A 57,116-nucleotide genomic window follows, 5' to 3' on the forward strand; every position below is an offset into this window, starting at 1 on the left:
TTACTGCGTTACTGCGTTACTGCGTTACTGCGTTACTGCGTTACTGCGTTACTGCGTTACTGCGTTACTGCGTTACTGCGTTACTGAGCTGGTTGAGTGAAGCTATCGCCATTTATCCGTTACGTACAGCATAAATGGCGGTTTTATTGAGGTTATGGAAACCTGCTCGCAGCTTCTCTTCGTCTTTATATTCACGTTGTCACATAAATACGATAAGAGTCAAAAAAATACACAGGATAAAGGCATTCTGTGCAATTGATGATTGTAAAAAATACGGTGATCGCATTAATTTATCCGGTAATGAAACATTGCCGATTTGTCTGTTTTTTATATTTATTTCCACGTTATCTACGGTATTATCAGAATTTGAATGGACTGAGGCTGTGTTCGGTTTTACTGGTGTAAGTTCTTCAGTCGGTGCTTTTGCCAGCGTTTTCCATTGGTTTTCATTTAATTTCAAACCGTAATAGGGTACGGTAACCAACAAGTTAGTAGGTAAATTATTACGATGTAACAATGCCCTGAGCTGGAATGTTAGTTGATGATAATTATTGTCACTAATTCTTTGGTGGTTTTCGTACCAAACGATATTGATAATGTCCCGTTTGGCATGGACTTTTTTTATCAGGCACACGAGTAAGCGCTTTTGTGATTCATTTAAATCGATGCTGAGTTGGCGAGATACTATTTCCAGCGTGTTAGTGTTGCAGTTGACGATTACGCCTTCAGATAACTCCAGCATGTCGTGATTAAGTATTTCGATGCATTCTTCAGTGCTAAACATGATGTAATCCTTATTCGTTGATATCTTCAATGCCGATAATGCTAATTTTAAGAGCTATTGCTTGCAAGGGTGTAAAGTTATTAAGTCGTGATTAATAATAAATTAATGTGTTTATCTTGTTGTTTTTAAAGTGATTAACTTCTTAATCTTGATATTGTTTAATAATAAATTAAAAACAAGATTATTAGGGTTTTTATCTTTTTCAGTGATGGATTTTCTTTTTGCCATGAAAATTTAATGCATTTTTACATGATTCATTATTATCTTTTAATGACGTCGCAACTTCTTATTTTTGGGTGAATGCTCTACAACGAACAGGTAGGGAAAGCATGAGAAGAGTGTTGCGGATGTACCAGGGTAAATGATAATGTTTAAGAATATTTTCTATCAGAGTGATAATTATGAAGTATCTGCATATTGCTGTGGGAATTATACGCGATGCACAGCAGCGTATTTTTTTGACTCGGCGTTCGGCTGATTCTCATATGGCGAATAAATGGGAGTTTGCCGGAGGGAAACTGGAGGCAGGCGAAACCGCTGAACAGGCATTAAAACGTGAACTGAATGAAGAAGTCGGAATTGAAGCGATTAGTTTTCTGCCCTTCATGACAACTGAGCATCAATTTGACGATCGGCACGTGACAATTGATTTCTTTATTGTGGGAGAGTGGTTAGGTGAACCCTATGGACGGGAAGGGCAACCACAGCGTTGGGTGGCCCAAAGTGAGCTGGTGGCTGAAGAATTTCCACCGGCTAATGCCGAAGTTATTGCTCGTCTGAAAGCCAGCGCGTAAAGCGTTAGCAATATTCGACGAGCTATAACATTAAATTAGTTGTTATCGGAATTTGTCTTGCTGCTCACTCCAGTCATCGCTGTCGTTCCGATCGCTATGGCTGGGGATATATTTCTCTTCAGCAGCCCATTCGCCTAAATCAATCAGCTGACAGCGCTTGCTGCAAAAAGGGCGCCAGGTGCTTTGTTGATCCCAGATCACCTGTTTACCGCAGGTTGGGCAATCAACCATCGTAACATCACTCATTTTTATAACCTTAACAACAGGCCAGCTCGAAATCGAGACGGGCAGGGACTTCACCATTTTCACTGTCCAGAGGCAGGAAGCGAATGGCATAACGGCTCTTATGGCCGGAAACTTGAGGATATAGCGAATCCTCAAGCTTTAACTGTAAACGCAGCAGATCGGCGTTTTCGGCGTTGTCCTGAAAGAAACCATTCAGGCTGGTGTGATTGCGGAAGATCCCTGCCTGGCGAATCAGGTCAAGAATGGTGGTTAGCGCAGCTCGAATCGGTTCCAGCGAACTGAGCCACTTATTTACCTGGCGATCGCGTACCGATTGTTCGACATGCAGCCAGATATGCAACGTGGGAAGATCAAAACTACAGCACCCGCCGGGAATGCTTAAACGCTGACGGACCAGACCGATCATCCGATCTTCACGCAGCGCCTGCCCCATCCGCGGTGCAGCCATCAGCGCATCGTTGCGCTTTCTGAGGTCGCTGCTCAGGGCATTGACTAAGGTGATATCAACACCCGGTAGTTCGGCCCATGAACGCAACTTCTGCTGTTGCCGCTCCAGCTCTTTTAAAATTTCGGTTCTTAACTCGCCGCGTTCAAAAACGTCCAGCAGTTCTGCCGCATTGCGAAAAAAAGTCAGTGCGCCAAGATGGTCAACAATATTTTGGCTAGCGGATAGCTGTTTGAGTAAGAACTCAATGCGTAGCCAGGTGCGCATTTTTTCATTCAGTGGGTATTCAAAAAGAACCGTTGTGCTCATGCTGTTAATCCCGATCGCTTGCCGCAGCCAGTGCGATGTAGCGCTGGTTGAGTATGGCAACTTGCGCTATCACCTCTTCCGGCGACGCGCTGTTATCAATAATGTCATCAGCCACCGCCAGGCGCTCATCGCGTGAAGCCTGGGCGGCCAAAATGTTTTCAGCCTGTTCACGACTGATATTGTCGCGAGCCGTGGTGCGGATCAGTTGGATTTCTCGATCCACATCAACAACCAAAACCCGGTCAGCCAAGCGTTGTAGCCCATTTTCTACCAGTAGCGGGACAACCCACAAACACCATGCAGAACGTGCTAATGCTAACTGTCGTTGTGTCTCTGCGTGGATAAGAGGGTGTAACAAATTGTTAACCCAGTTTTTCTCTACAATAGAATTAAAAATGATATGGCGTAACTCCGATCGGTTCAGGCCGCCAGTTGGCAACAGGACACTGTCGCCAAACCTGTTATGCAAAGCTGACAGCGCCGGTTGTCCTGGCTCGACCACCTGACGGGCAATGATATCGGCATCGACAATGTCAATGCCCAGCTGCGCAAAGGCATTGGCTACGGTACTTTTTCCGCTGCCGATCCCACCGGTTAGCGCTACGGTGTAAGGCATAGCTTGATTCTCACTCTCTCGCAACTGCACATCCGCAATGTCACCGGGCTTTTACAATACGGAAGGCGGCAAATATGAGGTACAGATCACAAGAGACTTTTACAGGTAAATTTATCGGATTGTAGCGTAAATATTTCATGTTTCGCAGTCTTGTCGGCGCGTTTTTAGCGCGTATGATAACGTCACTGGAACTGGCATTCAGCCTGTGATCGGAAATTGCTCCTGAAAAGGGGGGCGCTTCTGAATCAACGCCATTAACCAGGAAAAATCGTTATGCGTATTGAAGAAGATATCAAGTTAGGCTTTAAAGATGTCCTCATCCGGCCTAAGCGTTCAACGCTTCAAAGCCGTTCTCAGGTGGAACTGGAACGTCAGTTCACCTTCAAGCATTCAGGTATTGCCTGGTCAGGTGTACCGATCATCGCCGCTAATATGGATACCGTTGGTACCTTCAGCATGGCGGAAGCACTGGCTTCTTTCGATGTTCTCACCGCGGTGCATAAGCATTATAGCGTTGAGCAGTGGAGCCAGTTTATCGCCCGGGTGCCGCAGTCTGTGCTGCAACATGTCATGGTTTCAACCGGGACCTCTGCTGAAGACTTCAATAAACTGCAGAAAATTCTCGCCATTTCGCCACATTTAAACTTCATCTGTATTGACGTTGCTAACGGTTATTCAGAGCATTTTGTTACGTTTCTGAAGCGAGCGCGTGAAGCCTGCCCGGGTAAAACAATCTGCGCCGGGAATGTGGTAACCGGTGAGATGGTAGAGGAGCTTATCCTTTCCGGTGCCGATATTGTTAAGGTGGGTATCGGGCCGGGTTCCGTCTGCACCACGCGGGTAAAAACCGGTGTAGGTTATCCGCAGCTTTCCGCCGTTATTGAATGTGCCGATGCTGCACACGGACTGGGCGGACAGATCGTCAGCGACGGGGGCTGTTCCGTGCCGGGTGATGTGGCTAAAGCGTTTGGCGGCGGCGCGGACTTCGTTATGCTGGGCGGAATGCTGGCAGCTCACGATGAATGCGAGGGCGAAATTGTCGAAGAGAACGGCGAGCAGTTTATGCTGTTCTACGGCATGAGCTCGGAGTCTGCCATGAAACGTCACGTTGGCGGCGTAGCGCAGTATCGTGCAGCAGAAGGTAAAACGGTTAAACTGCCGCTGCGTGGCCCGGTTGAACTGACTGCCCGTGACATACTTGGTGGCTTACGCTCGGCTTGCACCTACGTTGGTGCGGAACGACTGAAAGAGCTGACCAAACGCACGACATTCATCCGCGTTGCCGAGCAGGAAAACCGCGTATTTAACCGCTAGCGGTCTTAGCCGATCATCCCTGCGTTGATGTGTGGGGATGATTAGCCCAGTGCATCTCCAAGTCGAAATACCGGCAAATACATTGCCACCACCAGCGTTCCTACGATAATACCAATAACCATCATCATCATCGGCTCCAGTGCCGCCGCAAGCGTATCGGCCAACTGGTGGGTCTCGGCCTCATGCCAGCGGGCAAGTCGGGTCAGCAGCGCATCCAGCGATCCAGACTCTTCACCCACCTTGATAAGCTGGTAGCACAAAGGCGTAAACAGATTGTGCGGTTTTAGCGCCTGGTGCAGAGGATTCCCTGCCGCTATATGTTGCTGAAGCTTAGCGATGGCTTCCTGCCAGAGTAATGCACTGACCGTTTTCTCCACCGCCTGTAGGCTTTGCAGTAAAGTCAGACCCGCATGCTGAGTCAGCGCCAGGGTCGTGTAAATCTGGCTAAGCTGGCTGCCCCGATATAGCGGTGATAATAACGGAGTCTTCAGCAGCAGCCTTTGTTCTGCTCTTTGCCAGCTCGGATTGTTTTTACGCTGCCTGCGATAGAATATGCCGGCAGCGATGGCCGGCACGATCAGCAACGGAGCCTGATGCTGTAACCATTCTGAGAAGGCAATCACCGCAGCGGTAAAGGCAGGCAGTGGCGCATCAAAAGTCTGATAGATCGCCACAAACTCCGGCAGTACAAAAACCAGCATACCGATACTCACCAGCAGCGCGACCGCCAGAATAAACAGCGGATAGCGTAGCGCTTTCTTCACTTTCTGCTGTAACAGCTGCTGCCGTTCCTGTTGCTGTGCAAGCCGCAGGCAGCATTCGTCCAGCTCCCCGGTGAGTTCACCGATATGAATCAGTGCAGGGTAGAGCGGCGAGAACACTTCCGGCCATTCCTGTAACGCTGATGAAAATGGCTTGCCATGTGTTATCTGCTCCTGCAGATGCAGCAAGAGTGCCCTCCAGCCGGAATCTGGATGGCCTTCAGCGAGCAGCTGAAGCCCACTCACCAGCGGCATTCCCGCTTTTAACAGTGTTGCAAGTTGACGGATAAAAGCGATTTTATGTTGCCACCGCCAGTCACCAGCCCGATAGCGACGACCGCGGGAAATTTTCAACGGTAGCTGTTTCATACCAACAATTTCATCAACGATCTTGCCATGGTCTGGCGCAAAGCCGCAGCCGCTGTGAATGACACCCTTATCGTCGATCGCCTGCCAGCGAAATAAATAGCGCCGACTCATCCCGGTCCTCCGGTCACTCGCGTCAACTCTTCGAGGGTTGTCTCTCCTCTATTTACGCAGTGCAGTCCGCCGACGAACAAAGGTTCCATGCCCTGTTGGAGTGCTAACTTTGCCAGTGCTTCCGGGCTGGCATTCTGTGCAAGGGCATTTTGCAGCGAAGAAGAAACTGGCAGCATCTCAAACAGCGCCAGCCGACCGTAATATCCTGAAAAGCAACGTTCACATCCGACGGCTCGCCAGTTCTGTACCGTTCCTGGCCAGATATTGCTGGGAAAATGCGCCAACGCGTCCGCTGGCTCACGACAGTGTGGACAGAGCTTTCTCACCAGACGCTGCGCAACAATCAGTTTGAGTGCCGAGGCTAGCATATAACCCGGAACACCCATTTGGCCCATGCGAACCAATGTTTCTGTAGTGGAGTTAGTGTGCAGGGTAGAGAGCACCAGATGCCCGGTTTGCGCCGCCTTGACGGCTATCTCAGCCGTTTCACCGTCGCGGATTTCCCCCAGCATAATCACGTCCGGGTCCTGACGAAGTAAAGCCCTCAGCACAAGATGAAAGCTCAGCCCGGATCGCATATGGATTTGAGTCTGATTTACTCCTGCAAGCGGAATCTCCACCGGGTCCTCAACGCTGCAAAGATTTCGGCTGGGCGCATTCAGCCAGCTAAGACCGCTGTAAAGTGTAAACGTCTTGCCGCTGCCGGTAGGGCCGGTTACCAGAATCAGCCCCTGTGGTTTAGAAAGTGCAGTGCGGTAATGCTTTAGCAATGTTGCAGGCATGCCGAGTTTTTCCAGTGATATCGCCTGTTCGTCGCTTTGCAATAACCGTATTACCGCTTTTTCGCCGCAGCGGGTGGGCAGGGTAGATAGCCGAAAAGACTCGGTTTTATCGCCAAGCACCAGCGAAAACTGACCATCCTGGGGTACCCGGCGTTCGGCAATATCCAGGCTGGCAAGGATTTTTAACCGGGCGATAAGCGGTGCGCTGCCCTCCTTAAGAACCATTGCCTGCTGCAAGACACCATCTACTCGTATCCTGACCCTCAGGCCTTGTTCTTGTGGTTCAATATGGACATCGGAAGCACGTTTTTGCAGCGCAAGAGTCAGCAGGTGGTTAACTCTTTCCACTGCACCTGCGGCCACCTCATCAGTGCGATTGGGACCTTCCGGAGTTTCTTCAGTACGGTGTAAATATTGCTCAAGGCGTGCTTGTGGCCAGCATTCCACATCGATTACGCCTGGCGTAAGGAAACGCAGTTCCGTCATCATCTCATGCGGTGGCGTTCCGGCCAGTGCAATGTGCAGGCGCTGCTGGTTGAACTCAACAATTGCGGCCTGATAGCGCTCGCAGATAGCTTCAACGGCACGCTGACTGGCGCTAATCATTGTTTCTGCTCCTGATCAAAGCGGAACAGGTCCTCACAGGCCTCTTTCAATCCCGTGCTATCGCTGGCGCAGCTGCGCTGCCAGCTGAGGTAGCCGTCGCTGCTGTCCCACTGTGGCGTTAACGTCACGCTCAACCCTTTCAGGCTTTCCTGACCGGTGAGCGAGATAATGCCTGCGCTTACCGTTATCGCAGAAACGTAGCGCGAAGTACGGGCAGAAGGCACACCCTGGCTCCCGGCCTCGCAGCCGGTAATGCCGCCGTGCTCAATCGCACATAGCTCAACGCCGGTTTTATACGGCATAGCCGTTTGCAGCATGTCTGTCAGTGCTGCCTTCTGCAGGTAGTTCTGGTATGCGGGCAGGCCAATCGCGCTCAGAATGGCGACAATCGCAATAACAATCATCAATTCGATTAACGTAAATCCCTGCTGCTGGCTCATGGTAAGTCTCCTTGTGGTTAACCGGGAGGCACCATAGTCCTGAATAAAAACGTGGAATAGCGGGAAAGCAGGCAATTCAGAGACGGGTTCAGAACAATTAAACGGGATAGCAGCGTTGCATAAAAGGTTTGCGGCAAGCGCCGCATTCTACTCCTTAGGGGCTTTTTGGGGCTTGGCTTGCGGAGTATCTTTCGCCACTCCAGGCCATATATTCCAGGCCGGAGGGTTTCAGTTAAAAGGATTTCAGGGATAAAAAAGGTCAGCACGAAAGGCTGACCAGAGGAAAGGTATGGAAAGCGGCAGAGGATTAACAAAAGCGCATCGACAGATCCAGCGCGCGAACGTGTTTGGTCAGTGCGCCAACGGAAATATAATTCACCCCGGTTTCTGCAAAGGTTCGCAACGTTTCATCGGTGACGTTGCCGGAAACCTCCAGCAGCGATCGGTTATTGCTCAGGACGACGGCCTCGCGCATCTGCTCAACGGTGAAGTTATCCAGCATGATAATGTCGGCACCGGCGTTCAGCGCCTGCTCCAGCTCGTCAAGAGATTCAACTTCAACTTCAACCGGCACGTCCGGATGCAGCCAGAATGCTTTTTCAACTGCTTTGGCAATCGAGCCGCAGGCGATGATGTGGTTCTCTTTGATCAAGAAAGCATCAGACAGGCCCAGGCGATGATTGGCACCACCACCGCACAGTACGGCGTACTTCAACGCGGTGCGCAGTCCCGGCAGCGTTTTTCGCGTGTCCAGCAGTTGAGTGTGCGTACCTTCCAGCAGGGCAACATAGCGGCTGACCTCCGTTGCCACGCCGGACAGCGTCTGGACAAAGTTCAGCGCGGTGCGTTCCGCCGTCAGTATCAGCTGCGCCGGGCCGCTAACCTCAAACAGCGTCTGGTTGGCGGTAATCGTATCCCCGTCGGCAACGTGCCAGGCGATTTGCGTTTTATTACCCAGCTGGATAAAAACCTCTTCCACCCAGCGTTTGCCACAGAAGATCCCCGGTTCGCGGGTGATCACCACCGCGTGAGCCTGGGTATCTTCCGGCAACAGGCCTGCGGTGATGTCTTTGCACGGATCGACTTCGCCACCAAGGTCTTCACGCAGCGCCTGCACGACTGCAGGGGGAATATCGTCCTCAATACGCTCCATCAACTCGATACGGCGGTTATCTGGATCGTAACGGCGGGATGTCATGATTTAACTCCGAAAAGGTCGGGTAACAGATATTGCCATGCTAGCCTGTTTTTCCCCCGTTTGTCAGCCTTCGGGGAGGCCTGCTGCCCGACATTTTCTTATCGACTCCGAAAAAGGTATCTACTTTTTTCTGTCGTGAACCCGGCTGGCTACCGAGCAGGAAGGGAGATATGCCCAACGCGATAGCGCTCCACACCCGGAGCATCGTCGAACGACTGGTCGCTTAGCTCAAAGCAGATCCGCCGCCACTGCAGCACATCCCAGGCAAGGATGCGGGTGATACTGGCAGCAGGAATGGGGATATTGCATATGTGGCTTAAATCGCAGTCTGTGGCAACGGGTACGATCTCACGTCGGGCAAAGGCGGATCGTTGCAAAGCGTTACCGGGTAGGAAGTCTAATACCGGCCAGTAGTCGATTGCGGGCCTGCCGAAGTCTGCAACGAGCTTTTTAAATCCGTCGCTTTGTAAAAAACGTGCCATGCTGACGCTGTCCTGCCAAAGATAGAGCGGGGCGTAGAGTGGCTCGCTGCTCGTACGCGGATCGTTACCGCTGGCATAACACCAGGCTTTAATAACCAGGCCGGGGAAATTGTCCAGCCGGTGTCCATTTTCCCGCACGCGATTTTCGATGATGCTCATGTTGTAATCGGTAGGCAGGCGAAAGCGATATTGCATGGCGATCATAACGGCTTCTCCTGTGGCCAGCTGAACGGATTGCCACTGGCAAATGACCAGTCTTCTGGCTGGCTAAAGCTTAACGTAACCATCACATCTTCCGGCTGCACCTGCAGCTCGGTAGAGAGCCGTTGGGAAAGATGCAGATAGAACCGATGCTTCTGCTCCACGCTGCGCGGTCGGCCTGCGGTGATATGAAACCAGATAAATCCCTCTGAGCGCGGGCCGCCAGGATAGTTGCGCGGGAAGACGCGCAGCCCGGGGGCATATTCATCAAACAGCTGGAAGCAATCATCCTGCGGCACATCGAAGAAATCGACCAGCGTTTGGTGTAACAGAGTTGAAAGCGTTTGACGGAACGCCGCGGTTTTTCCGCCAGGCAGGGCGATACGGGTAAAGGGCATGGTTTACTCCTGCGGGAAATGTAGATGACCCAGCGCGGTTACCGCAGCGGGCCAGCCGCAGTAGAACGCGAGATGAGTAATAACTTCCGTCAGTTCGTCGCAGGTGAGGCCATTTTCCCGGGCAAAATTAAGATGCCAGGGTAGTTGCTGATGACGGCCTGCGGCAATCAGTGCGGCTACGGTGATCAGGCTTCGGTCGCGCTTGTTTAGTGCGCTGCGCTGCCAGATGTCACCAAAGAGAATGTCCTCGGTGATCGCAGCAAATCGTGGCGCAATCGCCGCCAGATCGTCGCGCTTAAGCGAATGAGGCATAGTTACTCCCTGTGGATGTGATGAGTTAATGCCAGCATAGGTGGAAGTAATTATTTAGAAAATCGCATATATTTGGATTAACAATCCCGAAAAACAGGATGTTTATGTCGCAAATAAAACGCGTGACCTTTGACCTTGAAGCTCTACGCAGTCTGATAACCGGTATTGAGCTGGGCAGCTTTGCGCTGGCCGCCGTAAAGCTTAATCGCTCAACGTCAGCGGTCAGCGCCCAGTTGAAAAAGCTGGAGCAACAAAGTGGCCTGCCGCTGCTGCAAAAAGCTGGACGCCGACTGGAGCTCACCGCCAACGGCGAGCTGCTAATGGCTTATGGCCGCCGCTTGCTCGCTCTCAACGACGAGGCGGTCAGTGCATTGAACAGCCGTCATCTGGCGGGCAGCGTAAGCCTTGGGCTACAGGAGGATTTTGGTGAGGCATTGCTGCCCGCACTATTAGGGGAGTTCTCCCGTGCCTTTCCGCAGGTTGAAGTATCCGCACGCATTGGCCGCAACGGTGAACTGTTGCAGGCAATACGTCAGGGGGAGCTTGATCTGGCACTGTGCTGGCAGGGCGAAGAAAAAACACCATTAATGCAGGCGCTGCCTGCCGCACCGCTTCACTGGATTGGGCGCTCTGATTCTGAGCTGGCACGCTGGCTGACGGGGGAGGAGACGCTGCCGCTGTTACTGTTTGATGCGCCCTGCCTGATGCGCACCTGCGCAATAGATACCCTTGACCGTGCAGCCATTCCCTGGCGAGTCGCTTTTACCAGCCGCAGCCTCAGCGGAATTTGGGCCGCCGCCGCCGCCGGGTTGGGTATCACGCTTCGCAGCCGTTTCGGTCTGCCTGACGGGCTGCGGGTACTACAGCATTCGAGGCTGCCACCACTGGGTGAACTGGGCATGGCGCTGCATACGACAGAAGCGTTACAGAACCCGGCTGCGGAACGCCTGCGAGACATCCTGCTGGCGCGGTTAGCCATGCCTGCGCAACAGCCGTACTCTACAGCAGAGATATTTTACCGCTGAACAGAACCGGAACCAACTGAGTATAGAGCAGGGCACCGGCAAATGAGGCAGCCAGGCCACATCGGCCACGCTCTTCGCGATATGTTGACTGGCTGTCCGGCGGGCTGATACAACGATGCGTTGTACTGCGGCTCTGTGGGTAGATCGCTAATAATGCGCGGCCAAAGGGTTTCTGGCGGCGCAACAGGTATCACATCGCGATCCAGTTCAGCCAGCGCATTTTGCCAACGGTGGACCTCTGCCGCCGGCTCGGGTTCCTGATCTGTACGGCGAATAAAACGTAGCCGGGCCGCACCGCGTAGTGTACCAAGCACATATTCTGCAGCGAGGCATGAATCAACATCGTGTTTGTTTTTCATATGCCCACGCAGCCTTTTAAATGCATTAAGGCCCGGCGGAGCCAACTTTTAACGGTACCCGCAGGTTGTTGCAGATGCAGCGCAATTTCACTGTGCGACAGCCCATGATGATAAGCCAGAACTACGCTTTGTCGCTGTTCTGCGGGTAGCGTATCTATGCAGGTTAAAAGCCTGCGTGACTCGGTTGTTAGCGGAGCATGAGGCTCTGCATTCTGGTCCGTTATGTCATCGTCTTCACCGTCGAGTTTCAGAACGCGATTATCCTGCGAACGCAGATAATCAATGGCCCGATGACGGACAATATTGGTAAGCCAGGTCTTGGGGGCGCTTTGTACCGGATCGAAGGTGGCGGCTCGCTGCCACAGCGTCAGAAAAGTGTCGTGTAAAACCTCTTCCGCCATAAACCGTTCTGATAAAGGTGCAGAGGTGAACAATGCGTTCCCCCTGCAGGGTATAGACCGTTTTTATGGTTATGGCATTAGTACGGTATCAATAACGTCGATTGCGCCATTTTTCTGCTGCACGTCATAGGTACTGATATTCGCAACATTGCTCTGATTATCTTTAAGCTGCAGGTTGTGCGGGCCATTCTGCATTATTCACAGCGACGCACCGTTAACGGTTTTCAGTTCGGCACGGCCATGGCCCTGTTTGATCTTTTTCTCCAGCGCTTTCATGTTGTATTTGCCTCACATTGCTATATACGTTTAGCGATGAAAAACGGATGCACAAAAATGAAAATATTTTTTTGCAGGGTGGATATGCGGTGAGAAGTTTGTCAGAGCCAAAATAAATCATGTTAATCTGAGGGAATTCTGACGACAGGAGAGCAGGGCATGCAGTTGCAAGATGGCTGGATTAAAGAGGCCAGGAAAGTTCCGTCGCCGTATTTCAACCAGCGACCGGGTGATGAAAAACCCTCGCTGTTAGTGATCCACAATATCAGCCTGCCGCCCGGCGAATTTGGTGGCCCGTGGATTGACGATCTGTTTACCGGCCAGCTTGATCCCAGCGTTCATCCTTATTTTGCCGGCATCAGCCATTTGCAGGTTGCCGCTCATTGCCTGATTCGTCGCGATGGAGAGGTTGTGCAATACGTGCCGTTTCATTTGCGCGCCTGGCATGCGGGCGTGTCAAATTATCAGGGACGCGACGCCTGTAATGATTTCTCTGTCGGTATTGAACTCGAGGGCACCGATACGTTGCCCTATACCGACGCGCAGTATCGTTCGCTGCAGGCCGTTACTGAACAGCTGATAGTTGAGTATCCGGCAATGGCCCTGAATATTACCGGGCACAGCGATATTGCTCCGCAGCGTAAAACCGATCCCGGCCCGGCGTTCAACTGGGCCCGATTCCGCAACGCTCTGGCGCAGCAAATCCAGGGTAAAAAAGATGGGAGTTAAGGCATGACGTTATTTAGCCTGTTATTGGTTCTCGGATGGGAACGCCTGTTCAAAATGGGTGAGCACTGGCAGTTAGATCATTATCTGATGCCATTATTCCGCAGATTAAAACATTTCTCGTTGCTGCGTACCCTGTTGATGACGCTGTTAGTGATGGCCATAGTGGCGGCGGTAATGCTGGCACTGAAAGGCTGGTTTTTCGGCGTGCCGCAGTTAATTTTTTGGATTCTGGTTGGCCTGCTGTGCATCGGTGCTGGCTCGGTTCGCCTTCACTATCACGCTTATTTACGTGCTGCCAGCCAAAATGATGTGCATGCGCATGACGCGATGGCGGAAGAACTGACCCTGATCCACGGTATGCCGGGTGAGTGCAGCGAACGAGAATATCTAAGTGAACTACAGAATGCGCTGCTGTGGATTAACTTCCGCTTCTACCTTGCTCCACTGTTCTGGTTTGTCGTCGGCGGTCCGTGGGGGCCGGTGCTGCTGGTGGGTTATGCCTTCCTGCGCGCCTGGCAAAGCTGGCTGGCGCGTCAGCGCGATCCGCTTACCCGTTCTCAGTCAGGCGTGGATGCGCTGCTGCACTGGATCGACTGGCTCCCGGTTCGACTGGTCGGTGTAGCTTACGCCCTGCTGGGGCACGGTGAGCGAGCTCTGCCCGCGTGGCTGGCTTCACTGGGCGATCGTTACACACCTCAGTATCAGGTATTGACCCGGTTGGCACAGTTCTCGCTGGCGCGTGACCCGCACATGGATAAGGTAGAAACGCCACGGCTGGCGGTATCGCTGGCGAAGAAGGTGTCGCTGGTGCTGGTGGTGGTTGTCGCGTTACTGACGATTTACGGTACGTTGGTATAACGCCAGCAGGGAACGACAGGAAAAAATCAGGCCAGCATTTGCTGGCCTGATTGCGTTTGTCCCGAGGAAATTATGCCTTCTGAGAACGGTTCTTCAGCCAGTAGCCGACGGCCAGAATCAGTATCCATACTGGGATCAGCCAGACGGAAATAGCCATGCCAGGGGTGATTGCCATCAGTACCAGAATACCGGCGAGGAACAACAGGCAGATCCAGTTACCCAGTGGATAGAGCAGCGCCGGGAAACGGGTTTTAACACCCTGCTGATCTTTCTTACGGCGGAACTTGATGTGCGCCATGCTGATCATCGCCCAGTTAATCACCAGCGCAGATACCACCAGTGCCATCAGCAGACCAAAGGCCTCACCCGGCATCAGATAGTTCAACAGCACGCACAGTGCGGTGGCGATAGCGGAGAACAGGATTGAAATCACCGGCACGCCGCGACTGTCAACTTTGAGCAGCGCTTTTGGTGCGTTGCCCTGCTGGGCCAGACCAAACAGCATACGGCTGTTGCAGTATACACAGCTGTTATATACCGACAGCGCGGCAGTCAGGATAACGACGTTCAGCGCGTTAGCCACCAGAGCATCACCCAGTTCGTGGAAGATCAGCACAAACGGACTGGTATCCGAGGTCACGCGGGCCCACGGCAGCAGCGACAGCAGAACGGCCAGGGAGCCGATATAGAAGATCAGGATGCGCCACAGAACCTGGTTAGTGGCTTTTGGAATACTGGTTTCCGGGTTATCCGCTTCTGCTGCGGTGATCCCCACCAGTTCAAGGCCGCCGAAGGAGAACATGATAATGGCCATCATCATCACCAGACCGGTAAAGCCATTTGGCAGGAAGCCGCCCTGGTCCCACAGGTTGCGTACGGTAGCCTGCGGTCCGCCGTTGCCGCTGAACAGCAGCCAGCCGCCGAACAGGATCATCCCGATGACCGCCACTACTTTGATAATGGCAAACCAGAACTCCATCTCCCCGAACACCTTAACATTAGTCAGGTTGATGGCGTTGATCAGCACAAAGAAGGCGGCGGCGGACACCCAGGTAGGCACTTCCGGATACCAGAATTGAATATATTTCCCGACGGCCGTCAGTTCAGCCATGGCAACCAGTACGTACAGGACCCAGTAGTTCCAGCCGGAGGCAAAACCGGCGAAGTTACCCCAGTACTTATAGGCAAAGTGGCTGAATGAACCGGCAACCGGCTCTTCCACAACCATCTCTCCCAGCTGGCGCATAATTAAAAATGCGATAAACCCGGCAATCGCGTAGCCCAGAATAACGCCAGGCCCGGCAGATTGAATAACAGACGCACTTCCCAAAAACAGGCCGGTACCCACGGCCCCACCCAACGCGATCAGCTGAATGTGGCGGTTTTTCAGGCCACGGTGCAGCGTTTCGCCCTGCTGTTGTCCCATGTCTAACCTCATGATGTTTTATTATTTTTTCGTCTTTTCAGCAGGCCCTGTTGCCATGCTGTATCGAAAAGTTTACGATTGTTGTGTGAGCAAATATGAGCCAGAGCGTAGCCTCAGGAAGAGAATAGTGCTAAGTGCAGAGGTTTGCACTCGTTTTCTACGCTACACACGCAGAAATGACTAAAAAAGCAGCGTGCTGTCTCATTTTTTACTGTCTATGTTTTGTCACAACCTGGTGCAAATGACGAATAACGTTCTCTTATGGCCGGTGGGATTGCTTGGCTGGTGGATAAGGTGCTCGGGAACCCGCCTCTGCGTAATGGAAGGAGAGGGGCGGGTTTTCTGGTGAGCTTAGGTGGTGTTTTTCGGCTGTTATCTATTTATCAGGCAAAATCGATATCAGAAAGCGGACTGGCTGCTGCCCCGAACGGGCAATCCGCAGCGCTGAACGGAGAGAGGAAGCCAGGATTCGCCCACAGGGAAGTGGGCGAAAGGGACAGCCGCGCAGGACGCGCGTCTGTACCGGGCCGTCAGGCTGACGAGCGAAGTGAAGGGACCGCAAAGCGGCGCGAGGACCCGCCCGGCAGGGGCAGCAGCCAGTCAGCGCTATCACTGTTATCCCAGAGATAACCAACAACATAAGACCAGTCAGCACCGCCACCGCTATCCCAGAGACAACCAGCAGCATTAACCTTTCAGAGTTACCACTGTTATTTCCGACAACTTCATTTCAGCTCGGCCTTGACGAGTATCAATGTAACTTTACGCCTTCACCGAGCGGCGCTTAAACGCATAACCAATAGCCAGAATGCCAATCCACACCGGAATCAACCACACGGAAATCGCCATTCCCGGCGTCATCGCCATAATCACCAGCACACCGGCCATAAAGGCCAGGCACAGCCAGTTGCCGAACGGATAGAACAGCGCCTTAAAGCGTGGCTCAATCCCTTGCTGGTTAGCACGCTTGCGGAAACGCAGGTGTGCCAGACTGATCATCGCCCAGTTAATGATTAATGTAGAAACCACCAGTGACATCAGCAGAGAGAATGCCTCGCCCGGCATCAGATAGTTGATCAGCACGCCGATAGCAGCGGCGGCAGCGGAAATAAGAATGGCATTAACCGGTACGCCACGACGATCGACCTTCATCAGTTCCTTCGGTGCGTTACCCTGCTGCGCCAGGCCAAACAGCATGCGGCTGTTGCTGTAAACACAGCTGTTATATACCGACAGCGCGGCAGTCAGAATCACCACGTTCAGCGCATTCGCAACGAACGCATCACCCAGCTCATGGAAAATCAGAACGAACGGGCTGGTGTCTTCCGAAATACGAATCCATGGCATCAGCGACAGCAGCACGGTCAGTGAGCCAATATAGAAGATCAGAATACGCCACAGCACCTGATTGATCGCTTTCGGGATGCTCTTCTCCGGGTTCTCGGCTTCCGCTGCGGTCAGGCCAATCATCTCCAGTCCGCCGAAGGAGAACATAATGATTGCCATCATCATGACCAGTCCGTGCAGACCGTTCGGCATAAAGCCGCCGTGATCCCACAGGTTGCTGACCGTGGCCTGCGGGCCGCCGTTGCCGCTAAACAGCAGCCAGCCGCCGAAACCAATCATGGCGACGACCGCCAATACCTTAATAATGGCAAACCAGAACTCCAGTTCGCCGAACACCTTCACGTTGGTCAGGTTAATGGCGTTGATCAATATAAAGAACACCGCGGCGCTAACCCAGGTCGGGATCTCGGGATACCAGAACTGAATATATTTACCGACGGCAGTCAGTTCGGCCATGGCAACCAGCACATACAGCGCCCAGTTGTTCCAGCCGGATGCCAGCCCGGCAAACGGTCCCCAGTATTTATGCGCAAAGTGGCTGAAGCTGCCGGCAACCGGCTCTTCAACGATCATCTCACCCATCTGACGCATAATCAGAAAGGCGATGATACCCGCGATGGCATAGCCCAGAATAACGGCGGGGCCGGCCGATTTGATAACCGATGCGCTACCCAGAAACAGGCCGGTACCGACGGCACCGCCTAATGCGATAAGCTGAATGTGGCGGTTTTTTAACCCGCGATGCAGCGTCTCGCTCTGCTGATGTTCCATACTCTTCCTCGTGATGCTTGTTTTTATTTATGTCTGCCAGCGTGGTTAAATCTAATAACGTACTGAAATATTTACGCTTATCGATTAAGGAAAACCGGGTTGTATCTGGCGTCGCGCAGAGAATAGTGGTAGGCGGGGTGCTTTGCACTTTCTTTCTCATTCTGTGCGCCTGCGTGGTTAAAAAATCACCGAACGCACCAGGTGAGTGCATAACGATTTCAGGGGGGCAGCATAAGTGAAATCGTGCATAGCATATGGTGCTTTTAGTGGGATGCTATTCAACTAAGCTGCTGCCGTGTTTCAAAAAAGTTTTAAAAATTAACATTTATTATGCATTCGTGGGCATTTGAAAAATGCAGTTTACTCCTTGCCAGGAACGAGACGGGGGTCTGGTTTCGCCGGGTTGTCATATAGACATCAGGTGAATACTTTGTTACTTTACGGGCACCTTTTTTAAATTGGTATTACCAATTAACTCTGGCACATCGTAGAAGAAGGGATAATGGCCTACAGTAAGATCCGCCAACCAAAGCTCTCTGACGCCATCGAGCAGCAGCTTGAGTCCCTGATTATGGAAGGGACGCTGCGTCCCGGAGAGAAATTACTGCCCGAGCGCGAGCTGGCCGTGCAGTTTGATGTCTCCCGTCCTTCCCTACGAGAAGCAATCCAGCGTCTGGAAGCAAAAGGTCTGCTGCTTCGCCGTCAGGGCGGAGGCACCTTCGTCCAGAAGACCCTGTGGCAAAGCCTGAGCGATCCGCTCATCGAACTGCTTGCCGGCCATCCTGAATCCCAGTTCGACCTGCTGGAAACGCGTCATGCTCTGGAAGGGATTGCCGCCTATTATGCCGCGCTTCGCGGTACAGACGACGATATTGCCCGCATACAGCAGTGCCATCTGCACATTCAGACCGCCCAGGATAGCGGGGATCTGGACGCAGAAGCCGATGCGGTGATGCAGTATCAGATTGCTGTCACAGAAGCCGCGCATAACGTGGTGCTGCTGCATTTGCTACGCAGTATGGGTCCGATGCTGGAACAGAACGTAAGACAGAACTTCGAGTTGCTCTACTCGCGTCGGGAGATGCTGGTGAAAGTGAGTGAACATCGCGCCAGTATTTTTCAGGCGATTGTGGCACGCGAGCCGGAACAGGCACGCGAAGCCTCACACCGCCACCTGGCGTTTATTGAGGAAATATTGCTGGACAGAAGTCGGGAGCAGGGCCGTAGAGAGCGTTCCCTGCGACGTTTACAGCAACGTAAGGAATAACGTAAGTAAAACGCGTAACTATAACGCGGCACTATACCCGAAACCATTGGCGTAACGGCTAACACAGCGCCAGCACCAGGGCTCAAGGGTATAAACGACGAGCCTGTCTCTGTGTGTTTTGAACGACAGAATGCAAAGAGACAGGCTCCAGACAATTCAACGTATTAGACACAGATAAGGAATACCCCCCATGTCAGAACGTTTAAACAATGACGTGGATCCGATCGAAACTCGCGACTGGCTACAGGCGATCGAATCGGTCATCCGTGAAGAAGGTGTTGAGCGCGCACAGTATCTGATCGACCAGGTACTGAGCGAAGCACGTAAAGGCGGCGTGAAAGTGGCCACAGGTGCCGGGGCCAGCAACTATATCAACTCTATTGCTGTTGAAGATGAGCCGGAATACCCTGGCAACACATCTTTAGAACGTCGTATCCGTTCTGCTATTCGCTGGAACGCCATTATGACCGTTCTGCGCGCATCGAAGAAAGATTTGGATCTGGGCGGCCACATGTCCTCCTTCCAGTCTTCCGCTACTATCTATGAAGTGTGCTTCAACCACTTTTTCCGTGCGCGTACGGAAAAAGACGGCGGCGATCTGGTTTACTTCCAGGGTCACATCTCTCCGGGCGTTTATGCTCGTGCCTTCCTGGAAGGTCGTCTGAGCGAAGACCAGATGAACAACTTCCGTCAGGAAGTTCACGGTAAAGGTCTGTCTTCTTATCCACACCCTAAACTGATGCCTGACTTCTGGCAGTTCCCGACCGTATCAATGGGTCTGGGTCCATTGGGTGCGATCTATCAAGCTAAATTCCTGAAATATCTGGAACACCGTGGCCTGAAAGATACCTCTCAGCAGACCGTTTACGCCTTCCTGGGCGACGGTGAGATGGATGAGCCTGAATCTAAAGGTGCGATCACTATCGCTACCCGTGAAAAACTGGATAACCTGGTCTTCATCATCAACTGTAACCTGCAGCGTCTGGATGGCCCGGTCACCGGTAACGGCAAGATCATCAACGAACTGGACGGCATCTTCGGTGGCGCCGGCTGGGAAGTGATCAAAGTGATCTGGGGCGATCGTTGGGATGCGCTGCTGCGTAAAGATACCAGCGGTAAGCTGGTCCAGCTGATGAACGAAACCGTTGACGGTGACTACCAGACCTTCAAATCGAAAAACGGCGCTTACGTGCGTGAGCACTTCTTCGGTAAATATCCGGAAACCGCAGAGCTGGTGAAAGATATGACCGACGACGAGATCTGGTCACTGAACCGTGGCGGCCACGATCCGAAGAAAGTCTATGCCGCGCTGAAAAAAGCGCAGGATACCAAAGGCAAACCTGTGGTGATCCTGGCTCATACCGTTAAAGGTTACGGTATGGGTGAGACTGCGGAAGGCAAAAACATCGCGCACCAGGTTAAGAAGATGAACCACGAAGGCGTGCGTTACATCCGCGACCGCTTCAACGTGCCAGTCAGCGATGAAGAGATCGAAAACCTACCTTACGTGACCTTCGCTGAAGGCTCGGAAGAGCACACCTACCTGCACGCGCAGCGTCAGAAACTGGGTGGCTACCTGCCAACTCGTGAACCTAAGTTCAGCGAGAAGCTTGAAATGCCAACGCTGGAAGATTTCCGCCAGCTGCTGGATGAGCAGAACAAAGAAATCTCCACCACTATCGCTTTCGTACGTGCTCTGAACGTGATGCTGAAGAACCCGTCGATCAAAGATCGTCTGGTGCCAATCATTGCTGATGAAGCCCGTACCTTCGGTATGGAAGGCCTGTTCCGTCAGATCGGTATCTACAGCCCGAACGGCCAGCAGTACACCCCGCAGGACCGTGAGCAGGTTGCTTACTATAAAGAAGACGAGAAAGGTCAGATCCTGCAGGAAGGCATCAACGAACTGGGTGCAGGCGCATCGTGGCTGGCGGCGGCAACGTCTTACAGCACCAACAACCTGCCAATGATTCCGTTCTACATTTACTACTCCATGTTCGGTTTCCAGCGTATCGGCGACCTGTGCTGGGCAGCAGGTGACCAGCAGGCTCGCGGCTTCCTGGTAGGCGGTACTTCCGGTCGTACGACGCTGAACGGTGAAGGTCTGCAGCACGAAGATGGCCACAGCCACATTCAGTCTCTGACTATCCCTAACTGTATCTCTTACGATCCAGCTTATGCGTACGAAGTTGCCGTGATCATGCATGACGGTCTGGTGCGTATGTACGGTGATGCACAGGAAAACGTGTACTACTACATCACCACGCTGAACGAAAACTACCACATGCCAGCGATGCCGAAAGGCGCTGAAGAAGGTATCCGTAAGGGTATCTACAAGCTGGAAACTATCGAAGGTAGCAAAGGTAAAGTTCAGCTGCTGGGTTCAGGTTCTATCCTGCGTCACGTGCGTGAAGCGGCAGAGATCCTGGCGAAAGACTACGGCGTTGGCTCTGACGTGTACAGCGTGACCTCCTTCACCGAACTGGCCCGTGACGGTCAGGACTGTGAGCGTTGGAACATGCTGCACCCAACCGAGGCTCCACGCGTGCCGTACATCGCTCAGATCATGAGCGACGCACCGGCCGTAGCGTCTACCGACTACATGAAACTGTTCGCAGAACAGGTTCGCAGCTACATCCCAGCCAGCGACTATCGCGTGCTGGGTACTGACGGCTTCGGTCGTTCAGACAGCCGTGAGAACCTGCGTCACCACTTTGAAGTGGACGCATCTTACGTTGTCGTTGCAGCACTGGGCGAACTGGCTAAACGCGGCGAAATCGATAAGAAAGTGGTAGCGGACGCTATTACCAAGTTCGAAATCGATGCTGATAAAGTTAACCCGCGTCTGGCATAAGAGGTAAAGAGTAATGGCTATCGAAATCAATGTACCGGACATCGGCGCGGACGAAGTTGAAGTCACCGAAATCCTGGTGAAGGTTGGCGACACTGTTGAAGTTGAACAGTCGCTGATCGTGGTGGAAGGTGATAAGGCTTCTATGGAAGTCCCTTCTCCGCAGGCGGGCGTGGTTAAAGAGATCAAAGTTGCTACCGGTGATAAAGTCGAAACCGGCAAACTGATCATGATCTTCGAAGCAGCAGGTGGCGCAGCAGCGCCATCCGCTCCGGCTGAAGAGAAGAAAGAAGCTGCTCCGGCCGCAGCCCCTGCTGCTGCAGCGAAAGAAGTCAATGTGCCAGACATCGGCGGCGACGAAGTTGAAGTGACCGAGATCATGGTAAAAGTTGGCGACACCGTTGAAGCTGAGCAGTCGATCCTGACCGTTGAAGGCGACAAAGCCTCAATGGAAGTACCGGCTCCGTTCGCGGGTACCGTGAAAGAGATCAAAGTAGCGACCGGCGACAAAGTCAGCACCGGTTCACTGGTGATGGTCTTTGAAGTGGCAGGCGCTGCGCCAGCTGCTGCGGCTCCAGCTGCGAAAGCTGAAGCACCGGCTAAGCAGGAAGAGAAAGCGGCTGCGGCTGCTGCCCCTGCGAAAGCTGACGCGAAATCCGACTTCGCTGAAAACGACGCTTACGTTCACGCGACTCCGGTTATCCGCCGCCTGGCGCGCGAGTTTGGCGTAAACCTGGCTAAAGTCAAAGGCACCGGTCGTAAAGGGCGTATTCTGAAAGAAGACGTTCAGACCTACGTTAAGGACGCGGTGAAACGCGCCGAAGCGCCAGCCGCTGCGGGTGGTGGTCTGCCTGGCATGCTGCCTTGGCCGAAAGTGGACTTCAGCAAGTTTGGTGAGATTGAAGAAGTTGAAATGGGCCGTATCCAGAAAATCTCTGGTGCGAACCTCAGCCGTAACTGGGTGATGATCCCGCACGTTACGCACTTCGATAAAACCGATATCACCGAGCTGGAAGCCTTCCGTAAGCAGCAGAACGATGAAGCGGCCAAACGTAAACTGGATGTGAAATTCACCCCAGTGGTCTTCATCATGAAAGCCGTTGCTGCGGCCCTTGAGCAGATGCCTCGCTTCAACAGTTCACTGTCCGAAGACGGCCAGAAGCTGACGCTGAAGAAATACATCAACATCGGTGTGGCGGTTGATACGCCAAACGGTCTGGTGGTTCCGGTGTTCAAAGACGTGAACAAGAAAGGGATTACCGAACTGTCTCGCGAGCTGATGGCTATCTCCAAGAAAGCGCGTGATGGCAAGCTGACCGCTGGCGAAATGCAGGGCGGCTGCTTCACCATTTCCAGCCTGGGCGGTATCGGGACAACTCACTTCGCGCCGATCGTTAACGCGCCTGAAGTGGCTATCCTGGGTGTCTCCAAGTCTGCTATGGAGCCGGTCTGGAACGGTAAAGAGTTCACTCCGCGTCTGATGATGCCGATGTCGCTCTCCTTCGACCATCGCGTAATCGACGGTGCAGATGGCGCACGCTTCATCACCATCATCAATCAGGCACTGGCTGACATTCGCCGTCTGGTGATGTAACAGGAGACAAGGCCGGCGCAAGCCGGCCTTGTTATGAGGGATGTAGATATTCGTGGCACTGCGGTTTGCAGATTTTTAACAATTCTGTAAACTCTTGCGGTGAACGCGTCCCGGTGGAAGAAGGGCGTTGAATCAAAAGCTGTCTGACCCGCCGGACTATCAAATAAGAGGTCATGATGAGTACAGAAATTAAAACTCAAGTCGTGGTACTTGGGGCAGGTCCTGCAGGCTACTCTGCAGCCTTCCGTGCAGCGGATTTAGGTCTGGAGACCGTCATCGTTGAGCGTTACAGCACCCTTGGTGGTGTTTGTCTGAATGTCGGCTGTATCCCTTCTAAAGCCCTGCTGCACGTGGCGAAGGTGATTGAGGAAGCAAAAGCGCTGGAAGCTCACGGTATCGTGTTCGGCAAGCCGCAAACCGACGTAGACAAGATCCGCGCCTGGAAAGAGAAAGTCATTAATCAGCTGACCGGCGGTCTGTCCGGTATGGCGAAAGGCCGCAAGGTTAACGTAGTTAACGGCCTGGGTAAATTTACCGGCGCAAATACTCTGGTTGTGGAAAATGAGAAGGGTGAAACCACCACGATCACTTTCGACAATGCCATTATCGCGGCGGGTTCCCGCCCAATCCAGCTGCCATTTATCCCGCACGAAGACCCACGCGTTTGGGATTCCACTGATGCGCTGGAGCTGAAATCTGTCCCGGAGCGTCTGCTGGTTATGGGCGGCGGTATCATCGGTCTGGAAATGGGTACGGTTTACCATGCCCTGGGTTCACAGATTGATGTGGTTGAGATGTTTGACCAGGTGATTCCTGCTGCTGATAAAGACGTGGTGAAAGTATTCACCAAGCGTATCTCCAGGCAGTTCAACCTGATGCTGGAAACCAAAGTCACCGCCGTTGAAGCAAAAGAAGACGGTATCTATGTGACAATGGAAGGCAAGAAAGCTCCTGCGGAACCACAGCGTTACGACGCGGTGCTGGTGGCTATCGGCCGTGTACCGAACGGTAAAGGCCTGGATGCCGGTAAAGCGGGCGTGGAAGTTGACGATCGCGGCTTTATCCGCGTTGATAAGCAGATGCGTACCAACGTACCGCACATCTTTGCTATCGGCGACATCGTGGGCCAGCCAATGCTTGCACACAAAGGCGTGCATGAAGGCCACGTAGCGGCAGAAGTGATTTCCGGTAAGAAGCATTACTTCGACCCGAAAGTCATCCCATCTATCGCTTACACCGAGCCAGAAGTTGCCTGGGTAGGTTTGACTGAGAAAGAAGCGAAAGAGAAAGGCATCAGCTATGAAACCGCCACCTTCCCGTGGGCAGCTTCTGGCCGTGCTATCGCTTCCGACTGTGCAGACGGCATCACCAAGCTGATCTTCGACAAAACCACTCACCGCGTTATCGGTGGTGCGATTGTTGGTACCAACGGCGGCGAACTGCTGGGTGAAATTGGCCTGGCAATCGAAATGGGCTGCGACGCTGAAGACCTTGCGCTGACCATCCACGCTCACCCGACTCTGCACGAATCAGTTGGCCTGGCGGCTGAGATCTTCGAAGGCAGCATTACCGACCTGCCAAATCCGAAAGCGAAGAAGAAGTAATCGCTGAGGGATTAATTCGCGTTAGTTAGCGAAAACTAAGCCGCTATGCTTAACAGATAGCGGCTTTTTTGCGGGTTTTCCTGGAAGATTGACCCGGCGCGTTTTCACCAGCTCTTAACGAATGGCTGAAGCGATTTATCCCCGTCAGCCTGGTTTTAACCGACTTGTAAACCAAAAACGTAATTTTCCTTTTACGCTAAATAGCGTATCTTTGCCGCTCACGTTTTCAGATTTAAGGCTATCCGTGTCAAATAACGTCGCCCTGATCACCGGTGCCAGCCGGGGCATTGGCCACCATCTTGCCCGCCATTTTTATGCGCAGGGATATCATCTGATCCTGCTGGCGCGTAATGCCCAGGCGCTGGATGCGCTCGCCGCCGAATTCGATCCTTCCCGCGTGCAGACGCTGGCGCTGGACGTATGTGATTTTGCCAGCGTGTCGCAGCAGGTGCAGCAGTCGCTTTCTCGACACTCCCGGTTGGATGTGCTGATCAACGCGGCTGGCATTTTCCGCCCGGGTTCCTCGCAGACGCCGCTGGATGACTTCAGTGCGCTGCTGGCCACCAACGTCACCGCTATCCATCATCTCTGCCAGCTGTGCACGCCGTGGCTGCAAAAGTCTGATGATGCCCGTATCTTTAATCTCGCCTCCGTTAGCGGCGTACAGCCCTACGGCAGCGTGGCCAGCTATGCCGCCAGCAAGCACGCGCTGGTTGGCTACAGCCGCTCTATTGCCCGCGAGCTGGGCGCTTTGGGGATTAAAGTCACCACGCTGTGCCCGGACGTGGTGGATACCGATATGGCCGCCGGTTCGGGACTGTCTGCGGAAGAGATGCTCAGCACGGAAGATATCTGCCGCGCGGTGGATTTTGTGATGTCGCTGTCGCCTGCTGCCGTTATTGAACAGTTGACGATCGGTCGTCAGCATCGACCGCGTAAACCGTCCTGAGCGAGGCGTTCTGATGATTGAACTGAAAGGGGTTTCCCACGCTTACGGCGAACGCAATGTACTGAAAAACATTAACCTTCAGCTAACCGAGAAGCGCATTGGTATCGTGGGCAGCAATGGCTGTGGCAAAAGCACTTTTGTTCGTCTGCTGAATGGGCTGCTGCTGCCTTCTCAGGGGAGCGTGCTGATCGACGGTCTGAATACCCGCCAGCAGGGTAAAGCCGTGCGGCGTAAAGTCGGCTTTGTTTTCCAGAACCCGGATAATCAGATCGTGTTTCCGGTCGTGGAAGAGGACCTGGCATTTGGGATGAAAAACCTCGGGCTGGATAAAGCCACGATCCGTGAACGGACGGACGCAGCGCTGTCCCGCTACGATATGCAGGATCTGCGGCAGCACCCGGCGCACCTGCTCAGTGGTGGGCAAAAGCAGCTGCTGGCGATCTCCGGCGTGCTGGTGATGGCTCCGGAATATATTGTTTTTGATGAACCCACCACGCTGCTGGATCTGCGTAACAAACGTCGCATCGCCGCCGCGATTGCCGAGCTGGATCAAACCGCGATCGTTGTTTCACACGATCTGGAGTTTTTGCAGGATTTTGACCGCGTCCTGGTGTTTGAACGCGGAGAAGTTGCCGTAGATGACGTGCCCGCCGTGGCGCTGAAAGAATATGTCAGGATGATGTCATGACCTTGAGTGATTACGTGCCGGGTAACTCGTTTATCCATCGCCTGCCGTCGGGGATTAAGATCCTTTCCCTGGCGCTGGTCGGTACGCTGTTGTTTGTTTTCCCCCTGCTGACGGTCGTGCTGCCCACGCTGGCCGTGGTTGCCGTGTTTTATCCACTGGCGGGCATCGGCCCGAAAATTATGCTGCTGCAGCTGAAACCGCTGCTGTGGGTGCTGGTGCTGCTGTTTGCCGTACAGTGGTGGATGGTGGGCTGGCTTTCCGGCGTGCTGGTTGTTGCGCGTCTCTCCGCGCTGCTGCTGCTGGCGGCGCTGGTGACGCTGACCACGCGCACCACCGATATGATTGATGCACTGGAAAGCGGGCTGTCCTGGCTGCGTTTTTTACGCATCAATCCGGCTAAAGTCAGCCTGGCGCTATCGCTGGCTTTGCGTTTTATTCCGGTGCTGGCTGCCATCACCGCCGAGGTACGCGAAGCGCAAAAAGCGCGCGGCCTCGATCGTAGTGTGATTGCCGTAGCGATCCCGGTGATCGTCCGCATCCTGAAAATGGCTGATGATATTGCTGCAGCACTGGAAGCCCGCGCATACGATCCTCAGCTGAAACGTCCCCACTCCGATGCTGGAAAGGCGAGAGGCTCTTAAATGTCCACCAGAGATATTGTTTATATTGCGCTGTTTGCGGCGATGACCGCAGCGCTGGGTCTTTTCCCGGCCTTTAGCCTGCCGGTGATTGGCGTGCCGATTACCGCACAGACGCTGGGCTGCATGCTGGCGGGGGCGATTGCCGGCGCTAAGCGCGGCGCGCTGGCGATGGTGCTGTTCGATCTGCTGGTAGCCATCGGGCTGCCGCTGCTGGCCGGCGGGCGCGGCGGGTTGGGTGTGTATATGGGGCCGGGCGGTGGTTTTATTCTGTCGTGGCCGCTGGCGGCATTGGTCATCGGCCTGCTGTACCAGCGCGGCCTGCGTTCGTTGACGCTGGTGAAAGAGCTGCTGATTATCGCGCTGGGCGGGATTGTGGTGATTTATGCCTGTGGCATTCCGTGGATTGCCGCCGTTGCGGGTATCACGCTGAAGCAGGCCGCGCTGGGTTCGCTGGGGTTTGTGCCTGGCGATATCGTGAAGGTGGTGCTGGCGGCGGTGATTGTGCGGGCGGTGCGGCGGGCGTATCCGACATTGGGATAGAGTTGGGCGCTGGGGTATCGGCGTATGGGGTTCAGTCTCTGCTGCTCCAGGGCGGTCCTCGCGCCGTATTTCGGCATAACGCGCCGCTGTTGAATTGATGGTTAGGGTTCAGCCTCTGTTGCTGCTCCAGGTCGGTCCTCGCGCCGCGCTGCGGTGCCTTCGGTTACGCCATTGCGCCGAACGGATCGGCCAGGATTGAACGTCCCTGTTCAAACCCGGCCTGACGCCAGCATCCCTGCTGTCGTCTCCTGGCGAAATGGCTCCACCTCAGCGCTGCGGATGCCCTTACGCAGCAGCAGAGGCTGTCCCAATTGATTATTTCATCGCTTTTAGATTTTCAGGCAATGCGAAAGTCAGAGAGCAGGCTGGCCGTGCCCCCGAGAGGGCAATCCGCAGCGCTGAACGGAGAGAGGAAGCCAGGATTCGGCCGCATGGACGCGGCTGAAAGTCACAGCCGAGCAGGACGCCCGTCTGTGACGGTCCGACCGGCTGACAAACGAAGTGAGGGGACCGCGAAGCGGCGCGAGGACCAGCCCGACCGGGGGCACTGCCAGCCAGCGCCATCATCCGCACCGACAAACAGCGCCATCATCCGCACCAGCAAACAGCACCACGTTTACAGCTTCAGCAGAATTTTTCCCTTCAGCTCCCCGGACAGCACAGCCTCCACCGCCTGATGAATATCCGCCAGCGCAAACTCGGCTACCACCTCGGTCGCAATCACTCCGTCGCGGATCAGCGCCATCACCCCATCAATGCGCCGCTGCACCAGCGGCTTCTCATGACCGTGCACCCACAGCCGTAAATGGAAATTAGAAAAACGGATGTCCGGCCTGCTGCGCCAGAACGCCGGAGGGATCGGCTGACCGGAAAGCAGACCATAGTGAATAAACTGCCCGCCCGGCATCAGCGCCTGCGCCAGCGTCAGCGACTCCTCACCGCCGATACAGTCCAGAATCGCCTCCACGCCGCCGCTGCGCTGCAGGGCTGCCAGCTGCTGAGCATAATCCGGACTGCTGCTGTTCAGTACCGCCTCGGTAGGATAGCCGTCAAGCACCGCAAGGTTTTCTGCCTTACGCACAATCGCAATCGGCCTGATGCCGAGGTGGCTGGCAATGCGGATCAGCATCTTGCCAATCGCTGAATTAGCCGCGTTGATCATTACCCGCATGCCGGGCGTGAAGTGCAGCTCCTCGGTCAGCATCAGCAGGGCGGTCATTGGGTTCACATAGCTGGTTGCTGCCTGTTGATCGCTGACAAAGTCCGGCAGCGTAAAACACCACTGCGCAGCGCTGTCCTTATAGGTCTGCCAGGCGCCCATACTGCCCACCGGCAGCACCCGCTGGCCGGGCAGAAGGGAGGGATCGCTGCTCTGATGAATATACCCCATGCCTTCGAAACCCGGCACGAAAGGCAGAGTGATGCGTGAGCGGTATGCACCGGAAATAGTAATAATATCAGAGGGATTGATCGTCGCCCATGCCATCTTAACCCGAACCTGACCGGCGGCTAATTCGCTCTGCTCACCGGATTCCAGCCGCAGAATATCCCTGATATTACCGAACTCGCGAACCATCGCTCTGGTGAATAAACTTTCTTTCATGGTATATTTTCTTTCGTGGTTTCTGGTTTACAGGTTGATGATTTTTATGCAGCAGTATAATAGTGAAGCATTTCGCGTATCAATGCGTGATATCGATCTGAATGGTCACGTCCATAATTCAGTTTACCTGGATTATTGTGAAGATGCCGTGGTTAATGCTTTCCGTCGTGCAGATATTTTGGCGCTATTTCGCCCGCATACGGCAGGCGTGGTTTATCACGTAAAAAAATGCGAAGCCACCTTCCATTTCCCCTTATCGGTCGATGATGTGGTTGAACCGCAGGTATTCATTGAGAAGCTCGGCAACAGCAGCTTAATATTTTCTATTCACCTGAATTTACAGGGGCGGAATATTCTCGCCGCTGAAGGGAAATTAGTCTGGGTCTGCATCAATCCCGCCGATAATAAGCCCTGTACGATCCCTGATGAAACCCGCACTGCGCTGACTCGCCATTTCCCTCTGGCTGAGGCCGGAGCCTGATGCCGGTTCACGACAGAGTCCAGCAGCACGCCCGAAAGTTTCCCCAGTCCGTCGCTGTGAATATTGACAGCCAGACGCTGAGATGGCAGCAGCTGTGGCAGCGAGCGCAGGCGCTGTATCAGTATATTCTAAGCCAGACCCTGGCAGGCCAGACCGTGGCGATAGCAACCGGCAATACGATTGCCTTTCCGGTAGCCTGGCTGGCGGCAACCGCGCAGCCTCTCACTGCGGCGATTATCGATCCGCTGCTGCCGTCCGCCCAGCTGCACGAAATGCTGAGCCGCATTAACCCGGGTCTGCTGCTGTTAAACCAGCATGATCTGGCGACGATCGAGATTGCCGACACATTGCACATCCCCTGGCTGGCGGTGGATCGCTGGCTGGAAAGCGATCCTTCTGTTACCGAAGAGCTACCCGCATTCAGCCAGGGAATGCATGACGGCACGCCGTTTCTGATTAACTTTACGTCCGGCACTACCAGTCTGCCGAAGGCGTTTATTCGCTCGCGCCGTTCCTGGCGCAGCAGCTTCGAAAACGGCGAGGCGATTTTTCAGCTGGCGGACGCACCCTCAACGCTGTTTCCCGGCCCGCTGTCGAACGGCATTGGCCTCTATTGTCTGAATGAAACGCTGTACGCGGGCGGCTGCTTCTACAGCCTCGGTAAGTGGCAGCCTGCCGCCGCGCTGGCGCTGATTGTGGAGCAGCAGATCCAGCGCCTGGTGGTGGTGCCGACGATGATTACCGGCTTCGCTCGCGTGGCTGGCACACAGATCCTCCACGGCCTGCGTAATCTGCTCAGCGCCGGCGCCAAGCTGGAACTGAACCACTATCGACAGGCGCGTGTGCTGTTTCCGGCGGCGCTGATGCAGGAGTATTACGGCGCGTCGGAACTGGGATTTGTTGCTGTTTCCACGCTGAGTGATGACAGCATCAGTGAATCGCTGGCCAGCGTCGGGCAGGCTTTTCCGGGTACCACCATTGCGATCCTCGACGACGACGGTGCGCCGGTTGCGGTGAATCAACCAGGGCGGATCTTTATTCGCAGTGAACAGATCATCGATCGGTATTTATGGGGTGATGACGGCAGCGCATTTAAAAAAAACAGCTGGGGTGCTACGGTTGCGGATATCGGTTATCTGGATAAGCAGCAGCGGCTACATATTATTGGCCGCCGCGGAAATATGATCGTCAGCGGCGGAAATAATATTTATCTCTCTGAAATAGAAACGACGATTAAATCGATCCCAGGTATTATTGAAGCGGTAGTGATTGCCATTAATGATAATTATCTGGGGAAAAAGATTGTCGCTATTATTGAGGCGGAATTCAGCATTGCGGTAACGATCCCTGACATTTGCCGTGAGCATCTGGCGAAATATAAATTACCGCGCCACTATTACCATATCAGCCACTGGCCGTTAACGCCGGGCGGGAAAATTAAACGCGCCGGGCTGGAAATAAGGATCGCAAATAATGACATCGGAACCGATCTCACTGTATTACCAGCCGGAAGATGACTGGCAGCCGGTTATCGTGGCAGCAGTCCGAACACCGGTAGGCAAGGCGTACGGCATGCTGGCAGGCCTGCCAATGGAGGCGTTACTGGCACCGCTGTTCGGGAAGCTGCTCGCCACATTACCGCAGGGATTTAGCGCTATTGATGAAGTGATTATCGGTAATGCGACCGGCGGCGGCGGCAATATTGCCCGACTGGCGGCGCTCAGTGCCGGGTTGCCGCTGGCGGTGCCGGCGGTGACGGTCGATCGCCAGTGTGGTTCCGGGCTGGAAGCCGCAATCAATGCCTGCCGCCTGATCCAGGCGCAAGCAGGAGAGTGCTATCTGGCCGGTGGCGTTGAGAGCGTCAGTACCGCGCCGTGGCGGGTAGAAAAGCCAGGCTCGCTAAAGCAGCTACCGCATTTTTATGGACGTGCCCGTTTTTCCCCTGACGAAATCGGCGACCCGGAGATGGGCGAAGCAGCAGAAAACGTTGCCCGCCGCTGTGGTATCAGCCGTGAGCGGCAGGACCAGTTTGCCCTGCGAAGCCATCAACGAGCTGTTGCCGCACAGCAGTCCGGCGCATTTCTCGATGAAATTGTACCGCTGAGCGTGGCGGGGCAAGAGATAGTGCAGGATGAATGCCCGCGTCCGACGACCTCACTGGCACGGCTGGCCGCGCTGCCGCCTGCCTTTACTGCCGACGGCAGCGTGACAGCGGGCAACTGCTGCCCGCTAAACGACGGCGCATCCCTACTGCTGGTAATGAGCCGCCGCCTGGCGCGCGAGTGTGGTTTTGCTCGCGGGCTGCGCTTTATTGATGCCTGTAGTGCCGGGGTCGATCCGAACTTTCTCGGACTGGGGCCGGTTCCCGCCACGCAAAAGCTGCTGGCACGCCAGCCACAGTTGAACCTCGATCGAGTGGCCGCCATTGAGTTTAATGAAGCTTTTGCCGCTCAGGTGCTGGGCTCACTGGATGCGTTGGGCATCGACGAGCAGCGCGTTAACCGCCAGGGGGGGGCTATCGCGCTCGGCCATCCCTACGGCGCGTCCGGGGCGATCATGGTAACGCGGCTGTTCAGCCAGCTGGTAACGGCTGAGGATGAAGACTGTTTTGGCCTGGCGATGCTGGGGATTGCGGGCGGTCTGGGGCTGAGCGCACTGTTCCGCGCGCAGGCGTTATGATGCGTCCGGCTGTTATCTGCCGCGCCATTGAGGCGGGCGACGTTCGCTGAAGGCGCGCAGGCTCTCCTGATAATCTTCGCTCTGCTGAAGTTGGCGTAGCGCCTTGTCGACGGAGGCGGAGGGCTGAGGATGTGTATCCTCACCGTCAGCGGCGGTGCGCAGATGTTGTTTCAGCAGCGTGTTGCACGCCTGTACCGCCAGCGGCGCACTGCGATTGATGCGTGCCGCCAGTGCCAGCGCCGCCTCTTTCAGGCTGTCAGGTTCGGCAAGCTGATTGAAGAGTCCCAGCGCCCTTGCCCGCGGGGCATCGATAGCTTCGCCGGTCAGCAGCAGCTCGCGAGCAATATTCGCCGGCAGGCGCGTCGCGAGCTGGCCGATGGCTCCACCGAGCGGCAGCAGGCCGTGCGTCACCTCGGGCAGGGCAATTTTCACCTGTTCGCTGGCAACAATAAAGTCGCAGTCCAGCGCCATCTCCAGCCCACCACCCACCGCATGGCCGTTCAGGGTAGCGATCCAGATTTTTCGCCGGGGTTGATGCTGTAGCGGATTGTAACCGCCGCAGCGATTTCTCACCTTTTTGCCACCGTCGATAAAGGCTTCCTGCAAATCCGCTCCGCTGCAAAACGCGCTGCCGCTGCCGGTCAGGATCACCGTCCAGATTTCCGGGTTCTGCTCGCTGTAGTCCAGCCACTGCTCTAACTCGGCAATCATCATCGCGTTATAGGCGTTGCGCTGCGAAGGGCGGTGCAGCGTCAGGCACAGCACATGAGGGGCTGGGCGGTCGGCGAGCACAAAGCGGGTAAGCGGTTCATCAACGATCATAAGAATTTCCCGGCGTCTGAGGAGTCAGGCAAGTCTATCATGCCGCGATTGACCCGCTGCACCCACTCAATAAAGCAGCGCAGCGCGGCAGAGTGATATTTTCGGCTGGGGCAGTAGAACCAGAGCCCCTCCGGCTTAGCGGCATAATCGGTCAGGATCTCGGTTAACGAACCGTCGGCCAGATACGGTGCGGCCAGCTCCCGCATCACCAGCGCGGCACCCGCATCGGCCAGCGCCGCCTGAATCATCAGCATATCGTTATCCAGCGTCAGATTGCCGCTGGCCACGTCAAAAGGTTTGCCCTCAGTCTGAAACAGGGGAGACGGCAGACCGCTCGTGGTCTGCCGTTAACTGGCTAGCTAATCTTGTATTCCTGCGCGGTGCGTTCCACCGCCCGGCGGGTTTTTTCCACCAGCTCATCCAGTTCCGCATGGGTGGCCACCAGCGCGGGGGCCATAATCATCCGGCCCTGCGTGGAGCGGATAATCACCCCTTCCTCAAAGCCATAGCTGCGGCAGCGCCAGCTAATTTCATCCTCATTAGCAAAGCGCTTCCGCGTGGCTTTATCGGCGGTAAACTGCAGCGCGGCCACCAAACCGGCGCCCTGAATCTCGCCTATCATTGGATGCTCGCCAAATACCTCACGCAGTTTCCGTTGCAGGTAAGGCCCGGTATCGTTTTTTACCCGCTCAACAATTTTTTCATCGCGCAGCGCCTTGATATTGGCAATCGCTACCGCTGCCGCAACCGGATGCCCGGCGTAGGTCAGGCCGTGCGCAAACACGCCACCGTGCTCGACCAGCGCTTCCGCCATGCGCCTTGAAAGGATCAGCCCACCCATCGGGATGTAGCCCGAGGTCAACCCCTTGGCGATGGTGATGGTGTCCGGCTCGAAGCCAAAATGCTGGTGGGCGAACCACTCTCCGGTGCGGCCAAACCCGCCGATGACCTCATCCGCGCACAGCAGCACGTCGTACTGACGGCAGATACGCTGGATCTCCGGCCAGTAGCTTTCCGGCGGGAAGATCATACCGCCTGCCCCCTGGAACGGCTCGGCGATAAATCCGGCGACGTTTTCACTGCCCAGCTCAAGAATTTTTTCCTCCAGCTGGCGGGCGCACTTCAGCCCGAACTCTTCCGGCGTCAGACTGCCGCCGTGGGCGAACCAGTAGGGTTCATCGATATGGGCAATATCCGGCAGCATGCCGCCCATTTCGTGCATAAATTTCATGCCGCCCATGGCGGTACTGGCCAGCGTGGAGCCGTGATAGCCGTTCCAGCGGCCAATCATCACCCGTTTTTCCGGTTTGCCCACCACCTGCCAGTAACGCCGTGCCGTGCGGATCAACACTTCGTTGGATTCCGATCCGGAATTGGTATAAATCACGTGGCTGTAGCGGTCGGGAAGCAGGCTGAACAGCAGCTCGGACAGCTCAATTACCGACGGATGGGTGGTGTGGAAAAACATATTGTAATAGCAGAGCTGCTCCATCTGCCGCGTGGCGGCGTCGATCAAATCCTGGCGGCCGTAGCCGAGAGCGGTACACCACAGTCCGGACATGCCGTCCAGATACTGGCGATTGTCATTATCCCAGACGTAAAGTCCTTTTGCGCGGTTCATCACCCTCGGGCCTGTCGTATTCAGTTTTTTCTGGTCAACGAAGGCGTGGATATTGTGTGCCGCATCCATATTCTGCCAGGTTTGAGTACTGTGCTGTTTTGCTTCGTCATTTTTCATCGGTTGTGCTCCAGTCGGTGTAAGGTACAGCAGGATTTATCCTGCCTGATTTAGCTTTTATGCGGTGGATTCAGTGCTTTCTCGATGGGTTCCGGGGTAAACAGCGGCTTATGCATCACCAGTTTTACCCACAGCGCGCCGATAATTGCCACCACCGCCAGCACACTGCCAGCGACGGTGAAAACTTCACCCGCCATCTCCGGTGTGGGGGAGGCATTCCAGATGCCGTACAGCATGCCGACGATCCCCAGGACCTGCGGTAGCGGGTAAAAGGGGGTTCGAAATGGACGTGGCAGATCCGGGTAGCGGCGGCGTAACACGATGACGTTGATATGGGTAATGATGTAGGCCAGCAGCCAGCAGATAGCGGCGGCCAGCAGCAGCAGGCTGATGGAGTCGGCATTCATCAGCAGCAGCGGTAGCCCGGTAATAGCGGCCACAAATAACACGGCCAGCCACGGCACGCCGTTGCGGCTCTGGCGCTTGAAACAGGGGAAAGCCTGACCGTTTTGCGACATGCCGCTGAGCATGCGTGGGATAGTGGCCAGAGAAGAGTTCAGTGTACTGCAGGTGGCTGTGATGGCGGCGGCGAGCAGCAGCAGCTTACCGCTTTCACCGAACACTTTGGTGGCGAACAGGAAGTGTGGCAGATCGTCTCCGGCCAGGGCGGATCGCGGTAGCACCAGCAGTGCGCCGAGGCAGTAGAGGATAATGGTGATAAAAATCAGCGTCAGTCCCACCATCATTGCACGCGGAATATCGCGCTGAGGCCGTTTGGTCTCTTCGATCAGCGGGCAGACAAATTCCGCGCCGACAAACCCCCAGACGGTAGTGGCGACCAGGGTTATCGCTCCCCAACCCCAGCCTTGTGGTGCCAGGCTTCCTTGTTCAATAACGCTGTGTACTGTTTCTGCCTGCGGACTGGTGATGGCGCAGATACCCAGTACCAGCAGCACTATCATCATGATCACCGCCAGCGCCGTTTGCAGGCGAGCGAAGATATCGATGTTCATCAGGTTGAACAGGGTAAACAGTAATAACACGCTGGCAGCCACGGTCAGCGGCGGCAGTGAGCTGTGCGGGAAGATTTTGCCGATAATTAAATCAAGCAGTAGCAACTCTGCCGATAGCGCAAACATCGCCACGACGATATAGCCTGAAAAGGTGGCAATAATTGCCGGAAAGTGGCCCAGGGCGACCTCGGTATAGCTGCACAGACTGCCCGATCGTGGGATCATGAGTGACAGCTCGGAGAACGAGCAGGCGTAACTGAGGGCCAGCAGCCAGGCCAGCGTTAGCGGAAGGATCAGGCTGATTCCGGCGATGCCTACCGCGTGCAGCATCATCACCATCACCCCCTGCGATACCACCAGGCCAACGGCAACGGATATCAGCGAGAGAAAACCCAGCTTCGCCACCGGCTTCACTGAAGCGAGCTTACTGGCTGAGACATCTGTATTTTGCGACATAAGTCTGTCCTTTATGCAGGAGAACGAGGGTCACTGGCACAGCTGAATCCAGGTGGTTTTTAACTGGGTAAACTTGTCGAACGCGTGCAGCGAAAGGTCGCGGCCAAAGCCCGACTGCTTGCCGCCGCCGAAGGGGACGCTGACGTCAATCGCATCAATGGTATTAACGGATACCGTGCCGACATTCAGCCGCTGGGCAACCCGGTGCGCGCGGCTGAGATCGCCGCTCCACAGCGACGCCGCCAGCCCGTAGACGCTGTCATTGGCAAGGGCGATGGCCTGCTCTTCACTGTCGAAGGGCATTACCGCCAGCACTGGCCCGAACACTTCTTCCTGCGCCAGCTGCATATCGGGCCGTACGCCGGTAAAAATGGTCGGCTGAATAAAGTTGCTTGAGTTATTAATCGTCAAGCGCTCGCCGCCGCAGCGCAGTTCTGCCCCCTGTTCGCGGGCCACCTGGAGGTAGCTCATCACTCTTTCGCTGTGACGACTGCTGACCATGGCACCGGCACGGCTGGCGGGATCAAGCGGATCGCCCGGCTGCCAGTTTTGAGCCTGCGCCAGCAGGCGCTCGACGAATTCATGGTGAATGCTGTGTTCAACCAGCAGGCGGGAATTGGCGGAACAGACTTCGCCCTGGTTGAAGAAGATGGCAGCAGCGGCCTTTTCTGCCGCCAGATCAAGGTGATGACAGTCGGCAAAAATCAGGTTTGGGCTTTTGCCGCCGCACTCCAGCCATACCTGTTTGAGGTTGGACTGTGCGGCATACTGCATAAAATATTTTCCGACCTGAGTCGAGCCTGTGAATACCACGGCATCGATATCTGCATGCAGACCAAGCGCTTTGCCGGTAACGTCTCCGTTACCGGGAAGCACATTGAGTACGCCTGGCGGCAGGCCTGCTTCCAGCGCCAGCTCAGCAAGGCGCAGCGCGGAGAAGGGCGACTGTTCTGCCGGCTTGAGTATCACACTGTTGCCTGCGGCCAGCGCCGGGGCCAGTTTCCAGGCGGCCATATCGAGGGGGAAATTCCACGGCACGACAGCGGCGATTACACCCAGCGGTGCGCGGGTAATCATCGCGACAGCGTCCTGCGCGGTGGGGGCAATCTGGCCGTAAAGCTTGTCCAGGCTTTCTGCATACCATCTGAACACGCCCGCCGCGCCGGGTACGTCCAGCTCTCTGGCATCGGTCACCGTTTTGCCCATGCTCAGCGAATCCAGCAGCGCCAGTTCATCGGCGTGCTGCATGATCAGGTCCGCCAGCCGCAGCAGAACCTGTTTACGGGAAGCGGGTGACTGCTGCGACCAGTCTCCACGTTCAAAGCAGCGGCGCGCCACGCTGACGGCCCGATTGACCGTGTTCTGCTCGCTGATATCTACTTCGGCCAGCAGCCGCTGGGTTGCCGGGTTGATAACGGCAAAGGTTTTTTCACTGACCGATGTCAGTTTCTGGCCATCGATAATTGCCCGTTGGATAAAGTGCTGCTGTTCCGCGCGCTGCTGCCACTTCTGTTGTGTCCACATCGGTTTACCCCCGCTGGTGCATGTTGAGATGACAGGATGTTTAAAAATTGTTAAATCCTGCGCCATCCTAACGCCGGGGGGAGTGGTCGAAAATTAGTAAAAATGTATAGAGTGAGTATGAAAATCCGTGGCAGTGCGGCTGGCGGAGAATATTGTCTGGCTGAATGGGCTGAATGGGCTGAATGGGCTGAATGGGCTGAATGGGCTGAATGGGCTGAATGGGCTGTGGCTTTGGCGATCGGGGTTCAGCCTCTGCGGCGGCCGGGCGGTCCTCGCGCCGCTTTGCGGTGCCTTCGGTTCCGGCTGCGTGCCTTGCGGATCGGCGCGGAGCGGGCGTCCTGCCCGCGCTACGCCTGAGCCCAGCATCCCTGCTGGTCTCTCCGGCCCCGCAGCCTGCACCTCAGCGCTGCGGATTGCCCGGCCGCCGCAGAGGCTGAACCCCTTCATGCAATGTGCTGGCTGCCTGAAACTGCATGATAACTATGACGTTTATCGGCCTATGCCGAAGCGGCATAATAAATATGATATTTATGTTCCTGCGACCGAAGTGACATGATAATCGTGACTGTTAACAGCCCATACCTGAGCGGTATAAGAACAGTGTTTGTGAACAGGCAACATCCTTATCGAAAGCGGGCTGGCTGTGGCCCCTGAAGGGCAATTCGCAGCGCTGAACGTAGCGAGGACCAGCCCGGCAGGGACCGCAACCAGCCAGAGCGAGCACCAGATCGCCAGCCAACACCAGCTTCTAACCTGAATCTCAGGTTATCAACTAATGCGGAAAGTTGAAGATTCTTAGCGCATTTTTAAAAGAGACAAAGATTAATAACTGGATGATATGCCGCTATATCGCTCAGCTAACAGAATAAATACTAAACATTAACCACCTGACTAGTGTGGAATGCTATAAAAAAGCACTTAACCGGGGTTGACGCGCCTCGCAAATAATGTTGCTTATTTGTAAACAGATTAACATGCGAATGAAATCCTGCTATGCTGCCCCACGCGGAACCGGGTGCCTTACCCTACACATGGATGGTTATCACTAATAGCGGTGACTTGGGTGACCCGGGATGCCATATACAATGAGAGCGAGGAGAACGTCGTGCTAGAAGAATACCGTAAGCACGTTGCCGAGCGTGCTGCCCAGGGGATCGTTCCTAAACCGTTAGATGCTTCCCAAATGGCCGCGCTGGTTGAACTGCTAAAAGCCCCTCCAGCGGGTGAAGAAGAATTCCTGTTAGACCTGTTGATCAATCGAGTCCCGCCGGGTGTAGATGAAGCGGCCTATGTTAAAGCCGGTTTCCTGGCCGCTGTCGCGAAAGGCGAAGCTACCTCCCCTCTGGTTACTCCTGAAAAAGCGGTTGAACTGCTCGGTACTATGCAGGGCGGCTATAATATTCATGCGCTGATCGAAGCCCTGGATGAAGAAAAGCTGGCCCCGATTGCCGCAGAAGCGCTGTCCCACACGCTGCTGATGTTCGACAACTTCTATGACGTTGAAGAAAAAGCCAAAGCGGGCAACCCACACGCGAAAAAAATTCTTCAGTCGTGGGCTGACGCAGAATGGTTCCTCAAGCGTCCTAAACTGGCAGAAAAAATCACTGTAACCGTGTTTAAAGTGACCGGCGAAACCAATACCGATGACCTTTCTCCTGCACCGGATGCATGGTCTCGCCCGGATATTCCACTGCACGCGCTGGCGATGTTGAAAATCGAACGTGATGGCATTGTACCCGACGATGCCGGCAACGTTGGACCGATCAAACAGATCGAAGAATTACAGAAAAAAGGCTTCCCGTTGACCTACGTTGGTGACGTGGTCGGTACCGGTTCATCACGTAAATCCGCCACCAACTCGGTGCTGTGGTTTATGGGTGACGACATTCCTTACGTGCCTAATAAGAAGGGCGGCGGCGTGTGCCTCGGCGGCAAAATCGCACCAATCTTCTTTAACACGATGGAAGATGCCGGTGCGCTGCCGATCGAAGTGGATGTTGATAAGCTGAACATGGGCGACGTGATCGATATCTTCCCGTACAAAGGCGAAGTGCGTAATCACGAAACCGGCGAGCTGCTGGCGAACTTCGAGCTGAAAACCGAGGTGCTGCTGGATGAAGTGCGTGCCGGTGGTCGTATCCCACTGATTATCGGTCGTGGCCTGACTTCGAAAGCCCGTGAATCTCTCGGCCTGCCGCACAGCGATGTGTTTGTCCAGGCAAAAGATGTGGCTACCAGCACCCGTGGCTTCTCACTGGCGCAGAAAATGGTTGGCCGCGCCTGTGGCGTGGAAGGTATCCGTCCGGGCGCTTACTGCGAACCGAAAATGACCTCCGTGGGTTCTCAGGACACCACCGGCCCGATGACCCGTGACGAGCTGAAAGATCTGGCCTGTCTGGGCTTCTCAGCCGATCTGGTGATGCAGTCATTCTGTCATACCGCCGCTTATCCTAAGCCGGTAGACGTGACTACTCACCACACTCTGCCGGACTTCATCATGAACCGTGGCGGCGTATCACTGCGCCCGGGCGATGGCGTTATCCACAGCTGGCTGAACCGTATGCTGCTGCCGGATACCGTGGGTACCGGCGGTGACTCCCACACCCGTTTCCCTATCGGTATCTCCTTCCCGGCGGGTTCTGGTCTGGTGGCGTTTGCCGCTGCGACCGGCGTGATGCCGCTGGATATGCCTGAATCGGTGCTGGTGCGCTTTAAAGGCGAAATGCAGCCGGGTATCACCCTGCGCGATCTGGTTCACGCGATCCCGCTGTACGCGATTAAAGCAGGCCTGCTAACCGTTGAGAAGAAAGGTAAGAAAAACATCTTCTCTGGCCGCGTGCTGGAAATCGAAGGTCTGCCGAAGCTGAAAGTTGAGCAGGCATTCGAGCTGACCGATGCTTCCGCAGAGCGTTCTGCCGCCGGTTGTACTATCAAGCTGGATAAAGAGCCAATCATCGAGTATCTGCAGTCCAACATCGTGCTGCTGAAGTGGATGATCTCTGAAGGCTACGGCGATCGTCGTACGCTGGAGCGCCGCGTTGAAGGCATGGAAAAATGGCTGGCCGATCCGCAGCTGCTGGAAGCCGATGCTGACGCAGAATATGCGGCGGTGATCGACATCGATCTGGCAGATATCAAAGAGCCAATTCTGTGCGCACCAAACGATCCAGACGATGCCCGCCTGCTGTCTGACGTGCAGGGCGAGAAGATCGATGAAGTCTTTATCGGTTCCTGCATGACCAACATCGGTCACTTCCGTGCCGCTGGTAAACTGCTGGATGCCCATAAAGGGCAGCTGCCAACTCGTCTGTGGGTGGCTCCGCCAACCAAGATGGACGCTGCACAGCTGACCGAAGAAGGCTATTACAGCGTATTCGGTAAGAGCGGTGCGCGCATCGAGATCCCGGGCTGTTCACTGTGCATGGGTAACCAGGCGCGCGTGAAAGATGGTGCAACGGTGGTATCGACCTCAACGCGTAACTTCCCTAACCGCCTCGGTAACGGCGCTAACGTGTTCCTGGCCTCCGCCGAGCTGGCTGCTGTTGCTTCCCTGCTGGGCAAACTGCCGACGCCGGAAGAGTATCTGAAGTTTATGGATCAGGTGGATAAAACCGCCGTGGATACCTATCGTTATCTGAACTTCGACCAGCTGAGCCAGTACACTGACAAAGCTGACGGCGTGATTTTCCAGACTGCGGTCTGAGAACGCCGGGAGGGATGATTTTTCCGATGTCAGTCGGTGAAAATCGTTAAGATCGGGCGATGTTTCAGACAGAAATGGATGAGCATTGCCCCGTTAAAAAGAGCCGCTGGTCGGCTCTTTTTTATTGCCCGCTTTAAACATTCACCTTCAGGCCTGTAACTTTAACCAGGCCAGCAGTTCCGCCTGTGGGCTGCCCGGCACGAGGGGCTTTGGCGACAGCAGGCAGTAGTGTGAACCATCCTCAACGAAGCCTGAAGGCGCGCTGAGTACGCCGTTCTCCACATCGTCACGGACCAGGTGCCACGGGCCGATGGCCACGCCCAGACCCGCCACGGCCGCCTGCAGGCTAAAGTAGAAGTGATCGAACGTTTGCCCCGCGCTATCGACAGGGGGATAACCTGTAGCGGCCGCCCATTCCTGCCATGCGCCGGGCCGGGTACGTGTATGCAGACGCGGGGCATCGCGCCTGAGTGTGGCAGAGTGCGGCTCCCCGCTGAACCAGCCTGCGGCTTTATCCGTGCGGCAAACCGGCCCGACTTTTTCAGCAAACAGCGGTTCGGCGTGATAGCTTCCCGGCAGCGGAAAGTCACTGCGGCGAATCGCCAGATCGATACCGCTGGCAAAAGAGAACGGGCCGCCGCCGGCAACAAGATGAACGTCGGTGTCCGGATGGCGAGCCTGAAAATCTGACCAGCGGGGAATAAGCCAGCGCATCAGCAGCGTTGGCTCGCAGGACAGCACCGATTGCTGCTTCTGGCTGGCGCTGGCACGCAGCTCGCTGACCGCCTGGCGCATTAAGTCCATTCCCTCGCTTACCGCTCTGGCCAGTGTGCGGCCCGCAGCGGTCAGAAACACGCGTCGGCTGCGCCGCTCGAACAGCGCAACGCCCAGTTCGTCTTCCAGCAGCCTAACCGCTCGGCTGACCGCGCCGTGCGTGAGGTGCAGCTCGGCTGCGGCCCGGCTGAAATTCTCCAGCCGGGCGGCCGTTTCAAAACAGCGCAGCGCCAGCAGCGAAGGCAGCCGCTCATCGTTTAATGGTGATTCAGACTCACCACTGATGTCAGAAATCATCGTTATTCACCCTGATAATCTGCCGTTATTATCGCGACAGTTAACCCGTTTCTGACAGGATATACCATGACCGAACTGATAGCTGTAATCACCATTACTTTGCTGGCCGTGGTCAGCCCCGGACCGGATTTCGCGATGGTCACGCGTAACAGCCTGATGCTGTCGCGCCGGGCAGGCGTGTTGACCGCGCTGGGGATTGGCCTGGGCGTGCTGGTTCACGTGACCTATACGCTGGTCGGCGTCGGGCTGCTTATTCAGCAGTCGCTGTGGCTGTTTAACATCATCAGGCTGGTGGGTGCCGTCTGGCTGGTGTATCTCGGCGTTATAATGCTGCGTTCCCGCGCAGGCGGCACGCTGGTTAACCGCCGGGTGATACCGCTGTCGGACGCGGCGGCGCTGCGCACCGGCTTTCTGACCAACGTCCTCAACCCCAAGACTACGATTTTTATCGTCAGCCTGTTTATGCAGGTGGTGGTCCCCGAAACGCCGCTGGCGGTACAGATTGGCTATGGTGCGTTTATCTCGGTAGCGCATATGGCGTGGTTTAGCCTGGTGGCACTGGGCTTCTCGGCGGGCGCCGTACGGGATCGACTGCTGGCCGTGCGCCACTGGATTGACCGCGCTTTTGGCGCGCTGCTGGTTGTCTTTGGCCTGCTGCTGGCAGTAACGGGAGGAAATCGTTAAGTGTGACGGTGCCCCAGCGCCGTTGCGGACGCAACCGTCGTCAATATTGCTGTTTTTCCCCGGTCGGGCTGCGATAATGCGCGCTGATGCTCAGTATTATCCGGGCAGAGGCGCAAAATAGCCTTGAGCATGCGCGGTCAGTCTGCCGGGAGGGGAACACGATGGAATATGAATTTTTACGCGATATCGCCGGGGTGGTGAAGGTTCGCATGTCGATGGGGCACGAGGCCGTTGGCCACTGGTTCAACGATGAGGTGGATGAAAAGAATCTGGCGCTGCTGGATGAAGTAGAAGCTGCCGTTGCCAGCGTCAGGGGCAGCGAGCGCCAGTGGCAGCGCGTAGGGCGTGAATACACCCTGTGGCTGGATGAGGAAGAAGTGATCGTTCGTTCTAACCAGCTCGGTTTTGAAGGTGACGAGATGGAAGAGGGAATGAACTACTACGACGAAGAGAGCCTGTCTTTCTGTGGCGTAGAGGATTTTCTGGCGGTGATTGCCGCCTACCGCGCTTTTCTACAGGGCCGCTAAGCGCAGGCTGTTGAAGTCGGCGATTGCTCTAACCCGTGTGGCTGTGATGGGGCATGGAGGCGTAAGCAAGGTGAAATGCCTTGCTGATACCTCCCCCCGCGCTAAAAACCAGCCAACGCGCCCGGTGTGAATTGGTCACATCACGCTGGCTGGTTCGTTTTTTATTCCTGCATCATTACGGCGTTTTTAATCCCACCGACGGAATATTGCGCCCGTAGTAAATCTCACGCATCTCCTTCCACAGCAGATCGGTGATCCGCTTGTGTTCCTGCGGGCTGAGATCGTCAGGTTGGGTGTTAAACAGATAGTGACGAAGATCGAATCCTTTGAGCAACATCTTGGTGTGGAACATATTTTCCTGGTAGACGTTCACATCCATCATGTCATACATCCCTTTCATGTCGTCGGCCATGAAGTTCTGGATTGAGTTGATCTCGTGGTCGATAAAGTGTTTCACCCCGTTTACGTCGCGGGTGAAACCGCGTACGCGATAGTCGATGGTGACAATGTCGGATTCCAGCTGGTGAATCAGGTAGTTCAGCGCTTTCAGCGGCGAAATGACTCCGCAGGTAGACACTTCGATATCGGCGCGGAAGGTACACAGGCCACCTTCCGGGTGGCTTTCCGGATAGGTATGCACGCAGATATGGCTTTTATCCAGATGGGCGACCACCGAGTCCGGCAGCGGGCCAGGATGTTCAGAGGTATCAATATCGCGTGGATCGATCGGCTCTTCGCTGACCAGAATCGTTACGCTGGCACCCTGTGGCTCGTAGTCCTGGCGGGCGATGTTCAGCACGTTAGCGCCGATAATCGCGCAGGTTTCGCTGAGAATTTCCGTCAGACGGTTGGCATTGTACTGCTCATCAATGTACGCAATATATCCGTCGCGTTCCGCTTCTGTGTTCGCGTAACAGATATCGTAGATACAAAAACTCAGGCTTTTCGTCAGGTTGTTGAAGCCATGTAGTTTAAGCTTTTGCAATTTCGTTCACCCCCTTAAAATGCCCGGTCAGTTGGCCAGTGCATTTAACAGATATTGTGGCAGGGCAAAGCTGCCCGCGTGGATTACCGGATTGTAGTAGCGGCAGGTCAGCCCGGAGGCGGCAAAGCGCGCGGCAATCGTTGTTGCATCCAGCTGGCGCAGCGCCGGATTATCGCTGGCCCAGGCAAAGGTCATGATGCCGCCGTAGTAGGTCGGTACCGCCGCCTGATAGAAGCTGACGTCTTTAAAGTAGTGGCCGAGTTTGCGATGGCTGTTGACCGCTTCATCCTGCTGCAGGAAGCAAACGCCATTCTGCGCCACGAAGATGCCATTTTCATTAAGGATGCGATGGCAGCCCTCATAGAATTCAGAGGTGAACAGGCTTTCTCCCGGACCAATCGGATCGGTGCAGTCAGAGATAATCACGTCAAACTTCTCGGCAGTCTGCTTAACGAAGTTCACGCCGTCGTCGATCACCAGCGTAAAGCGCGGATCGTCATAGGCGCCCTGGCTGTGGTTCGGCAAATACTGTTTGCAGAACGTCACCACGCCGGCATCGATCTCAACCATGGTGATTTTTTTGATGTTCTGATGACGGCTCACTTCACGCAGCATGGCGCCGTCGCCGCCGCCGATGATCAGCACGCTCTCCGCCGCGCCGTGGGCCAACAGGGGAATATGGGTCATCATCTCATGATAAATGAACTCATCGCGCTCGGTGGTTTGTACCACGCCGTCCAGCGCCATCACTCGTCCCAGGGCGGCATTTTCAAAGATAATCAGATCCTGGTGCCCGGTCTGTTCGCGATACAGTACATTATCGACAGAAAAATACTGTCCGAATCCGGCATGAAGGGTTTCATACCACATTTCTTTATCGGCCATGGTGGGGTTTTCTCCTCATAATAGCCACGAAAAATGGGGAAAACAGGATAGCGATTTCTGACCGTGGTTGCACGGTCAATTCGGACGCGGGGAGGGGAGCGGCGGGTGATTAACGGACGTAGGCAAGCAGGCTCAGGGAGTCGCGGGCCAGAGATTTGCACTTGGTATCGTTCGGAATGGCAATACCGCTCAGATCGCGATAGCTGTCCTCACCGAGCGCTTTCATATTGAAACTGTTGTAATTGCTTAAATCCCAACGATTCTGCTGTGCGTAAAACATCAACGCACGACGAACCTGTCCGTCCGGCAGATCCTGGTAGCCACAATCATTTTTCAGATAAACAAATACGGCGGTTAAATCGGCTAAATCTTCTGCTTCCGTTTCACTCAGGGCGAAACTGGTGGAGGAGAAGCCAAAAAGCCCTAGCAGCAACAGAGCCTTGATGCTTTTCTTCATAGTTGTTCTCATTCGTGTGCAATGAGCAGACGTTAGCACAGTTCAGGCCGGGTGCCAGCCCCTTTTGCCTTAGAAAGCCTGTGATATACCGTTTTCGCATTTTTTATCGCGACTTGACCTTCCCGCTGGGTAAGGGTTTATGCTGCCGGTATTTTCGACATCTGGCAAAAGGAATGGATGATGCAACGTCGTGATTTTCTAAAATTAAGTGCCGCTCTTGGTGCAGCCAGCGCCCTGCCGCTGTGGAGCCGCTCGCTGATGGCGGCCGAACAGCGTCCTTTATTACCCGTTCCCTCACTGCTGCTGCCCGATGCACGCGGTGAAATCAAACTCGTGGCCCAGAAGGGCATCAGCCACTGGCGGGGGAAAGACGTTCCTACCTGGGGCTATAACGGCGGCCTGCTCGGGCCGGCAATCCAGCTGGATCGCGGTAAAGAAGTCCGTGTCAATATCTTCAACCGTCTGCCTGATGCGACCACCGTTCACTGGCACGGGCTGGAGATCCCCGGTGAAGTGGACGGCGGGCCACAGGCGAGAATTGAACCGGGGCAGCAGCGCAGCGTCAGCTTTACCCCGGACCAGCCTGCGGCCACCTGCTGGTTCCACCCTCATCAGCATGGTCGTACCGGCTATCAGGTTGCGCAGGGACTGGCGGGCCTGGTGCTAATCAACGATCCCGAGAGCGGGAAACTCCTGCTGCCAAAACAGTGGGGAGTGGATGATATTCCGGTGGTCCTGCAGGACAAACGCCTGACCGAAGACGGCAGCAAAATCGATTATCAGCTCGATGTGATGGACGCGGCGGTCGGCTGGTTCGGCGATACGCTACTGACCAACGGCGCGATTTATCCGCAGCATGGCGTTCCGCGCGGCTGGTTGCGCCTGCGCCTGCTGAATGGCTGCAACGCCCGCTCGCTAAATCTGACTACCAGCGACGGCCGCCCGATGTATGTTATTGCCAGTGACGGTGGTCTGCTGGCGGAGCCGGTCAAACTGAGTGAGCTGCCGATGATACCGGGTGAGCGCTTCGAAGTGCTGGTAGATACCTCCGACGGCAAACCGTTTGAACTACAAACGCTGCCGGTGCGACAAATGGGTATGACGCTGACGCCTTTTGACCAGCCGCTGCCGGTGCTGTCGATTACCCCGCTGCGGGTGATGGCCAGCGGCACGCTGCCGGACAAGTTGGTGAATATCCCTGCGGTTGCCATGCCGCAGGCCACTGACACTCGTTGGCTACAGCTGATGATGGACCCTGAGCTGGACCGCCGGGGCATGCAGGCGCTGATGGATAAATACGGCCATGCGGCGATGGCGGGGATGGATATGTCCGCGCACGGGATGGGCGGTGCGACAGGCGAGCGTTCTGCAGCAGCAACTGCCGGGAAAATGCAGGGCATGGATCATGGCAGTATGAGCGGAATGGACCACGGAAAGATGGCGGGAATGGATCACGGCAAGATGGCGGGAATGGACCACGGCGATATGAAGAGTAAGCAGGCGAAATCTCCGGCACCATTCGATTTCCATAATGGAAACAAGATTAACGGCGTCGCTTTCAATATGGAGAAACCCTCGTTCGAGGCGAAGCAGGGCGTGTGGGAGAAGTGGACCATCTCCGGCGAGGGCGACATGATGATGCATCCCTTCCACGTGCACGGCGCCCAGTTCCGCATCCTGTCTGAAAACGGCAAACCGCCGGCAGCACACCGCAGCGGCTGGAAGGATATGGTACTTGTAGAGGGCTGGCGCAGCGAAATTCTGGTGCGTTTTAACCACAAGGCGGACAAACCCAACGCCTATATGGCGCACTGCCATCTGCTGGAACATGAAGATACCGGGATGATGCTGGGCTTTACCGTGGCGTGATGACTGCCGCGGCCGGGGTGGAGTGATATCTTGCCCCGGCGGAGCGGGTAGGTTGATACCCTTTTTTTCGCGGCTTTTTCAGTGCGTTGATTTATATGAGTATAATTGTGGCTGAAAAAAAGAGGGGTTGGCGTAAGCTTGATGCGAAAACCTGATTAGCTTCATCAGGTTATCGTGAGAGGCTAACCGTTCACTGCCGTACAGGCAGCTTAGAAAACCTTGCAATCCTCGCATGTATCCATGCCCCAGTTCACTGCCGTACAGGCAGCTTAGAAAGTTACATGAAGGCGAAGCGACAGTTAGATATCGTTCACTGCCGTACAGGCAGCTTAGAAACTGGCCGGGGCTACCGGCGATGACCTGCTGGCGTTCACTGCCGTACAGGCAGCCCCTATAAGACATCCAACAACAACTCCATAACCAGCAGCAGCTCCCCCGGCTGCCGCTGGATATCAACCGTTACCCCAGCAGTGCCAGCCGCAGATCCTCGATCAAATCGTCCTTATTTTCGATACCGATCGACAGGCGAATGGTGGTGGATTTAATGCCGATGCGGTCGCGAACATCCAGCGGAACGCCGGAGTGGGTGGTACTGGCTGGGTGGCTGGCCAGTGATTCGGTGCCGCCCAGGCTGACCGCCAGCTTGAACAGCTGGAGCGCGTTGAGGAACTTAAACGCCGCCGCTTCACCGCCGCGAATATCAAAGGAGAAGGTAGAACCGGCACCGCTGCACTGGGCGCGATACGTTTTGCCCTGCGGCGAGTCGGCGTCAAGGAACGGCAGATAGTGGATCTGTTCCACCTGCGGGTGGCCGCGCAGAAACTCCGCCACCGCTGCCGCATTATCATTAGCGCGCTCCATACGCAGTGCAAGCGTCTCCAGCGATCGACCAATCATCCAGCTGGAGTGCGGATCGAGCTGGGTGCCGATGGCGCTACGCAGCGCTTTCACCTGACGGATCAGCGCCTTGCTGCCCATCGCTGCCCCGGCGATAAGATCCGAATGGCCGCCAACGTATTTGGTCAGCGAATAGAGCGAGATATCCGCGCCGTGCTCGATTGGGCGCGAGAATACCGGGCCCAGCAGCGTGTTATCGCAGGCAATCACCGGACGATAATTCTGCTGCTGCTCAATCCTGTCCGCAACGCGTTTAATCAGTGCAATATCCACCAGGCTGTTGGTCGGGTTGGCCGGGGACTCAATCAGGATTACCGACACGCTACCCTGTGCCAGCGCTTTATCGGCAGCGGCCTGAACCGAGGCTTCATCCACGCCGTCGGCGAATCCCACGCTGGAAATATTCAGATTGCCGAAGGTTTTACTCAGCAGTGTTTCCGTACCGCCGTAAAGCGGCTGCGAGTGCAGAATCGTGTCACCGGGTCTGGTGAAGGCCAGTAGCGTGGTGGATATCGCCGACATGCCGGAAGAGAACAGCGCTGCGCTGTCGGTGCGTTCATACACCGCCAGCCGGTCTTCAACTATCTCGCTGTTCGGGTGGTTAAAGCGTGAATAGACCAGGCCGTTTCCCTCGCCTGATGGCGGTTCGCGGCGGCCGGAAACGTAGTCAAAGAAATCGCGGCCTTCTTCGGCACTGTTAAAAACAAAAGTGGAAGTCAGAAATACCGGTGGTTTGACTGCGCCTTCCGACAGCGCCGGGTCGTAACCGTAGTTGAGCATCTGGGTTTCGGGCTGCAGTTCGCGGTTGCCGATATGCGTTTTTTTGGAATGTGAGGAAGCCATACAATCTCCTGCCATTGGGCACGGTGCTTTTATTATTCGCGCTAAACTATCATGTGCGGTATGGGCGGGATAAATGAATTAACGTTCTATGGATAAAACATGTAGGGATATAAAATATGGATATCTTTACGTTTAGCAGTCTGTATGTCTATTGCGTAATTTAACGCGGCGCGTTGCGCAACGGTGGGCGTCAGGGGGGAGAAATGTGCTAGACTGTGCCGCTTTCCCTGAACAATCGACGATTAACTATGAAACATACCGTTGAAGTAATGATCTCCGAAGCCGAGATCAAATTCCGTATTGCTGAACTTGGCCAGCAAATTAATGAGCATTACCGCAACAGCGGCAGCGACATGGTGCTGGTTGGCCTGCTGCGCGGCTCCTTTATGTTTATGGCCGACCTGTGCCGCGCCATTGATGTCCCCCACGAAGTCGATTTTATGACCGCTTCCAGCTACGGTAACGGCACCTCCAGCACCCGCGATGTAAAAATCCTCAAGGATCTGGATGAAGACATTCGTGGTAAAGACGTGCTGATTGTCGAAGATATTATCGATTCAGGTAATACGCTGAGCAAAGTGCGCGAAATTTTCAGCCTGCGTGGACCTAAGTCACTGGCGATCTGTACCCTGCTGGATAAACCCGAGCGCCGGGAAGTGCAGGTGCCGGTTGAATATGTCGGCTTCTCGATTCCTGATGAGTTCGTGGTGGGTTACGGTATTGACTACGCCCAGCGCTATCGCCACCTGCCGTTTATTGGCAAAGTAGTGATGCTGGACGAGTAATTCTCGCCGAATGACCGCGAGTGCACACCGCACAATCGACCAAGGCCGGAAATTTCGGCCTGTTATATGATATGCGGCGAATTGCAGTCGGGCAGGGATGTTACTGCTTGCGGTTTACGAATTGAGGTTCGGGTCGTTCAGCAGGTTCGCGATGCCTTGACGGTAGCGCTGCTCCAGAATTTCACGGTTGGTGGCCGTTACGCCCAGGTCGCGCAGATAGCCATCCAGGATGCCGTAGACCCAGCCGTGAATTGTCACCTTCTGTCCGCGTTTCCACGCTGACTGCATCACGGTTGAGTGGCCAAGGTTATAAACCTGCTCAATCACGTTGATTTCGCAAAGTTTATCGAAGCGTTTATCCGGCGCCAGCTCACCCAGCAGCGAACTGTGTTTGTACCAGAGATCGCGAATGTGCAGCAGCCAGTTGTTAATCAGGCCGAGCTCCGGGTTTTCCACCGCAGCCTGAACGCCGCCGCAGCCGTAGTGGCCGCAGATAATGATATGCTCAACTTCCAGCACCTCCACCGCGTACTGCACTACGGAAAGGCAGTTGAGGTCGGTGTGAATCACCAGGTTGGCCACGTTGCGGTGAACAAAAAGTTCGCCAGGCTCCAGCCCGGTCAGGCGCTCGGCGGGTACGCGACTGTCGGAGCAGCCAATCCACAGGAAACGGGGTTTTTGTGCCAGGGACAAACGTTCAAAAAAACCGGGATCTTCCTCCTTCAGCAATTGGGACCATTCGCGGTTATTGCTGATAAGGGTTTCAATATCTTTCATAATGGTGTCGGCCAGTCACACAAAAACGTTGCGGTAATATAGGGCAATGCTCGGCGATTGAAAACGGCAAACAAGAAACTAAACGCGATACGATAAATACAAAGGGCTATTTCTTACCTATGACTTATGCACTGGAACTTGAAAAACTGACCAAAACCTACGCGGGCGGAGTTCAGGCGCTCAAGGGGATTGACCTCCGGGTTGAAGCAGGTGATTTCTATGCGCTGCTCGGTCCCAACGGGGCGGGTAAATCCACCACCATTGGCATCATCAGTTCGCTGGTGAATAAAACCAGCGGCCGGGTGCGGGTGTTTGGATACGACCTGCAAAATGATGTGGTTAACGCCAAGCGCCAGCTGGGTCTGGTGCCGCAAGAATTCAACTTTAACCAGTTTGAAACCGTGCAGCAGATCGTCGTCGATCAGGCCGGTTATTACGGTGTGGAAAAGCGTGAAGCGGTGAGGCGGGCGGAAAAATACCTGACCCAGCTTGACCTCTGGCAGAAGCGTAACGAGCGTGCGCGCATGCTCTCCGGCGGTATGAAGCGCCGCCTGATGATTGCTCGTGCTCTGATGCATGAACCGAAGCTGCTGATCCTGGATGAGCCAACCGCCGGGGTGGATATTGAGCTGCGCCGTTCGATGTGGACCTTCCTGAAGGATCTGAATGCCCGTGGCACCACCATCATTCTGACCACTCACTATCTGGAAGAGGCGGAAATGCTGTGCCGCAATATCGGCATTATCCAGAGCGGTGAGCTGGTTGAGAACACCTCAATGAAGGGGCTGCTGGCGAAGCTGAAATCTGAAACCTTTATCCTCGATCTGGCTGCGAAAAGCCCGCTGCCGCAGCTGGAAGGCTTCAAGTATCGGCTGGTAGACACCTCCACGCTGGAAGTAGAAGTGCTGCGTGAGCAGGGGCTGAACAGCGTGTTTAGCCAGCTGAGCGCCCAGGGCGTGCAGGTGCTGAGTATGCGCAACAAGGCTAACCGTCTTGAGGAGCTGTTTGTTGACCTGGTCAATGGTCACACGGGAGAGAAAGCATGACACATTTGTACTGGGTAGCCCTGAAGAGTATCTGGAGTAAAGAGGTTAATCGCTTCGCCCGTATCTGGATTCAGACGCTGGTTCCGCCGGTGATTACCATGACGCTGTATTTTATTATCTTCGGTAATCTGATTGGTTCACGTATTGGTGAGATGCACGGTTTCACCTATATGCAGTTTATCGTGCCCGGCTTGATTATGATGGCGGTCATCACCAATGCCTATGCCAACGTCGCCTCGTCGTTTTTCAGCTCCAAGTTTCAGCGCAATATTGAAGAACTGCTGGTTGCGCCGGTGCCCACGCATGTGATTATCGCCGGTTATGTCGGCGGCGGCGTGGCGCGCGGGGTCTGCGTAGGCGTGCTGGTAACGGTGATTTCACTGTTCTTCGTGCCTTTCCAGGTGCATTCGTGGCTGATGGTGGCGGTGACGCTGCTGCTGACGGCGATTCTGTTCTCGCTGGCCGGTCTGCTGAATGCGGTATTTGCCCGTACCTTTGACGACATCAGCCTGATCCCGACCTTCGTGCTGACGCCGCTGACCTACCTTGGCGGGGTATTTTACTCGTTGACGCTGCTGCCGCCGGTCTGGCAGATGATCTCCAAGCTGAACCCTATCGTCTATATGATTAGCGGATTCCGCTACGGTTTCCTTGGCATTAATGACGTGCCGCTGGGCTTTACGCTGGCGGTGCTGGTGGCATTTATCGTGGTGTTTTATGCTCTGGCCTGGTCGCTGATCCAGCGTGGTCGCGGGCTGCGGACCTGATTTGATGTACTGAGCTGAACGGGGCGACCAGGAATGGCCGCCCCGTTTTTTTATGCCACCTGAACCGGTACGGCTTTCGCCACGCGCTTCATCTGGTTGTCGCCTTCAAAGTAGGCCACTTTCGGCTGCCATTCGCGGGCTTCCGCATCCGACATCTGCACATAAGAGCAGATAATCAGCAGATCGCCTTCGCAGGCACAGCGCGCGGCAGCGCCGTTCACCGAAATGATTTTCGAGCCGCGCTCAGCGGCAATCGCGTAGGTGGAGAAACGCTGGCCGTTGTTGACGTTATAAATATCGATCGCTTCATACTGCAGGATGCCGGAAGCGTCGAGAAAGTCCTGATCGATGGCGCAGGAGCCTTCGTAATTCAGGTCGGCCTGGGTGACTTTCACCCGGTGGAGTTTACCCTGCAACATAGTACGGTTCATAATCTGTAACTCTGCAATTAAGCGAAAAACGAACGACAGTATTGCCCCTGCGGGCAGCGCTGTCTACTGAGTGAGATCAACCTGCTGATTATCAATCAGGCGGGCTTTACCCAGCCATGCGGCCATCAGGATCACCGCCCGGCGGCTGTCCGTCGTTAACGGCAACAGCGTATCGGCATCCACGATCGCCAGGCCATCGGCGCGCAGCCCTCGTTCATCGAGCGCCGCCTCTGCTTCGGCAATCAGTTCTTCAATATGGCGCTCGCCGTTGTTCAGCTTGCTGGCGATATCATTCATTACCTTGCTCAGCCCCGGTGCGATTTTCCGCTCATCGGCGGTCAGATAGCCGTTGCGCGAGCTGAGCGCAAGGCCGTCTTTCGCACGTACCGTGGGCACGCCGACGATCTCGAGGTCGTAGCCCATGTCCGCCACCATTTTGCGGATCAGTGCCAGCTGCTGGAAGTCCTTCTCGCCAAAGCAGGCGATATCTGGCTGTACCAGGTTAAACAGCTTGCTGACGATGGTGGACACGCCGCGAAAGTGCCCCGGGCGGCTGGCGCCTTCCAGCAGTGTGGAGAGGCCGGGAACGTCAACGAACGTCTGCTCGTGCAGTCCCTGAGGATAGACATCCGCCGGAGCCGGTGAGAACACCATATCGACGCCGCGACGGTTCAGTTTTTCACAATCTTCCTGCAGCGTGCGCGGATAGTTTGCCAGGTCATCGGCGCGTTCAAACTGCATCGGGTTAACGAAAATCGACACCACCACGATGTCCGCACGCGCACGCGCTTCATCAACCAGCGTCATATGCCCGTCGTGCAGGTTGCCCATGGTGGGAACCAGCGCGATGCGTTTACCATCCTGACGCCAGCGGCGTATTTCGCGGCGGAGCAGCGGCAGGGTTTCAATAATCAGCACGATGTTTCTCCTCGGTTACTGGAAGCTGTGTTGTTCGGCAGGATAACTGCCATTTTCCACTTCCGTGATGTACTGGCGCACGGCGGCACGAATGTCGCCAGTTTCAGCAAGGAAGTTCTTGGCGAATTTCGGAATATGCCCGCCGGTGATGCCGAACGCATCGTGCATTACCAGAATCTGTCCGTCGGTCACGTTGCCGGCGCCAATGCCGATAACCGGAATGGTCAGCGCGTCGGTGATGCGTTTTGCCAGCGCAACCGGCACACACTCCAGCACCAGCAGCTGCATTCCGGCGGCTTCCAGCGCCAGCGCATCGTCCAGCAGGCGTTCGGCATCGGCCTCCGCGCGGCCCTGAATTTTATAGCCGCCGAAAATATTCACCGACTGCGGCGTCAGGCCGAGGTGGCCACAAACCGGCACCGCGCGCTCGGTCAGCTGCTTCACCGTCTCCGCCAGCCATTTGCCGCCTTCCAGCTTCACCATATTGGCTCCGGCGCGCATCAGCTGCGCCGCGCTGTCGAAGGTTTGCTGCGGCGTGCTGTAGCTCATAAACGGCAGGTCGGCGAGCAGCAGGGCGGCAGGGGCGCCACGACGCACCGTTTCGGTGTGATAGGCGATATCAGACACGGTGACCGGCAGCGTGGAGTCGTGTCCCTGAACCACCATTCCCAGTGAGTCGCCCACCAGCAGTACCTGGATACCTTCATCGGCAAACAGGCGGGCGAAGCTGAATTCATAGGCGGTGATTGAGGCAAATTTACGCCCCTGCTGTTTCCATTGACGCAGGGTCGAGACGGTAGTCGGTTTCATCGTATCCTCAGTAAGAGTCTTCCTGGTTGGCGTATCTTAAAAGGATGGGAAGGAGAGTGCAAAGGAGATATCCGACGCAGCACAGGCTGCACCGGAAAGGCATTACCAGGGACGGATCGCACTGCTGTCGAGAGGCACCAGCAGGTCGGCAATACGCGTGCCGTCCGGCAGACAGAGGTTGGGAGCGATCTCTCGCAGCGGCAGCAGCATAAAGGCGCGGTTGTGCATATCGTAGTGCGGCACCGTCAGGCGAGCTGTTGCCAGCGTCAAATCGCCAAACAGCATGATGTCGAGATCCAGCGTGCGCGGGCCCCAGCGATGATCCTTACGCACGCGTCCCTGTTCCAGTTCAATGCGCTGGGTGTGATCCAGCAGCGCCTCAGGGCTGAGTTCGGTATCCAGCGCCACGGCGGCGTTAAGATAGTCAGGCTGATCGGGTGGCCCGTACGGCGGCGTGCGGTAAAGCGAAGAGCAGGCAACCAGCCTGCTCTGTGGGATCGCTGCTAGCGCGTCCAGTGCCGCCTGCACCTGGTGCAGCGGATCGGCCAGGTTACTGCCCAGCGCCAGATAAACCCGCGTCATGCGTTGTTATTATGGCTGTCACGGCGGCTGTTTCCCGGAACGCGCTTGCGCGGACGGCGGGTGCGGCGGCGCGGTGCCGGATCGTCACCAAGGGTGTTCAGCATGGTTTTCTGCTGTGGCGGCGCGGAAACCTGGAACTCGCCCCACCAGGTAGTCAGGCGCTGCAGTTCGTGATTGTTTTCCACTTCGGCACGCAGAGCGAGCAGATCGTAGGCGGCGCGGAACTTAGGATGCTCCATCAGCTTCCACGCGCGTTTGCCGTGGCGGCGTGACAGGCGCAGCTGTAAGGTCCAGATATCGCGCACCAGCGAGGTGATGCGTTTCGGAATTGCCAGTGAGCGGCAGGCTTCGTCCAGCACGTCGTTCATCGCAAGGGCGAAGGCATCGTAATAGGCGAGGCCGCTCTCCTGAGCAATTTTTTGCGCGGCTTCAAGCTGCGGGTACCAGAACATCGCCGCAAACAGGAACGCCGGGTTCACGCGCATCTGGCTGTGGATACGGGTATCCGTATTCTTCAGCACCAGCTGGATCATCCGCTCCATATTGCTGTCACCCTGCTCGGTGAAGTAGCGGGTGATGATCGGGAACAGCGGCTGGAACAGCTGATACTCGCACAGCTTGCGGTAAGTGGCTTCACCGTAGCCCGCCTGCAGCAGCTTGAGGGATTCTTCAAACAGACGTGCCGGCGGGATATCGCGCAGCAGCGTGGCAAGGCGCGGAATCGGCTCACCGGTTTCCGGTGCGACGCTCATATCCAGCTTGGCGGCGAAGCGCACTACGCGCAGCATCCGCACCGGATCTTCGCGATAGCGGGTTTCCGGATCGCCGATCATGCGAATAATGCCCTGCTGCAGATCGTTCAGGCCACCCACATAATCGCGAACGGTAAAATCCGCCACGCTGTAGTAGAGGCTGTTAATCGTCAGATCGCGGCGCTGGGCGTCATCTTCGATCGAGCCAAAGATATTATCGCGCAGCAGCATACCGTTCTGGCCGCGCTGCGAGCTGTTGCGATCGTCAACGGACTGCTGTTCAGCCTCGTGGTGACCGCGGAAGGTGGCCACCTCGATGATCTCCGGACCAAACATCACGTGTGCCAGGCGGAAGCGGCGGCCCACCAGGCGACAGTTGCGGAACAGTTTACGCATCTGCTCCGGGGTGGCGTTGGTGGTGACATCGAAATCTTTCGGCTTTTTACCCAGCAACAGATCGCGTACGCCACCGCCCACCAGGTAGGCTTCAAAGCCCGCTTTATTCAGGCGATAGAGC

The 57,116-nt window shown here is 55.4% G+C and carries 53 protein-coding genes and 2 pseudogenes (1 of these 55 only partly in view); 23 read left to right on the forward strand and 32 right to left on the reverse strand.

The features are described 5' to 3' along the window. Positions 1-199: 199 nt before the first annotated feature. Positions 200-784 (reverse strand): winged helix-turn-helix domain-containing protein, encoded by a 585-nt coding sequence (locus AC07U6_RS06435; RefSeq protein ID WP_494761563.1) that lies wholly within the window; start codon positions 782-784, stop codon positions 200-202. Positions 785-1,185: 401 nt separating this feature from the next. Between AC07U6_RS06435 and mutT the strand changes: the two genes are divergently transcribed. Further along, complete coding sequence (mutT, locus tag AC07U6_RS06440) at positions 1,186-1,578, forward strand: 8-oxo-dGTP diphosphatase MutT (RefSeq protein WP_494761564.1); 393 nt, start codon at positions 1,186-1,188, stop codon at positions 1,576-1,578. Between the two features lie 42 nt (positions 1,579-1,620). Here mutT and yacG read toward each other — a convergent pair whose 3' ends face one another. From yacG to coaE, 3 genes are read right to left on the reverse strand one after another with little or no spacing between them, the layout of a single operon-like run. Beyond that, entirely contained in the window at positions 1,621-1,824 is a 204-nt protein-coding gene (yacG, locus tag AC07U6_RS06445; RefSeq protein ID WP_494761565.1) for a DNA gyrase inhibitor YacG, read from the reverse strand. Between the two features lie 10 nt (positions 1,825-1,834). Continuing rightward, positions 1,835-2,578, reverse strand: a complete 744-nt coding sequence (zapD, locus tag AC07U6_RS06450; protein WP_494761566.1) for a cell division protein ZapD — start codon at positions 2,576-2,578, stop codon at positions 1,835-1,837. A 4-nt stretch (positions 2,579-2,582) separates the two neighbouring features. Next, positions 2,583-3,194, reverse strand: a complete 612-nt coding sequence (coaE, locus tag AC07U6_RS06455) for a dephospho-CoA kinase (protein WP_494761567.1) — start codon at positions 3,192-3,194, stop codon at positions 2,583-2,585. Positions 3,195-3,467: 273 nt separating this feature from the next. Between coaE and AC07U6_RS06460 the strand changes: the two genes are divergently transcribed. Next, positions 3,468-4,508, forward strand: coding sequence for a GMP reductase (locus tag AC07U6_RS06460; protein WP_494761568.1), 1,041 nt, complete (start codon positions 3,468-3,470; stop codon positions 4,506-4,508). Between the two features lie 41 nt (positions 4,509-4,549). On the opposite strand, the gene hofC is transcribed toward AC07U6_RS06460, so the two are convergent. The 7 genes from hofC to AC07U6_RS06495 form a co-directional block, all read right to left on the reverse strand. After that, positions 4,550-5,749, reverse strand: a complete 1,200-nt coding sequence (hofC, locus tag AC07U6_RS06465; protein ID WP_494761569.1) for a protein transport protein HofC — start codon at positions 5,747-5,749, stop codon at positions 4,550-4,552. Beyond that, a complete protein-coding gene (gspE, locus tag AC07U6_RS06470) occupies positions 5,746-7,137 on the reverse strand; it encodes a type II secretion system protein GspE (RefSeq protein ID WP_494761570.1) in 1,392 nt (463 codons plus the stop codon). Before gspE ends, hofC begins: the two co-directional genes overlap by 4 nt. Continuing rightward, positions 7,134-7,577, reverse strand: a complete 444-nt coding sequence (gene ppdD, locus AC07U6_RS06475) for a prepilin peptidase-dependent pilin (RefSeq protein ID WP_494761571.1) — start codon at positions 7,575-7,577, stop codon at positions 7,134-7,136. The genes gspE and ppdD overlap by 4 nt, the downstream gene beginning before the upstream one ends. 307 nt (positions 7,578-7,884) lie before the next feature. Further along, a complete protein-coding gene (gene nadC / locus AC07U6_RS06480) occupies positions 7,885-8,775 on the reverse strand; it encodes a carboxylating nicotinate-nucleotide diphosphorylase (protein WP_494761572.1) in 891 nt (296 codons plus the stop codon). 149 nt (positions 8,776-8,924) lie between these two features. Continuing rightward, positions 8,925-9,461: a DUF4865 family protein gene (locus AC07U6_RS06485; protein ID WP_494761573.1), complete on the reverse strand. Its 537-nt coding sequence runs from the start codon at positions 9,459-9,461 to the stop codon at positions 8,925-8,927. Further along, positions 9,458-9,856, reverse strand: coding sequence for a tautomerase family protein (locus tag AC07U6_RS06490; RefSeq protein ID WP_494761574.1), 399 nt, complete (start codon positions 9,854-9,856; stop codon positions 9,458-9,460). Before AC07U6_RS06490 ends, AC07U6_RS06485 begins: the two co-directional genes overlap by 4 nt. A 3-nt stretch (positions 9,857-9,859) precedes the next feature. Next, positions 9,860-10,168, reverse strand: coding sequence for a carboxymuconolactone decarboxylase family protein (locus tag AC07U6_RS06495; RefSeq protein ID WP_494761575.1), 309 nt, complete (start codon positions 10,166-10,168; stop codon positions 9,860-9,862). Positions 10,169-10,272: 104 nt separating this feature from the next. Here AC07U6_RS06495 and AC07U6_RS06500 point away from each other — a divergent pair, with 104 nt between their 5' ends. Further along, complete coding sequence (locus AC07U6_RS06500; protein ID WP_494761576.1) at positions 10,273-11,193, forward strand: LysR substrate-binding domain-containing protein; 921 nt, start codon at positions 10,273-10,275, stop codon at positions 11,191-11,193. A gap of 355 nt (positions 11,194-11,548) precedes the next feature. On the opposite strand, the pseudogene AC07U6_RS06505 reads toward AC07U6_RS06500, so the two are convergent. Further along, a pseudogene (locus tag AC07U6_RS06505) lies at positions 11,549-11,938 on the reverse strand (RNA polymerase sigma factor); the annotation flags it as partial. Positions 11,939-12,022: 84 nt separating this feature from the next. Beyond that, positions 12,023-12,241: pseudogene (locus tag AC07U6_RS06510) on the reverse strand (fasciclin domain-containing protein); the annotation flags it as partial. A 147-nt stretch (positions 12,242-12,388) separates the two neighbouring features. On the opposite strand from AC07U6_RS06510, the gene ampD reads away from it, so the two are divergent. Together ampD and ampE are read left to right on the forward strand one after the other, a co-directional pair. Continuing rightward, entirely contained in the window at positions 12,389-12,958 is a 570-nt protein-coding gene (gene ampD, locus AC07U6_RS06515) for a 1,6-anhydro-N-acetylmuramyl-L-alanine amidase AmpD (protein WP_494761577.1), read from the forward strand. A 3-nt stretch (positions 12,959-12,961) separates the two neighbouring features. Continuing rightward, entirely contained in the window at positions 12,962-13,816 is an 855-nt protein-coding gene (gene ampE / locus AC07U6_RS06520; RefSeq protein ID WP_494761578.1) for a beta-lactamase regulator AmpE, read from the forward strand. Between the two features lie 70 nt (positions 13,817-13,886). Here the strand turns inward: ampE and aroP (AC07U6_RS06525) are convergent, their stop codons facing one another. Further along, a complete protein-coding gene (aroP, locus tag AC07U6_RS06525; protein WP_494761579.1) occupies positions 13,887-15,242 on the reverse strand; it encodes an aromatic amino acid transporter AroP in 1,356 nt (451 codons plus the stop codon). Positions 15,243-16,004: 762 nt separating this feature from the next. Next, positions 16,005-17,360: an aromatic amino acid transporter AroP gene (aroP, locus tag AC07U6_RS06530; protein WP_494761580.1), complete on the reverse strand. Its 1,356-nt coding sequence runs from the start codon at positions 17,358-17,360 to the stop codon at positions 16,005-16,007. Positions 17,361-17,862: 502 nt separating this feature from the next. Here aroP (AC07U6_RS06530) and pdhR point away from each other — a divergent pair. The 8 genes from pdhR (at position 17,863) to AC07U6_RS06570 (ending at position 27,494) form a co-directional block, all read left to right on the forward strand. After that, positions 17,863-18,627 (forward strand): pyruvate dehydrogenase complex transcriptional repressor PdhR, encoded by a 765-nt coding sequence (pdhR, locus tag AC07U6_RS06535; RefSeq protein ID WP_494761581.1) that lies wholly within the window; start codon positions 17,863-17,865, stop codon positions 18,625-18,627. A gap of 190 nt (positions 18,628-18,817) precedes the next feature. Next, the gene (gene aceE / locus AC07U6_RS06540) at positions 18,818-21,481 is read left to right on the forward strand and encodes a pyruvate dehydrogenase (acetyl-transferring), homodimeric type (RefSeq protein ID WP_494761582.1); all 2,664 of its coding nucleotides are present in this window, start codon (positions 18,818-18,820) and stop codon (positions 21,479-21,481) included. A gap of 13 nt (positions 21,482-21,494) precedes the next feature. Beyond that, the gene (aceF, locus tag AC07U6_RS06545; protein WP_494761583.1) at positions 21,495-23,072 is read left to right on the forward strand and encodes a pyruvate dehydrogenase complex dihydrolipoyllysine-residue acetyltransferase; all 1,578 of its coding nucleotides are present in this window, start codon (positions 21,495-21,497) and stop codon (positions 23,070-23,072) included. A gap of 176 nt (positions 23,073-23,248) precedes the next feature. Beyond that, on the forward strand, positions 23,249-24,676 hold the full coding sequence (gene lpdA, locus AC07U6_RS06550; protein WP_494764436.1) for a dihydrolipoyl dehydrogenase: 1,428 nt from the start codon (positions 23,249-23,251) through the stop codon (positions 24,674-24,676). Between the two features lie 244 nt (positions 24,677-24,920). Continuing rightward, positions 24,921-25,625 carry an SDR family NAD(P)-dependent oxidoreductase gene (locus AC07U6_RS06555; protein ID WP_494761584.1) on the forward strand — a complete coding sequence of 235 codons (705 nt, stop codon included), beginning with the start codon at positions 24,921-24,923 and terminating at the stop codon, positions 25,623-25,625. Between the two features lie 13 nt (positions 25,626-25,638). Further along, positions 25,639-26,313 (forward strand): energy-coupling factor ABC transporter ATP-binding protein, encoded by a 675-nt coding sequence (locus tag AC07U6_RS06560; RefSeq protein ID WP_494761585.1) that lies wholly within the window; start codon positions 25,639-25,641, stop codon positions 26,311-26,313. Next, a complete protein-coding gene (locus tag AC07U6_RS06565; RefSeq protein WP_494761586.1) occupies positions 26,310-26,954 on the forward strand; it encodes an energy-coupling factor transporter transmembrane component T family protein in 645 nt (214 codons plus the stop codon). Before AC07U6_RS06560 ends, AC07U6_RS06565 begins: the two co-directional genes overlap by 4 nt. Beyond that, a complete protein-coding gene (locus AC07U6_RS06570; RefSeq protein ID WP_200545234.1) occupies positions 26,955-27,494 on the forward strand; it encodes a biotin transporter BioY in 540 nt (179 codons plus the stop codon). It abuts the gene before it with no gap. Positions 27,495-28,110: 616 nt separating this feature from the next. Here AC07U6_RS06570 and AC07U6_RS06575 read toward each other — a convergent pair. Then, positions 28,111-29,097 (reverse strand): zinc-dependent alcohol dehydrogenase family protein, encoded by a 987-nt coding sequence (locus tag AC07U6_RS06575; RefSeq protein ID WP_494761587.1) that lies wholly within the window; start codon positions 29,095-29,097, stop codon positions 28,111-28,113. Positions 29,098-29,143: 46 nt separating this feature from the next. Between AC07U6_RS06575 and AC07U6_RS06580 the strand changes: the two genes are divergently transcribed. From AC07U6_RS06580 to AC07U6_RS06590, 3 genes are read left to right on the forward strand one after another with little or no spacing between them, the layout of a single operon-like run. After that, complete coding sequence (locus tag AC07U6_RS06580) at positions 29,144-29,578, forward strand: acyl-CoA thioesterase (protein WP_494761588.1); 435 nt, start codon at positions 29,144-29,146, stop codon at positions 29,576-29,578. After that, on the forward strand, positions 29,578-31,095 hold the full coding sequence (locus tag AC07U6_RS06585) for a class I adenylate-forming enzyme family protein (RefSeq protein WP_494761589.1): 1,518 nt from the start codon (positions 29,578-29,580) through the stop codon (positions 31,093-31,095). The genes AC07U6_RS06580 and AC07U6_RS06585 overlap by 1 nt, the downstream gene beginning before the upstream one ends. Beyond that, a complete protein-coding gene (locus tag AC07U6_RS06590; RefSeq protein ID WP_494761590.1) occupies positions 31,052-32,257 on the forward strand; it encodes a thiolase family protein in 1,206 nt (401 codons plus the stop codon). The genes AC07U6_RS06585 and AC07U6_RS06590 overlap by 44 nt, the downstream gene beginning before the upstream one ends. A 12-nt stretch (positions 32,258-32,269) precedes the next feature. Here AC07U6_RS06590 and AC07U6_RS06595 read toward each other — a convergent pair whose 3' ends face one another. The 5 genes from AC07U6_RS06595 to AC07U6_RS06615 form a co-directional block, all read right to left on the reverse strand. Next, positions 32,270-33,079, reverse strand: a complete 810-nt coding sequence (locus tag AC07U6_RS06595) for an enoyl-CoA hydratase/isomerase family protein (protein ID WP_494761591.1) — start codon at positions 33,077-33,079, stop codon at positions 32,270-32,272. Next, the gene (locus AC07U6_RS06600; protein WP_494761592.1) at positions 33,076-33,366 is read right to left on the reverse strand and encodes a LysR substrate-binding domain-containing protein; all 291 of its coding nucleotides are present in this window, start codon (positions 33,364-33,366) and stop codon (positions 33,076-33,078) included. The genes AC07U6_RS06595 and AC07U6_RS06600 overlap by 4 nt, the downstream gene beginning before the upstream one ends. Before the next feature lie 68 nt (positions 33,367-33,434). Then, entirely contained in the window at positions 33,435-34,817 is a 1,383-nt protein-coding gene (locus AC07U6_RS06605) for an aspartate aminotransferase family protein (RefSeq protein WP_494761593.1), read from the reverse strand. A gap of 50 nt (positions 34,818-34,867) precedes the next feature. Further along, the gene (locus AC07U6_RS06610; RefSeq protein ID WP_494761594.1) at positions 34,868-36,286 is read right to left on the reverse strand and encodes an APC family permease; all 1,419 of its coding nucleotides are present in this window, start codon (positions 36,284-36,286) and stop codon (positions 34,868-34,870) included. A gap of 30 nt (positions 36,287-36,316) precedes the next feature. Then, positions 36,317-37,810 carry an aldehyde dehydrogenase gene (locus AC07U6_RS06615; RefSeq protein ID WP_494761595.1) on the reverse strand — a complete coding sequence of 498 codons (1,494 nt, stop codon included), beginning with the start codon at positions 37,808-37,810 and terminating at the stop codon, positions 36,317-36,319. 1,105 nt (positions 37,811-38,915) lie between these two features. On the opposite strand from AC07U6_RS06615, the gene acnB reads away from it, so the two are divergent. Continuing rightward, positions 38,916-41,513, forward strand: a complete 2,598-nt coding sequence (gene acnB / locus AC07U6_RS06620; RefSeq protein WP_494761596.1) for a bifunctional aconitate hydratase 2/2-methylisocitrate dehydratase — start codon at positions 38,916-38,918, stop codon at positions 41,511-41,513. Positions 41,514-41,660: 147 nt separating this feature from the next. Here acnB and AC07U6_RS06625 read toward each other — a convergent pair whose 3' ends face one another. Next, positions 41,661-42,584, reverse strand: coding sequence for a LysR family transcriptional regulator (locus tag AC07U6_RS06625; protein ID WP_494761597.1), 924 nt, complete (start codon positions 42,582-42,584; stop codon positions 41,661-41,663). Between the two features lie 66 nt (positions 42,585-42,650). Here AC07U6_RS06625 and AC07U6_RS06630 point away from each other — a divergent pair, with 66 nt between their 5' ends. Together AC07U6_RS06630 and yacL are read left to right on the forward strand one after the other, a co-directional pair. Then, complete coding sequence (locus AC07U6_RS06630; RefSeq protein WP_494761598.1) at positions 42,651-43,268, forward strand: LysE family translocator; 618 nt, start codon at positions 42,651-42,653, stop codon at positions 43,266-43,268. A gap of 161 nt (positions 43,269-43,429) precedes the next feature. Further along, on the forward strand, positions 43,430-43,795 hold the full coding sequence (gene yacL / locus AC07U6_RS06635; protein ID WP_494761599.1) for a protein YacL: 366 nt from the start codon (positions 43,430-43,432) through the stop codon (positions 43,793-43,795). Between the two features lie 175 nt (positions 43,796-43,970). On the opposite strand, the gene speD is transcribed toward yacL, so the two are convergent. The 3 genes from speD to AC07U6_RS06650 form a co-directional block, all read right to left on the reverse strand. Next, a complete protein-coding gene (speD, locus tag AC07U6_RS06640) occupies positions 43,971-44,780 on the reverse strand; it encodes an adenosylmethionine decarboxylase (RefSeq protein WP_494761600.1) in 810 nt (269 codons plus the stop codon). Between the two features lie 27 nt (positions 44,781-44,807). Then, positions 44,808-45,665: a polyamine aminopropyltransferase gene (gene speE / locus AC07U6_RS06645; protein WP_494761601.1), complete on the reverse strand. Its 858-nt coding sequence runs from the start codon at positions 45,663-45,665 to the stop codon at positions 44,808-44,810. Positions 45,666-45,774: 109 nt separating this feature from the next. Then, complete coding sequence (locus AC07U6_RS06650; protein ID WP_105595409.1) at positions 45,775-46,122, reverse strand: YacC family pilotin-like protein; 348 nt, start codon at positions 46,120-46,122, stop codon at positions 45,775-45,777. Between the two features lie 180 nt (positions 46,123-46,302). On the opposite strand from AC07U6_RS06650, the gene cueO reads away from it, so the two are divergent. Then, complete coding sequence (gene cueO, locus AC07U6_RS06655; RefSeq protein ID WP_494764437.1) at positions 46,303-47,991, forward strand: multicopper oxidase CueO; 1,689 nt, start codon at positions 46,303-46,305, stop codon at positions 47,989-47,991. Positions 47,992-48,450: 459 nt separating this feature from the next. Here the strand turns inward: cueO and AC07U6_RS06660 are convergent, their stop codons facing one another. Further along, positions 48,451-49,731, reverse strand: coding sequence for a cystathionine gamma-synthase family protein (locus AC07U6_RS06660; RefSeq protein WP_494761602.1), 1,281 nt, complete (start codon positions 49,729-49,731; stop codon positions 48,451-48,453). 248 nt (positions 49,732-49,979) lie between these two features. On the opposite strand from AC07U6_RS06660, the gene hpt reads away from it, so the two are divergent. Next, positions 49,980-50,516: a hypoxanthine phosphoribosyltransferase gene (hpt, locus tag AC07U6_RS06665; protein ID WP_494761603.1), complete on the forward strand. Its 537-nt coding sequence runs from the start codon at positions 49,980-49,982 to the stop codon at positions 50,514-50,516. Positions 50,517-50,630: 114 nt separating this feature from the next. Here hpt and can read toward each other — a convergent pair whose 3' ends face one another. Next, entirely contained in the window at positions 50,631-51,293 is a 663-nt protein-coding gene (can, locus tag AC07U6_RS06670) for a carbonate dehydratase (RefSeq protein WP_494761604.1), read from the reverse strand. A gap of 119 nt (positions 51,294-51,412) precedes the next feature. Between can and AC07U6_RS06675 the strand changes: the two genes are divergently transcribed. Beyond that, entirely contained in the window at positions 51,413-52,339 is a 927-nt protein-coding gene (locus AC07U6_RS06675; protein ID WP_494761605.1) for an ABC transporter ATP-binding protein, read from the forward strand. Further along, positions 52,336-53,106, forward strand: coding sequence for an ABC transporter permease (locus AC07U6_RS06680; RefSeq protein ID WP_494761606.1), 771 nt, complete (start codon positions 52,336-52,338; stop codon positions 53,104-53,106). The genes AC07U6_RS06675 and AC07U6_RS06680 overlap by 4 nt, the downstream gene beginning before the upstream one ends. Positions 53,107-53,156: 50 nt before the next feature. Here AC07U6_RS06680 and panD read toward each other — a convergent pair whose 3' ends face one another. From panD to pcnB, 5 genes are all read right to left on the reverse strand, one after another. Then, positions 53,157-53,537: an aspartate 1-decarboxylase gene (gene panD, locus AC07U6_RS06685; RefSeq protein ID WP_062747172.1), complete on the reverse strand. Its 381-nt coding sequence runs from the start codon at positions 53,535-53,537 to the stop codon at positions 53,157-53,159. Between the two features lie 63 nt (positions 53,538-53,600). Next, positions 53,601-54,455, reverse strand: coding sequence for a pantoate--beta-alanine ligase (panC, locus tag AC07U6_RS06690; protein ID WP_494761607.1), 855 nt, complete (start codon positions 54,453-54,455; stop codon positions 53,601-53,603). 15 nt (positions 54,456-54,470) lie between these two features. Continuing rightward, positions 54,471-55,265, reverse strand: coding sequence for a 3-methyl-2-oxobutanoate hydroxymethyltransferase (gene panB / locus AC07U6_RS06695; protein WP_494761608.1), 795 nt, complete (start codon positions 55,263-55,265; stop codon positions 54,471-54,473). A 102-nt stretch (positions 55,266-55,367) separates the two neighbouring features. After that, positions 55,368-55,847, reverse strand: a complete 480-nt coding sequence (gene folK / locus AC07U6_RS06700) for a 2-amino-4-hydroxy-6-hydroxymethyldihydropteridine diphosphokinase (protein WP_494761609.1) — start codon at positions 55,845-55,847, stop codon at positions 55,368-55,370. Continuing rightward, positions 55,844-57,116: the 3' portion of a polynucleotide adenylyltransferase PcnB gene (pcnB, locus tag AC07U6_RS06705; protein ID WP_494764438.1), read on the reverse strand. The gene runs 152 nt beyond the window's last position; only the last 1,273 of its 1,425 coding nucleotides appear in the window; its start codon lies beyond the right edge, outside the window; its stop codon occupies positions 55,844-55,846. Before pcnB ends, folK begins: the two co-directional genes overlap by 4 nt.

This window comes from Erwinia sp. GW821-FHT03D09 (assembly GCF_059420805.1).

Bases quoted from the DNA above. Each gene is read 5' to 3' on its own strand.
- AC07U6_RS06435 (WP_494761563.1), bottom strand. From the start codon at position 784: ATGTTTAGCACTGAAGAATGCATCGAAATACTTAATCACGACATGCTG.
- mutT (WP_494761564.1), top strand. From the start codon at position 1,186: ATGAAGTATCTGCATATTGCTGTGGGAATTATACGCGATGCACAGCAG.
- yacG (WP_494761565.1), bottom strand. From the start codon at position 1,824: ATGAGTGATGTTACGATGGTTGATTGCCCAACCTGCGGTAAACAGGTG.
- zapD (WP_494761566.1), bottom strand. From the start codon at position 2,578: ATGAGCACAACGGTTCTTTTTGAATACCCACTGAATGAAAAAATGCGC.
- coaE (WP_494761567.1), bottom strand. From the start codon at position 3,194: ATGCCTTACACCGTAGCGCTAACCGGTGGGATCGGCAGCGGAAAAAGT.
- AC07U6_RS06460 (WP_494761568.1), top strand. From the start codon at position 3,468: ATGCGTATTGAAGAAGATATCAAGTTAGGCTTTAAAGATGTCCTCATC.
- hofC (WP_494761569.1), bottom strand. From the start codon at position 5,749: ATGAGTCGGCGCTATTTATTTCGCTGGCAGGCGATCGACGATAAGGGT.
- gspE (WP_494761570.1), bottom strand. From the start codon at position 7,137: ATGATTAGCGCCAGTCAGCGTGCCGTTGAAGCTATCTGCGAGCGCTAT.
- ppdD (WP_494761571.1), bottom strand. From the start codon at position 7,577: ATGAGCCAGCAGCAGGGATTTACGTTAATCGAATTGATGATTGTTATT.
- nadC (WP_494761572.1), bottom strand. From the start codon at position 8,775: ATGACATCCCGCCGTTACGATCCAGATAACCGCCGTATCGAGTTGATG.
- AC07U6_RS06485 (WP_494761573.1), bottom strand. From the start codon at position 9,461: ATGATCGCCATGCAATATCGCTTTCGCCTGCCTACCGATTACAACATG.
- AC07U6_RS06490 (WP_494761574.1), bottom strand. From the start codon at position 9,856: ATGCCCTTTACCCGTATCGCCCTGCCTGGCGGAAAAACCGCGGCGTTC.
- AC07U6_RS06495 (WP_494761575.1), bottom strand. From the start codon at position 10,168: ATGCCTCATTCGCTTAAGCGCGACGATCTGGCGGCGATTGCGCCACGA.
- AC07U6_RS06500 (WP_494761576.1), top strand. From the start codon at position 10,273: ATGTCGCAAATAAAACGCGTGACCTTTGACCTTGAAGCTCTACGCAGT.
- ampD (WP_494761577.1), top strand. From the start codon at position 12,389: ATGCAGTTGCAAGATGGCTGGATTAAAGAGGCCAGGAAAGTTCCGTCG.
- ampE (WP_494761578.1), top strand. From the start codon at position 12,962: ATGACGTTATTTAGCCTGTTATTGGTTCTCGGATGGGAACGCCTGTTC.
- aroP (WP_494761579.1), bottom strand. From the start codon at position 15,242: ATGGGACAACAGCAGGGCGAAACGCTGCACCGTGGCCTGAAAAACCGC.
- aroP (WP_494761580.1), bottom strand. From the start codon at position 17,360: ATGGAACATCAGCAGAGCGAGACGCTGCATCGCGGGTTAAAAAACCGC.
- pdhR (WP_494761581.1), top strand. From the start codon at position 17,863: ATGGCCTACAGTAAGATCCGCCAACCAAAGCTCTCTGACGCCATCGAG.
- aceE (WP_494761582.1), top strand. From the start codon at position 18,818: ATGTCAGAACGTTTAAACAATGACGTGGATCCGATCGAAACTCGCGAC.
- aceF (WP_494761583.1), top strand. From the start codon at position 21,495: ATGGCTATCGAAATCAATGTACCGGACATCGGCGCGGACGAAGTTGAA.
- lpdA (WP_494764436.1), top strand. From the start codon at position 23,249: ATGAGTACAGAAATTAAAACTCAAGTCGTGGTACTTGGGGCAGGTCCT.
- AC07U6_RS06560 (WP_494761585.1), top strand. From the start codon at position 25,639: ATGATTGAACTGAAAGGGGTTTCCCACGCTTACGGCGAACGCAATGTA.
- AC07U6_RS06565 (WP_494761586.1), top strand. From the start codon at position 26,310: ATGACCTTGAGTGATTACGTGCCGGGTAACTCGTTTATCCATCGCCTG.
- AC07U6_RS06570 (WP_200545234.1), top strand. From the start codon at position 26,955: ATGTCCACCAGAGATATTGTTTATATTGCGCTGTTTGCGGCGATGACC.
- AC07U6_RS06575 (WP_494761587.1), bottom strand. From the start codon at position 29,097: ATGAAAGAAAGTTTATTCACCAGAGCGATGGTTCGCGAGTTCGGTAAT.
- AC07U6_RS06580 (WP_494761588.1), top strand. From the start codon at position 29,144: ATGCAGCAGTATAATAGTGAAGCATTTCGCGTATCAATGCGTGATATC.
- AC07U6_RS06585 (WP_494761589.1), top strand. From the start codon at position 29,578: ATGCCGGTTCACGACAGAGTCCAGCAGCACGCCCGAAAGTTTCCCCAG.
- AC07U6_RS06590 (WP_494761590.1), top strand. From the start codon at position 31,052: ATGACATCGGAACCGATCTCACTGTATTACCAGCCGGAAGATGACTGG.
- AC07U6_RS06595 (WP_494761591.1), bottom strand. From the start codon at position 33,079: ATGATCGTTGATGAACCGCTTACCCGCTTTGTGCTCGCCGACCGCCCA.
- AC07U6_RS06605 (WP_494761593.1), bottom strand. From the start codon at position 34,817: ATGAAAAATGACGAAGCAAAACAGCACAGTACTCAAACCTGGCAGAAT.
- AC07U6_RS06610 (WP_494761594.1), bottom strand. From the start codon at position 36,286: ATGTCGCAAAATACAGATGTCTCAGCCAGTAAGCTCGCTTCAGTGAAG.
- AC07U6_RS06615 (WP_494761595.1), bottom strand. From the start codon at position 37,810: ATGTGGACACAACAGAAGTGGCAGCAGCGCGCGGAACAGCAGCACTTT.
- AC07U6_RS06625 (WP_494761597.1), bottom strand. From the start codon at position 42,584: ATGATTTCTGACATCAGTGGTGAGTCTGAATCACCATTAAACGATGAG.
- AC07U6_RS06630 (WP_494761598.1), top strand. From the start codon at position 42,651: ATGACCGAACTGATAGCTGTAATCACCATTACTTTGCTGGCCGTGGTC.
- yacL (WP_494761599.1), top strand. From the start codon at position 43,430: ATGGAATATGAATTTTTACGCGATATCGCCGGGGTGGTGAAGGTTCGC.
- speE (WP_494761601.1), bottom strand. From the start codon at position 45,665: ATGGCCGATAAAGAAATGTGGTATGAAACCCTTCATGCCGGATTCGGA.
- AC07U6_RS06650 (WP_105595409.1), bottom strand. From the start codon at position 46,122: ATGAAGAAAAGCATCAAGGCTCTGTTGCTGCTAGGGCTTTTTGGCTTC.
- cueO (WP_494764437.1), top strand. From the start codon at position 46,303: ATGCAACGTCGTGATTTTCTAAAATTAAGTGCCGCTCTTGGTGCAGCC.
- AC07U6_RS06660 (WP_494761602.1), bottom strand. From the start codon at position 49,731: ATGGCTTCCTCACATTCCAAAAAAACGCATATCGGCAACCGCGAACTG.
- hpt (WP_494761603.1), top strand. From the start codon at position 49,980: ATGAAACATACCGTTGAAGTAATGATCTCCGAAGCCGAGATCAAATTC.
- can (WP_494761604.1), bottom strand. From the start codon at position 51,293: ATGAAAGATATTGAAACCCTTATCAGCAATAACCGCGAATGGTCCCAA.
- AC07U6_RS06675 (WP_494761605.1), top strand. From the start codon at position 51,413: ATGACTTATGCACTGGAACTTGAAAAACTGACCAAAACCTACGCGGGC.
- AC07U6_RS06680 (WP_494761606.1), top strand. From the start codon at position 52,336: ATGACACATTTGTACTGGGTAGCCCTGAAGAGTATCTGGAGTAAAGAG.
- panD (WP_062747172.1), bottom strand. From the start codon at position 53,537: ATGAACCGTACTATGTTGCAGGGTAAACTCCACCGGGTGAAAGTCACC.
- panB (WP_494761608.1), bottom strand. From the start codon at position 55,265: ATGAAACCGACTACCGTCTCGACCCTGCGTCAATGGAAACAGCAGGGG.
- folK (WP_494761609.1), bottom strand. From the start codon at position 55,847: ATGACGCGGGTTTATCTGGCGCTGGGCAGTAACCTGGCCGATCCGCTG.